Raw genomic sequence first — 55,550 nt, forward strand, 5'->3', positions numbered from 1 at the left:
TCAAAATACTGACTTCAATACTTTTTGTGAACATTTGATTTTTTAAGTTTCGCGCCATCCGTAGACTGCGCGTGCACCTCATCAAACGTCCACACTTATCGACTGTAAATTGTTAAAGAACTCATTCGGTACTGCGTTTGCTGCGGAGCGTTTTGTCCTGCAGCAGAGAAGCGAGATTATGTCGTGTTTCGTATAACTCGTCAACCCCTTTGTTTCGTCTCGCTAACTCTCGTCCTTCATCGCACTGCTCTGAAGGACTTTGCGAGGGACAGAATCATATCAAAGGCCGTCGTAGTTTGGCAAGCGTTTTTCCAGGAAGGCGTGCATACCTTCTTGTTGGGCCGGCGTACCGAAGGCGGCTTGGAACAGACGACGCTCATAGCTGACGCCGTCGCTGAGCGGTGATTCAAAGGCGCGGTTCACGCACTCCTTGACCATCATGGCCACCGAGGTCGGCATGGAGGCGATCTGCGTGGCCACGGCCAGCACTTCCTCGGTCAGCTTGTCGGCCGGGACTACGCGCGACACCAGGCCGATGCGCTCGGCCTCGGCCGCATCGATGGTGCGCGCGGTCAGCAGCATGTCCATGGCCTTGGCCTTGCCGATGGCGCGCGGCAGGCGCTGGGTGGCGCCGGCGCCGGGCGGCACGCCGATCTTGATTTCCGGCTGGCCGAACTTGGCGCTGTCGGCCGCGATGATGAAGTCGCACATCATGGCCAATTCGCAGCCACCGCCCAGGGCGTAGCCGGCCACGGCCGCGATCACCGGCTTGCGCACGCGCAGCACGTGCTCCCAGTTGCGGGTGATGTAGTTGTCTCGATAGGTATCGACAAAGGTGTAGTCCACCATGGCGGCGATGTCGGCGCCCGCCGCAAACGCTTTCTCGCTGCCGCCCAGCACGATGCAACCAATGCCAGGGTCGGCGTCGAACCCGGCCAGCGCCACGCCCAGCTCGTTCATCATGCGGTCGTTGAGCGCATTCAGGGCCTTGGGACGGTTCAGGCGCACCAGCGCCACCTTGCCGTGCACTTCGACGATCAGGTCTTCATATTGCATCGCAGCCTCCATAGTGGAATCGGATAAATGTAGCGTTTATACCCTATATGGCCCGAGGTGGCACTGGTATTATTGGAAGCCGCACTCTTCCATGCCGAGCCCATCATCTATACCGCTTTCCGCCGTTATCTTTCCGAAAAAATAAGCGGCGACGAACTGCTGCGCAATGTGGATTTCCGCCGCTGGTGGTTCAGCAGTGTGCTGAACGGCTTCGGCAGCTATGTCAGCGCCCTGGCCCTGCCGCTGTGCGCAGCCGTGCTGCTGAAAGCCACGCCAGCCGAGATGGGCACCCTGGTGGCCTGCCAGGCCATTCCGTTCGCCCTGTTCGCATTGCCGGCCGGCGTGTTCCTGGACCGTAACCGCAAATTCCCGCTGCTGCTGGTCAGCGAGACCATACAGGGCCTGACGCTGGCCAGCATCCCGCTGGCATGGTGGCTGGGCCTGCTGTCCATCCACTGGATGTACACCACCTCCTTCATCCTCGGCATCTGCTCAGTGGTGGGTGGCGGCGCCGACCAGATTTTCCTCACCTTCCTGGTCGGGCGCGACAAGCTGATCGACGCGCAGGCCAAGTTCGCCGCCACCGATTCCGCCTCGCGCCTGCTGGCGCCCGGTGTGGCCGGCCTGCTGGTGCAGTGGCTGTCGGCGCCCTACGCCGTGCTGCTCAATGCCTGCGGTTTCGTGGTCTCCGTGCTGAACCTGCGCCGCATCCGCAACCGCGATCCGCAGCCGGCGCCGTCCGACAAGCATCCCTTGCGTGACGTGCGCGATGGACTGGCCTTTGTCTGGAGCCAGCCCCTGCTGCGCAGCCTGGCCTGGGGCGCGGGCTGCTGGCATTTCCTGTTCTATGGCTACGGCGCCCTGTCCATCCTGTATGGCACTCGCACCCTGGGCATGAGTCCGGGCATGCTGGGCGTGATCAACACCCTGGGCGGGGCCGGGGTGCTGGCCAGTTCGCTGCTGCTCAAGCCACTCAACAAGCGCTACGGCCCTGGCGCCACCATGCTGATCGGCGTAGGGGCAACCGCCGTCGGCTTCGCCATGGCGCCCATGGTGCCACCCCGGCTATTCGGCAATACCCAGTTCACCCTGGCGGCCTGCGCCGCGCTGTCATTCTGCATCGATTGCGGCGTGATGCTGTTCTTCATGCCATATATGACGCTGCGCCAGAAGGTGACGCCGGACGAGCTGCTCGGCCGCATGATTTCCAGCATGCGCTTCCTGACCGTGGCGACAGCGCCGCTGGGAGCGCTGTCGGCAGGCTACATCGCCGACCATTTCGGCGTGCGCACCGGTTTGTTCTGCATAGGCGCCGGCGGTATCATCCTGACACTGGCCATGGCCAGCTCGCAGGCCATCCGGGCCAACGTCCCCCAGCCCGCATAACGTGCGCCGGAGAGCTTGGTTAAACATTACGCTCACTCATAACCGCATAACCGGGAGAAAGCCATGTTCCACACCATCCTGTTCCCCACCGACGGCTCCGAGCTGTCCAACCACGCCATCGATACCGTGATCCAGTTCGCACGCTTGAACCAGGCGCGCATCGTCAGCATCTATGTGATACAGCCGCTGCCCATGCCCACCCTGGGCGACAGCGGCGTGGCGCTGGATGCGGGCCAGTTTGAAAACCAGCTGGAGGAAGCGGGCAAGAAGGCCCTGGAAAAGGTGGCGACCGCCGCGCGCGCCGCCGAGGTGCCGTTCGAGGGCGTCATCACGCTGTCGCCCAGCCCGTATGAAGAAATCGTGGCGGCCGCCGGCAAGCACCAGTGCGACATCATCGTGATCGCCTCGCACGGCCGCAGCGGCCTGAACCGCTTCTTCCTGGGCAGCGAGTCGGACAAGGTGCTGACCCACACCTCGCTGCCGGTATTGGTCCTGCGTTAGAAGGCCGCTTCGAAACGACCATGGCAGCGTTGCGGCGCCTCGCCACGCTCGTTTGGAATCAGCCTCTAATTAGTGGTCTTCGGCAGCAGCACCCATACGCTGCCGCGCTGCTTCATGCGGCCGGCGTTTTCGGCGGCCTCGGTGCCGAAGCCGAAGAAGTAATCGATACGGATGGCGCCACGGATGGCGCCGCCCGTATCCTGGGCCATGACCAGGCGCTGCAGCGGGATATCGCTGTTGGGTTGGGTGGTGGACAGGAAGATGGGCGCTCCTAGCGGCAGCTGGGTGGCGTCCACCGCCACCGAACGCTGCGGCGTCAGCGGCACGCCCAGCGAACCTTTCGGCCCCACCTTGGGATCAGGCAGCTTCTCCTCGCGGAAGAACACATAGCTGGGATTCACGTTGAACAGTTCCTGCATGCGGGTCGGATGGCCGGCGATCCAGGCCTTGATGCCCTGGGCCGAAGCCTGTTCCACGGTCAGCTCGCCCTTCTCCACCAGGTATTTGCCGATCGATTTGTAGGGATGGCCGTTCTGGTCGGCATAAGCCACGCGCACGGTTTCCTGGGTATCGGTCAGCTGCACCCGGCCCGATCCCTGCACCTGCAGGAAGAAGGATTCGACCGGATCGTCCACCCACAGCAACTCCTTGCCGGCGAAGTCGCCGCGCTCGATATCGGCGCGGGTGGCGTAAGGCACCAGCTTCTTGCCGACCAGCTTGCCGCGCAGCCGCATGCCTTTCAGTTCGGGGTAGACGCTGGCCAGGTCCACCGTGATCATGTCGTCCGGCACCTTGAACAGCGGGGTTTGATACGGGCCGCCCTTCTTGCGGGCGCCGCGCAGCAGCGGCTCGTAATAGCCGGTGACCAGGCCGTCGGTGGCGCCGTCGGGCGCGATCACGCGGTTGGGCTGCAGGAACGCTTCATAAAAGGTGCGGATGGCGCGCTCGTCATTGGCATTGACGGTGCGGGCGATGCCGCAGCTCTCTTTCCAGGCCGGCTGCTTGGACAGCACGCTGCAGGACGACAGGAAGGCTGGCCAGGCGGCGCGCAGATCGTCCTTGTCCCAGCCCGGCAGATCGGCGAAACTGCCAGGAACCAGCTGCAAGGCCGTGGGCTTGGGCGCAGGCGGCGGCGCCGGAGTGGGAGCCTGGGTTGGCGCCGGCGCCGGGGTGGGGCCGACCGGCGGCGGCATCTGGCTGTCGCGCGGCAGCGGGGTGGAAGTACAGGCGGCCAGCGCCAGGGCAATTATTGTGAGTGGTACGGTACTGCGGATAAATGACATAAGGATAGCTATGTGGGTATTAATGTTGGAAGCCATCGTGGCCCTGTTCCTGCTGGTCTTCATCGTCTGGTGGACCATGTATCCACCCAGGAAGAAACCCAAACGGCCTGAAGACCAGAATAATTAGTGCAGGGTGCGCGGCAAGGACAGCACGAATTCCGGGATGGGCGCTTCGAACTGGTGGCCATCCTCGGCCACGCAGAAATACTCGCCCTGCATGGAACCCTGCGGGGTCTGCAGCGCGGTGCCGCTGGTGTATTCGAACTGTTCGCCCGGCTGCAGCAAGGGCTGATGGCCGACCACGCCCAGGCCGCGCACTTCCTCTATGTGATTGTTGGCGTCCGTGATGACCCAATGGCGCGAAATCAGCTGGGCCGCGACCGTGCCGGTATTCTTGATCGTGATTGAATAGGTGAACACGAAGTTGGTGCGCTCCGGATCGGACTGCTCCGGCAAATATTGGGTGCGTACCGACACCGTGAATTCATAAGTGGCCATCAAGAAGATTCCTTAAAGCTAAAGAAAGGCGTCGGCGCCCGGGCCCTGTGCCCATCCTCCATTGCACCCGAAATCGGGGCCGGATGCAAGGTGATACGCCAATTGGACTAAAATAGCGCATCTTTTTCAAACACAAGCTACTGCCGGCACCATCATGACCACCTACCGCATCGCCCCCAGCATCCTGTCCGCCGACTTCGCCCGCCTGGGCGAGGAAGTCCGCAATGTCGTCAGCGCAGGCGCCGACATCATCCACTTCGACGTGATGGACAACCACTATGTGCCCAACCTGACCATAGGCCCGCTGGTATGCGAAGCGATACGCCCGCACGTGCAAGTGCCCATCGACGTGCACCTGATGGTCAAACCGGTGGACCGCATCATTCCCGATTTCGCCAAGGCAGGCGCCAACATCATCACCTTCCACCCGGAAGCGTCGGAGCACATCGACCGCTCGCTGCAGCTGATACGCGATAACGGCTGCAAGGCCGGCCTGGTATTCAATCCCGGCACCCCGTTGCACTACCTGGACCACGTGATGGACAAGATCGACATGATACTCATCATGTCCGTCAATCCCGGCTTCGGCGGCCAGTCCTTCATTCCCGAGGCCCTCAAGAAAATCGCGCTGGCGCGCCGCAAGATCGATGAATCGGGCCGCGACATCCTGCTGGAAGTCGATGGCGGCATCAAGATCGAGAACATCGCCGCCGCAGCCGCAGCCGGCGCCGACACCTTCGTGGCCGGTTCCGCCATCTTCGGCAAGCCGGACTACAAAGCCGTGATCGACGCCATGCGCGCCCAGCTGGCGACCGTATGAGCATGGGCGTCCTGGCCGGCGTGCGCGCCGCCATCATCGACCTCGATGGCACCATGCTGGACACCCTCCCCGACTTCCAGGTGGCCCTGAACGGCATGCGCGCCGAGCTGGGACTGGCGCCCATCAGCCAGCGGCAGATAGAACTCATGGTGGGCAAGGGCTCGGAGCACCTGATCCGCAGCGTACTGGCCCTGGACTACGACGCGGCCGAGGTGGAACAGCGTTTCGCGGCCGCCATGGAGGCCTACCAGCGCCACTACCTGGCCATCAACGGCCAGCACAGCACCCTGTACCCGGACGTCAAGGCCGGGCTGGAGGCCATGCGCGCCCAGGGCCTGCGCCTGGCCTGCGTGACCAACAAGCCGATCGCCTTCACCACCCCGCTGCTCCAGCAAAAAGGCCTGGATGGCTACTTCGAGCTGGTCTACGGCGGCGATTCGCTGCCGCGCAAGAAGCCCGACCCGCTGCCGCTGACCACGGTCTGCCAGCAGTTCGGGCTGGCCCCGGCCCAGGTGGTGGCCATCGGCGATTCATCCAATGACGCCCAGGCCGCGCGCGCCGCAGGCTGCCCGGTCCTGAACGTGCCTTATGGTTACAATCACGGCGAATCTATACACGACACCGATTCCGATGGTATAGTAGCCACGCTGCTGGAAGCGGCACATCAGATTCGTTCGCATAACGCAGTGTCAAATTAACCCGTTCGCTGAACCACCACATCGAAATGTCTCCCATCAAAAAACACAACGTCAACGCAACCGGCCCGCTTGAGGCCTGGCTGTGGCGACGCTGGCAATCCTGGCACAACTGAGCCGCATACGATTGCTGTCGCCGCATCTTGCCGCGACAGGTTTTTTGACCCGCTAGCCGCCCCGCGCACACCCGCACCCATCACGGGCGGCATGGAGAGCACACATGACCGAACTCGAATTCAAATCGTTGGCCAACGAGGGCTACAACCGCATTCCGCTGATTGCCGAAGCCTTCGCCGACCTGGAAACCCCGCTTACCCTGTACCTGAAGCTGGCCCAGTCGCAGAACAGCGGCAGGAACACCTTCCTGCTGGAGTCGGTGGTGGGCGGCGAGCGCTTCGGGCGCTATTCCATCATCGGCCTGCCCGCCAAAACCGTGCTGCGCAATAGCGGCCGCGTGACCGAGATCCTGAAAGACGGGGCGGTCATCGAGACCCACGAAGGCAATCCGCTGGAATTCATCCAGGCTTACCAGTCGCGCTTCAAGGTGGCGCTGCGTCCGGGACTGCCGCGCTTCTGCGGCGGCCTGGCCGGCTACTTCGGCTACGACGCCGTGCGCCACATCGAAAAAACGCTGGCCCACAGCCAGCCCAAGGATGACCTGGGCCTGCCCGACATCCAGATGATGCTGACCGAAGAACTGGCCGTCATCGACAACCTGTCCGGCAAGCTGTACCTGATCGTGTACGCCGACCCCTCGCAGCCCGAGGCCTACAGCAAGGCGCGCCAGCGCCTGAAGGACTTGCGCGTGCTGCTGCGCCGCAGTGTCGACCTCCCGGTCACCACCGCCTCGGTGCGCACCGAAGCCGTGCGCGAATTCGACAAGGCCGACTACCTGAAAGCAGTGGACCGCGCCCACGAATACGTGATGGCCGGCGACTTGATGCAGGTGCAGATCGGCCAGCGCATCCGCAAGCCCTACGTGGATTCGCCGCTGTCGCTGTACCGCGCGCTGCGCTCGCTGAACCCGTCGCCGTATATGTACTACTACAACTACGGCGACCTGCAGATCGTCGGCGCCTCGCCCGAGATCCTGGTGCGCCAGGAAACCGCGGCCGACGGCCAGAAGAAAGTCACGCTGCGCCCCATCGCCGGCACCCGCCCGCGCGGCGCTACGCCGGAGCGCGACGAGGCGCTGGCCAGGGAACTGCTGGCCGATCCCAAGGAGATCGCCGAACACGTGATGCTGATCGACCTGGCGCGCAATGACCTGGGCCGCATCTCCGAGACCGGCAGCGTCAAGGTGACCGACCGCCTGGTGATCGAGAAGTACTCGCACGTGCAGCACATCGTTTCCAATGTGGAGGGCACGCTGAAGGAAGGCCTGACCAACCTGGACGTGCTGCGCGCCACCTTCCCGGCCGGCACCCTGACCGGCGCGCCCAAGGTGCGCGCCATGGAAATCATCGACGAGCTGGAAATCTCCAAGCGCGGCATCTATGGCGGCGCCTGCGGCTACCTGTCGTTCAGCGGCGAGATGGACCTGGCGATCGCCATCCGCACCGGCGTGATCAAGGACGGCACCCTGTACGTGCAGGCCGCGGCCGGCATCGTGGCCGATTCCATCCCCGAGATGGAATGGCAGGAAACTGAAAACAAGGCGCGCGCCGTGCTGCGCGCCGCCGAACAAGTGCAAGACGGCCTGGATGGGGAGATCTAAGATGCTGCTGATGATCGACAACTACGACTCCTTCACCTACAACATCGTGCAGTATTTCGGCGAGCTGGGCGAGGACGTGCGGGTGTACCGCAACGATGAAATCACCATTGCCGAAATCGAGGCCCTGGACCCGGACCGCATCTGCATCTCGCCCGGCCCCAAGGACCCGGCGCAGGCCGGCATTTCGATCGCCGTGCTCAAGCACTTCGCCGGCAAAAAGCCCATCCTGGGCGTGTGCCTGGGCCACCAGGCCATAGGCGAGGCCTTCGGCGGCAAGGTGATACGCGCCAAGCAGGTCATGCATGGCAAAACTTCTTCAATCGCACATACCGGCGAGGGCGTGTTCCACAACCTGCCCACGCCATTCACGGTGATACGCTACCACTCGCTGGCGATCGAGCGCAGCACGCTGCCCGACTGCCTGGAAGTGACGGCATGGACCGACGACGGTGAAATCATGGGCGTGCGGCACAAGGAGTACGACATCGAGGGCGTGCAGTTCCACCCCGAGTCCATCCTGTCCGAACACGGCCACGCACTGCTGAAAAACTTCCTGGAACGGGTGTGAGCGCCCGGCGCTTTTGTTGAGCGCCGCCTCACGCTGTTCCCGCCGTCTGCGCCTACATTGAAGAACAAGGAATCGCCATGCCCATCACCCATCAAGAAGCACTGCTGCGCTGCATAGAACACCGCGAGATCTTCCACGACGAGATGCTGCACCTGTTCCGCCAGATCATGTCCGGCGAAATGTCGCCCGCCATGATCGCGGCCCTGACCATGGGCCTGCGCGTGAAAAAGGAAACCATAGGCGAAATCGCCGCCGCCGCCCAGGTGATGCGCGAATTCTCGACCAAGGTGCCGATGGCCGACACCACCAACCTGCTCGACATCGTCGGCACCGGCGGCGACGGCGCGCACACCTTCAATATCTCGACCGCCTCCATGTTCGTGGCCGCCGCCGCCGGGGCGCGCGTGGCCAAGCATGGCGGGCGCAGCGTGTCGTCCTCGTCCGGCAGCGCCGACGTGATCGAATCGCTGGGCGCCAACATCAACCTCAAGCCCGAACAGATCGCGCAATCGATCGCCCAGACCGGCATCGGCTTCATGTTCGCCCCCAACCACCACGCCGCCATGAAGCATGCGGCGCCGGTGCGCAAGGAGCTGGGCGTGCGCACCATCTTCAACATCCTGGGACCGCTGACCAATCCGGCCGGCGCGCCGAATATCCTGATGGGCGTGTTCCACGCCGACCTGGTCGGCATCCAGGTGCGCGTACTGCAGCGCCTGGGCGCCCAGCACGCGGTGGTGGTGTATGGCCGCGACAACATGGATGAAGTGTCGCTGGGCGCCGGCACCCTGGTCGGTGAACTGATCAACGGCGAAATCCGCGAATACGAGATCCATCCGGAAGACTTCGGCCTGCAGATGACGGCCAGCCGCAACCTGAAGGTGGCCGACGCCGCCGAGTCCAAGGCGAAAATGATGGAAGCGCTGCGCGGCGAACCGGGACCGGCCTACGACATCGTCAGCCTGAACGCCGGCACGGCGCTGTATGCGGCCGGCGTGGCCAGTTCCATCGAGGATGGCTTGCAGCGCGCGCGCCAGGCGATACAGTCAGGCGCGGCGCTGCAGAAGATCGCCCAGTTTGTCCAGGTGACGCAGGCGCTGGGACGCTGACATGGTCGCACCCGCGCACGCGGGTGCCCATACTGAGCGCGCCGGCCGGCTCAGCATGGATTCCCGCGTGCGCGGGAATGACGCACACGGGCCGCTAACCATGACATCCGCAATCACTACCTATGTTTGGCATACACGATCTACCGTTGTTCATTATATCCGGGCTGCTGCTCAACATCATGCCGGGCCCGGACTCACTGCTGATCATGGCGCGCAGCGCTACCCAGGGCTGGCGCGCCGGCTGCGCTGCGGCCCTGGGCATAGGCTCGGGCACCATGGTGCACATCCTGGCGGCGGCGCTGGGCTTGTCGGCGCTGCTGTCCGCTTCCGCCGCCGCCTTCGCGGTGGTGAAGTGGGTGGGTGCGGCCTACATCGTCTATGTGGGTGTCGGCATGCTGCGCAGCCGGCTGCGGGACCAGGCTCCCGAGGCCGATGCGCCGGCCCCGTCCAACCTGCCCTATGGCCGCATCTACTTGCAGGGCTTCCTGACCAATGTGCTCAATCCCAAGGTGGCGCTGTTTTTCCTGGCGTTTGTGCCGCAATTTATTTCGGCCGATTCCAGCAGCAAGCCGCTGGCCTTTATCCTCCTGGGCTGCATTTTCAACTTCAACGGCATGTTGTGGTGTAATGGCCTGGCCGTGTTCACGGCGTTCGCCTCGGCGCGCCTGAAAGTGCAGCCGCTGGTGGCGCTGTGGCTCAAGCGTGTCACGGGCGGCCTGTTCCTGGCCTTGGGCGCGCGCCTGGCGCTGTCAGAACAACACTGAATTTAACTCCGGTATCCATCATGTCCGACATCCTGAACAAAATCCTGGCGGTGAAAGCCGAAGAAGTGGCCGCCGCGCAGAAACGCCAGGGCTACGCCAGCCTGCGCGCCGAGGTCGAGAGCAACGCCGAGCTGCGCGCCGGCCTGCGCGGCTTCGAGGCCAGCCTGCGCACCACCATCACCGCTGGCCGGGCCGGCATCATCGCCGAAGTGAAGAAGGCATCGCCCTCCAAGGGCGTGATACGGGCCGACTTCCGCCCGGCCGATATCGCCGTCAGCTATGCGGCCGGCGGCGCTTCCTGTTTGTCGGTGCTGACCGACCAGCAGTTCTTCCAGGGTTCCGTGGACTACCTGAAGCAGGCGCGCGCCGCCTGCACCCTGCCGGTGCTGCGCAAGGACTTCATGGTCGACCTGTACCAGGTGTACGAGGCGCGCGCCATGGGGGCCGACTGCATCCTGCTGATCGTGGCTGCGCTGGACCACGGCCTGATGGCGGAGCTGGAAGCCTGCGCCCATGAATTGGGCATGGATGTGCTGGTGGAAGTGCACGACGGTGCGGAACTGGACGCCGCGCTGCGCCTGAAAACGCGCCTGGTCGGCATCAACAACCGCAACCTGCGTACCTTCGAGACCTCGCTGGAGACCACCCTGGGCCTGCTGGACCGGGTCCCGGCCGACAAGCTGGTGGTGACCGAATCGGCCATCATGGTGCCGGAAGACGTACAGCGCATGCGCGCCGCCGGCGTGAACGCCTTCCTGGTCGGCGAAGCCTTCATGCGCGCGCCCGATCCGGGCACGGAACTGCGCCGCCTGTTCGCGTAGAACCCGGACCATGGCGTCGTTGCCGCTCCCTGCCGTACACGCGCACTGTCTGCGTCGCCCCGGCCTTGGCCGCGCCTAGCCCTGCTCATTTTGAAACGGATTCTTAGGCTACAGCCCGCAAGGGGGCCGGGTCAGCCAGTTCGATGCGGTCGCGGCCGCGCTCCTTGGCGCGGTACAGGGCCCGGTCCGAACGTATCAAAATATCATCAAGGTCTTCGGCGCCGCCGGTCTGGCAGGCGATGCCCATGCTGGCGGTGCAGCAGGGTATGTCGCGTTCAGCACCGCCCTTGGGCTTTTTCAGGGCCTCGCGGATGCGCTCGGCAATGGCCTGGGCGCGCTCCAGGCCGGTATCCGGCAGCAACACGACAAACTCCTCGCCGCCAAAACGGGCAAGGTGATCGGAGCTGCGCAATACCTTGCGGATAATTCGGGCCACTTCGACCAATACCTTGTCTCCCACTGCATGGCCGTGGCGGTCATTAATGGCCTTGAAATAATCGAGGTCTATGCTGAGCAGCGACATCATGCCGGCCTCGCGCTTCAATAATGCCCGTTCGCGGCCATAGACATCGGCAAATCCCCGACGGTTCAATACCTGGGTCAGGGGATCCAGCGTGGAACGCAATTCCAGCGTGACTTGCAGGCGACGTGTCGCCAGCAGCATGAACGATACTGTCAGCATCAAGGTAATGAAATTGCTCGCGGCCATATACATCTCGACAAATACCCCGGGCTGGGCCAGGTCCACCTGTCCAGTCCTGGCGGCCGCCATCAGACCGCGTACACATACTACCGTAGTCTGCATGAGCAATAATCCACCGAATATCATCGATGAAATATGGCGGTCGCCGGATTTCCATACCAGGTGCAGCAAGCGCAAATAAAACAATATGGTACCGAATGAGGCGATCGCCACCCGCATTTTAACGTCGTGCTCCACCAGCATGTAATAAGCCAGTCCCAATACCCCGCATATCCACACCACATGAAATGCGCGCCAGCTAGGCCTTCGGCCGTAAAACAGCTCGGTGCCTATCATGGTCAAGCCTATACCCCAGAAAAACAGCGCATTACCGGGTAACAGGGAAACAGCTTCCGGCACGCCCGGTATATAACGGGCCGCGAAAACAAATGCGCATGCGAACAGCAATGCTATGCCCTGGGCCCATTCCTTCAATCCTTTTATTTCATGGGGAAAGCTGCGATACGCGGCGAACAGCACCATGGCCAGGGCGCCACCGATGACAGTGGACATGACGATGATGGTGGAAGGATCGAGACGCATGATGAGCAAGCTGAAGGGACGCCCCCGATTGTACCGCATTGCCACACGTCAAGAATCGCAGGTACAGAACAGAATTTACCAGTTCAAACTCGAATCTGGCTTTTACAAGCCAATTTCTGGCATGAAATGGCGAAAAAAAACCACCCTGTCCCGCTAAGGGGATGGGTGGTTGGAGGGACGGGCTGAACTCAGCTGGCGGCGCTGGGGCGCGGCGGTCCGCTGAACTTCTTGCCGCTGGCGTCCAGCGTGAGGGAAATGGCGGGCACGCGGTCGCCTTGCAGCACCGCTTTATATACCTGCAACTCATCGCGGCGGAAAGCATGGATCTGCACTTCCTGGCCCACCGCGTAACGCGACAGCAGATTATCCAGATTGGTGGCGGTAACGCGCAGGCCATCCACCGCCACCAATATATCTCCCGCCGACAAGCCGGCCCTGTGGGCGGCGCCGCCTTCATGGACTACGGATAATTTACAGTCATTGCCATCCTTGCCCAGATTCGCATCCAGGCTGGGCTTGGCAGACTTACGCTCGTCCACATATTTAACACCAAACGGCGCCAGCAATTTCGCCAAAGGTAGATCTTCGGTGCCGCGTACATATTTATCGAAGAAGGGCTTGAGGCGTACACCGGCAATTTCATCGAACAAAGCTTCGACTTCCGCAGGCGTGACGCCGTGGGTGCCTTCCGGATAAAAGTCGCGGCCATAGCGAGTCCATAAAGCCCGCATCACATCATCCAGCGATTTACTGCCGCCCGTTTTGGAGCGTATGGTCAAATCCAGCGCGAGGCCTATCAATGAACCTTTGGTGTAATAACTGATGATGGCATTGGGCGCATTTTCATCCTGGCGATAATATTTACCCCAGGCGTCGAAGCTGGAATCCGCCACGCTTTGCTTGGTACGTCCCGATCCGCGTAATACACCGCCTATGGTCTTGGCCACCAGCTTGAAATAAGCCGGCTCGCCAATCAGGCCGGCGCGCGCCAGCATTAAATCGTCGTAATAACTGGTGAAACCCTCGAACAGCCACAGCAGCGGGGTGTAATTCTCCACCTGGTAATCGTAAGGGGAAAATACGGCAGGCTTGATGCGCTTTACATTCCAGGTGTGGAAATATTCATGGCTGCACAGTCCCAGGAATTGCAGGTAACCGTCGCTGATGTCCTGGTTCCTGCCGGCGGCCGTGGTCGGCAGGTCGGCGCGCGAGCAAATCAGCGCGGTCGAGGCGCGGTGCTCCAGGCCGCCGTAGCCATCGCCCACGGCCAGGGTGAGGAACACGTAGCGGTCCATGGGCGCCTTGTGGGTATGCGGCTCGAAGAAGGAAATCTGCGCTTCGCAGATGGCCTTGAGGTCGGCGCACAGGCGCGGAAGGTCCAGGTTGGGTACCCGGCCGCTGATCACGATGTCGTGTGGGACCCCATGGGCCTTGAAAGTGGCCAGGGCGAAGTCGCCCATTTCCACCGGATGGTCGATCAACTCATCGTAGTCGGACGCGATATAGGTGCCAAAACCATAACGGCGCGCCTTCAGTTCGGGCAGAGCGGTGGCCACGCGCCAGCTGCGGGCCGCTTCATCGGCCGGGCGCTGGATGTCGACCACGTGGGCCTCGTGCTCGCGGCCCAGCACCCGCAGGAATACGCTGGTGCCGTTGAAGAAGCCATGGTTGCGGTCCAGGTGGGCGGCGCGCACCGACAGGTCCCAGGCGTAGACTTCGTAATGCAAGGTCAGGCTGGCGTTGGGGTCCTTGAGCGGCGCGGCCTGCCAGGAGTGCTTGTCCAGCTTGGTGAGCGCCACCGGCTGGCCGCCGGATTCGGCGCGGATGCGCACGATGTTGCGCGAGAATTCGCGGATCATGTAGCTGCCCGGAATCCAGGCCGGCAGCGCGAGCACCTGGCCGGCCGGATCGGGCGCATCCACGGTCAGGGTGACGTGGTACAGGTGGGCGGGCAGGTCGTGGCCGACGATGGTGTAGGCGACGGCCGGATAGTTCTTGCTGTTTTTTTTCATCTTGGTCTCGGTGGCGGGCTCAGATGAATGAGATTCTACAGGTCGGCGGGGGTATCGATGTCGTGCAAAATGCCGGGATCGTCCACGGCGATGTCGGCCACCGGATGGCTGCGCAGGATGGCGCGCGCGCCCTGGTCGCCGTCCAGCGCCAGCAGCAGCGGCAAATGATGGGCGCTGAAGGCCACCGGATTGCCGCGCCGGCCCTGGTGCACAGGGGCGGCGATGTGGGCGCCGGCGGCGATGGCCTGCGCCAGGCGGCGCATGGTGTCCGGGCGCACGTGCGGCATGTCGCCCAGGGCGATCAGCCAGCCTTCAGCGGCCCTGGTGTGTGCGATGGCCAGGGTGAGCGAAGCGGCCATGCCGGTGTCGGCATCCTCGCAGACACGCACTTCGCAGCCCAGCCTGCCCAGCAGGGCCGCGGCCTGGTCGTCGCCGGGACGGACCACGGCAATCACGCGCGGCACGGCCGCCAGGAGCTTGCGCGCGCTGGCCGCCACCACCGGATCACCGTCCGGCAACGGCTGCAGCAGCTTGTTCAAGCGGCCGCTGGGATCGAAGCGCTTGCCCCGTCCAGCGGCGAGAAGGATGCCGGTTAGTGGCATGGATATCCCATCAAGGTCGGGTGCCGTCGTACCCGCCGGCTACCCATGCTGACCTGGCGCGCCGCGGGCATGGCAGGTGGCCGCATAGTCAGCATGGGCCACCGTATGCGCGGTAGCGACGGCCTGGCCGTCAAGCCAGGTCGAATGGCAGCTTGCGCAGCCGCTTGCCGGTCAGCTTGAACAAGGCGTTGGCAAAGGCCGGCGCCAGCGGCGGCAGGCCGGGTTCGCCCATGCCGGTCGGCGCTTCGTTCGAAGGCACGATGTGCACTTCGATGGCCGGCATGTCGGTCATGCGCGCCACCACGTAGTCGCTGAAGTTCTGCTGCTCGACCACGCCATCCTTCAAGGTGATTTGCGCGCCCGGCAGGGTCATGCCCAGGCCCATCAGCGCCGCGCCCTGGATCTGCGCTTCGATGGTGAGCGGGTTGACCGGCTGGTTGCAGTGGACGCCCGCGTAGACCTTGTGCAGCCTGGGCGCGCCATCCTTGACGGAGGCCGTCACCACATAAGCGACCACGGTGTTGAACGATTCGTGCACGGCTACGCCCCAGGCCTGCCCCTTGGGCAGCTGCTTCTTGCCGTAGCCGGACTTGGCCACCACCAGATCCAGCGCCGCGTGGTGGCGGGTAGCCTTCTCGCCGAACAGCTTCTTGCGGTAGGCCACCGGATCGGCCTTGGCGGCGGCGGCCGCCTCGTCAATCAGGGTCTCCATCACGAAGGCGGTGTGGGTGGAGCCCACCGAGCGCCACCACAGCACCGGCACATTGGCCTTGACCGTGTGCGCGGTGAGGTTGAGCGGCACTTCATACGGTTCGCCCATGCCTTCGACCATGGTGGCGTCCACGCCGTTCTTGACCATCATGCCTTCGAACGGGGTGCCGGTGACGATGGACTGGCCGACGATGACATGGTCCCAGGCCACGATATTGCCCTTGTCGTCCAGGCCGATCTGGGCGCTGTGCACGTGGGCCGGGCGGTAGTAGCCGCCCTTGATGTCATCCTCGCGGCTCCAGATCACTTTCACCGGATCGGTCTTTCCGGCGGCGCGCCACACCTTGGCGATGTTGGCCGCTTCCACCAGGTAGTCCGAGGTCGGCACGGCGCGGCGGCCGAAACCGCCGCCGGCCATCATGGTGTTGAGCGTGACCTGCTCCGGCTTGAAGCCCAGGGTGGCGGCAATCGCGGCCTGGTCCACGGTCTGGAATTGCGAGCCGGCCCACACGGTGGCGCCATCGGCGCGCAGATCGATCACGGCGTTCAGCGGTTCCATGGGCGCGTGCGCCAGGTAGGGGAATTCGTAGACCGCGTTGATTTTCTTCGGCGCCGAGCCCAGCTTGGAGATGTCGGCCTGTTTGGAGACCTTGCCGTGCTGTTTGGCCAGCTCCTTGTAATCGGCAAACTGCTGGGCGGTGCTGACCTTCTCCACGCCGCTGGTATCCCACTCGATCAGCAGCGCGTCGCGGCCCTGCTTGGCGGGCCAGTAGCCCTCGGCGATCACCACCACGCCATTGCCGCCGCGGTCGGTGGAGACCGGCAGCACCTCGATCACGCCCTTGATGGCCTTGGCCTTGCTGGCGTCCAGCTTGGCCACCTTGGCGCCGAACACCGGCGGACGCGCCACCACGGCCACCTTGCTGTTGGGGGCCTTGAAGTCCATGCCGAACTGCTGCTTGCCGCTGGATTTCAGGCGCGCGTCCAGGCGCTTGACCGGCTTGCCGATAATGGTGAACTGTTTCGGGTCCTTGAGCGTGACGCTGGCGGGCAGCGGCTGCTTCATGGCGGCGTCGGCCAGTTCGCCATACGTGGCTTTCTGGCCGGCGGGGCCGGTGACCACGCCCCTGGACGTCTTGATCTGCCCGGCCGGCACCTTCCACTGTTCGGCGGCGGCGGCCACCAGCATGGCGCGGGCGCGGGCGCCGATCTCGCGGTACTGGGTGTACGAGTGGGCCACGGTGCCGGAGCCGCCCGTGATCTGGATGCCGAAGGCCGGGTCTTTATAGGCTTCGCCGGCCGGCGCCAGGGCGCCGCGCATCTGGCTCCAGTCGGCATCCAGCTCCTCGCAGATCATCATGGGCAGCGCGGTCTGCACGCCCTGGCCGAATTCCAGGCGGTTGACCTGCACGGTCACCGTGTTGTCCGGCGCGATGTGCAGGAAGGCGTTCGGTTCATAGGTCTTGGCGGCCTGCTGCTGGGCGCGCGCGAAACGGCCGCCTGCCGGCAGGAAGAAGCCCAGCACCAGGCCGGCGCCGGCCACCGCGCCGGTTTTCATGAAGGCGCGGCGCGACACGCCGCCAGCTTCCACAGGCGCGGCGGCGCCGGCCAGGGCTTCCTGGTTGATCCATTCGATACGCATGCTGGCTCTCCTCAGGCGATGGCTTTGGCCGCGTCCTTGATGGCGGCGCGGATGCGTTGATAAGTGCCGCAGCGGCAGATATTGCCGGACATGGCGTTGTCGATGTCGGCGTCGCTGGGCTTCTTGTTGGTGCGCAGCAGGGCCGTGGCGCTCATGATCTGGCCGCTCTGGCAGTAGCCGCATTGCGGCACGTCCAGCTTGACCCAGGCCTCCTGCACGGCCTTGCCGACCTTGTCGTGCTCCATGGCTTCGATGGTGGTGATCTTCTGGCCGACGGCGGCCGAAATCGGCGTCACGCAGGAGCGGATGGGCTGGCCGCCCAGGTGCACGGTGCATGCGCCGCACAGGGCCGCGCCGCAGCCGAACTTGGTGCCGGTCATGTTGAGGTTATCGCGCAGGGCCCACAGGATGGGGGTGGATGGATCGGCGTCCAGCTGCGTGTCTTTGCCGTTGATGTTCAGAGTGATCATGCATATCTCCCTTGGATTGGAGTGACTAGGCGTAAAAACGGCGCACCCAGTGGGGTACGCCGAATGCGGCAGCGGATCGCACTTCCGCTTTTATATGGTGCTTATTGCTTGACGGTGGCCAGCTTGTCTTCCAGCGACTTTAGGTCGATCGCACCCGGCACCCGGCTGCCGTCGGCGAAGAAAATGGACGGTGTGCCGGTGATGCGCAGCTTGCGGCCCAGCTCCAGCACTTGTTCGTTCGGGGTGGCGCAGTTGGCCGGCGCGACGGGGGCCGGCTTGCCGGACACCATCCAGTCGTCCCAGGCCTTGTTGCGGTCCGGCGCGCACCAGATGTTCTTCGACTTGGTGAAGGAATCCTCGGCCAGGATGTTGTACATGAAGGTATAGACCGTCACGTTGTCCAGTTCCTTGAGCGTGGTCTGGCGGAAGCGCTTGCAGTAGCCGCAGTTGGGATCCTCGAAGATGGCGATCACGCGCTTGCCGTTGCCCTTGACCGTCTTCATGGCCTGGTTGAGAGGCAGGTCGGAGAACTTGATCTTGTTGATCTCGTCGATGCGGTCCTTGGTCAGGTTGGCGTTGGTCTTCAGGTTGTAGATATTCCCGGAGAACAGATAGGTGCCGGTCTTGTCGGCATACAGGATGTCGCCGCCGACGCGGATTTCGTACAGGCCGCCGTAGGGCGTCTCCTTGACCGAATCGATCTTGGCGCCGTCGCCCAGGCGCGGCTCCACCAGTTTCTTGATGGTTTCCTCGGTGGGCGTCTCGGCGCCGACGCAGGAGGCCATCAGGGCCGACAACAGCAGCAAAACGGTCTTACTCAATCTCATGACTTCTCCGGTGATACTTCTACAGGCCGCGCTACCTGCCCATGGCGTGGGAAATCAGGCGGCGCTTCAATACGGGCAATTTATCCAGCAAGTTTAATCCGAAATTGCGAACCGCGCGCAGCGGCTCCAGATCCGCGCCGAACAGGCGCGCCAGGCCGTCGGTGGTGAGCATCATCAGGGCCACCTCCTCCTTGCGCGCGCGCTGGTAGCGCGCCAGCACGCGCTCGTCGGCGATGCCGCGCTGCGCTTCGCGTTCGCCGATCACGCGCACCAGGTCGGCCACGTCGGCAAAGCCCAGGTTCATGCCGTGGCCGGCCAGCGGATGGACCACGTGGGCGGCGTCGCCCACCAGGGCCACACGCGGCGAAATCAATTGGTGCGGACGGATCAGGCGCAGCGGGAAATCGCGCACCAGCTCCGGCTGCAGCGGGGTGAGCTTGCCCAGTTTTTCATCGGCGTAGACGGCCAGGCGCTGCGCCAGCTCGTCGGCGCTGCCGGCGCGCAGGGTGTCGGCCAGGGCCTCCGGCGCCGACCACACCAGCGATACCTGGTTGCCGGGCAGCGGCAGCAGCGCGACGATGCCGTCGCAGCCGGTGAACCACTGGTGGGCGGCGCCGTGGTGCGGCTTTTCGCAGGCGAAGTTGGCCACCACGGCGCGCTGGCCGTAAGTGCGGTAATCGAGGCCGATATCGCACTGGCCGCGCACCCAGGATTCGGCGCCGTCGGCGCCCACCACCAGCTGGGCGCGCACGGCGCCGCCGTCGGCCAGCTGCACGCTGGCATGGCGCTCGTCGCGCAACAGGGCGATGGCGCGCCCGGAGACCGTGCTCACGTTCTGGGCGAAGCGCAGGGCCGCGTCCAGGGCCTGGTTCAGGTTGCGGTCTTCCAGTATCCAGGCCAGGTTGGTGGTGTGGGCGCCGTAGGCGTCGAAGGCCAGGCCGCCCGCGTGCGGGCCGTCGCCGTGCACCAGCATGGCGTCCACCGGCGCCACCCGGCCGGCGTCCAGCGCGCCCCACACCTTGAGCGAGGACAGCAGCTTGTGGGCGGTGTGGTTGAGGGCGTAGACGCGGGCGTCCCAGCCGGGATTGGCGGCCGGCGCTCCGGCGGCCGGCGGCTGGGCCGATGGCGCCGGCGGCGTAAGCAGGGTCACTGTCAATCCCGCCTGGGCAAACGCCAGGGCGGCCGTCTTGGCAATGGCGCCATTGCCAACGATGCAAATCTCGCTGTCGGTGACGCGCTGCGCCGCGAGCTGGGATGGATTGTTCATCCGGCCATTATAGCGGCTAAGGTGGCGGAAAATTGCCATTGCAATCGCGCGCGGCCATGCTATAATGCTGCCTCTTGGCCTGGTAGCTCAGTTGGTAGAGCAGAGGACTGAAAATCCTTGTGTCGGTGGTTCGATTCCGCCCCGGGCCACCAAGAATACGCAAACGCCACCTTCGGGTGGCGTTTTTTGTTCTGGAACCTCATAACGCAACGGCTATCCAACGCCGCTCAGTGACAGCTAGAAGCCCGGAGTTGCGCTCTTCGACTTGTTCATGAAATTGATGACCGCTTGATGAAAGCTCGGGTCAGTCAACTCAAGCCGATTGCCAGACAAACTAAGCGTAGGTCCCTGAAACCCGTGACATCCTTCGCCTACGTTTTGGCTGGGACGCGCGCACCATTGATAGGTGACACCAACACTACCATTGGATGTCGGGCCGTACTTCTGTATCGCGGCGGCTTGCATGGCCTTGACGTTATCCGGAGTCCAAGGCATCTCGTAGATGATATGGCTTACAGCCATGGGGGCGGCCCTGTTGATGGGCACGCGGGGGAGGAAATGCACGGAAAGTATCGCCAAGCCACTTTTAACGATGATGTACGCAGGTTCTTTCGACTGGGTCACTGGATTCGTCTGAGGGAACTTATCGATTTCAATCGCGCGTTTGTCGATTTGAAGTTTGGAGGCTGCAGCTGCAACCGCCTCAGCCAGGCTCATTCCTAGTTTTACACCGGCCACATCAAAGCTGCTTGCATCCACAGATCTGGCGGTCTCTGCTGCACTCACAACGGCACCGCCCGATAACAAAACCGCGAACAAGTTGATTTTCAGACGGTGCATTTGGTTTCGCCTCCTGAGTTAATTATCCCCTGACCTCTCCCAAGATTGTCTAGCGAGCTGCCCTGCCACCATTTGGGCAAAAGCAAACCACGACCGGTTAGTCAGGACTTCTTGGGGCAGTGCCTGCGCTGCAGCTCAAGGGGCCCAACGAGCAGGCCAAGCGCAGGCCATGCCGATGGGAGAGGCGCGGTTGCGCCGCCCGTCCTATCCTGATCGATGACGCTACCGCTCGGAGGCGAAACCATGCAAGTGACCAGACTGGATTTGCTGGACCAGCTGCTGCAAATACACGCGCCAGCCATCGGCGCGGACCTGCCCGGCTACCGCAACCACGCCTACCGCCTGGTCAATTTCACGGCGCTGTCGCAGGACGGGCCGGAACGGATGGAGAAGCTAGCCATCGCCGCAGCCTTCCATAACCTGGGCATGTGGACCGCCCATACCTTCGATTACCTGCAGCCCTCCATTGCAATGGCGGCGGCCTACCTGGACCAGATGGACAGGAATGCATGGCGGGATGACATCACGGCCATGATGGAACTGCTCCGCAAGCTCACGCCCGGCACGCCGCCGCTGGCCGAAGCCTTCCGTCGCGCCGACTGGGCCGACTTCAACTGGGGCGTGCTGCCCGGCGGTGTGCCGCGCGCCCACATGCGGGCGGTGCGCGCCGTCTTTCCCGACGCAGGGTTCCACGCGCCCATGCTGCGGCTGTCATGCACGCGCCTGCTGACCCATCCGCTCGATCCCCTTGCGATGATGAAGTTCTAAGCAGCGCTTGCCAGCCTACCTATTAGTAGGTAATATGCGCGCATGACGAATGTTACTCCCACCGCTGAAAAAATACTGGATTGCGCGCGCACCCTGATCATCCGGGGCGGCTACAACGGCTTCAGCTATGCCGATATCGCCAAGGTGGTCGATATCCGCAACGCCAGCATCCACCACCACTTCCCCGCCAAGAGCGACCTGGTGCGCACGCTGGTGCAGCGCTACCGCGAACAGGCCCGGGACGGCCTTGCCGCCATGGAGCAGCACCTCCAGGACCCGGCCGCCTGCCTGCGCGCCTACGTGGATTACTGGGAAGCCTGTATCGCCGATGCCTCGGCACCGCTGTGCGTGTGCGCGCAGCTGGCCGCGGAGATACCCGTGCTGCCGGAAGACGTGGCGCGCGAAGTGCGCGCCCACTTTCGCACTATGTCGGCCTGGCTGGCCTCGGTGCTGGAACGGGGCGCCGGCCAGCAAACGCTGCGGCTGCCAGCGGCGCCGGACGTCGAGGCCGAGATCTTCCTGGCCACGGTACATGGCGCCATGCTGAGCGCACGCGCCCATGGCGACGCAAGCATGTTCGGCGCCATCGTGCGGCCCGCGCTGCATCGTTTTACGTCCTGACCTTGTTTGTCCCGCGTAAAGACTGCGGGCACATGGTCGGCTTTTAACCTACCTATTAGTAGGTAGTACTGATGAAGGAGTTGCATCATGTTTGGTATTTCGACCTTGGGCTGGGTGCATACCCTGGGCAGCCTGCCCGCCATTCCAGCGGCGCTCTACATGCTGGGGCGGCATGGCCGGATAGTGCCGCGCTCGGCCGCCGGCAAGCTGTATTTCGTATCCATGCTGGTTGGCGCGGCCACCGTGTTCCTGGTGGCGAAGCAGCCGGCCAGCGCGGTGGTGGGTGTGGTGACGCTGCTGTTCCTGCTGGTCGGCTATGGCGCCGGCCGGATCGGATCGCTGGGCCGCGCCACGCCCTATGTGGAGACGGTGTGCCTCAGTATCTCCATCTTCCTGCTGATGCTGCCCACGGTATCGGAAATCCTGCGCCGCGTGCCGGACGGCCATCCCATGGTGACGGACCTGAAGTCGCCGCTGCTCCTGGGTGCGCAGGGCGGGCTGCTGGTGCTGCTGCTGGCTGGCGTGGCCGCGCAGGTGATGGCGCTGCGCAAACGCGCCAGGGCTTGAACAGGCTCGGACCGAGGCAGCCACGGGACCGGTAGTCTGGTGCGGAGTACCGTGCCACCATTGTGCGGCGGCGGACATAGCGTTAGATTGACAGTATCACCAGCCCGACCTAGCCGCGCATGTCCCACCCTGACGCCGATGCCGATGCCAGCCAAACCACGCTACGCATACTGTTGGTCAACCAGCAGGCCCTGGACCAGCAATTGATCTCCGCCACCCTGGCGCGCAGCGACCTGGCTTGCCAACTGCGGCGAGTCGCAACCGCACAGGAGTTCCGCGCTGCCCTCGACAGTCCGGTGGACCTGGTGCTGAGCGAGATCGAGCTGCCGCAGTTTGGCGCGCTGGCGGCACTGCGGATGCTGCGCGAACTGCAGCGCGATATCCCCCTCATCCTGGTAACCGACTTTCACGACGAGGACCGCGCCACACGGCTGCTGGATCTCGGCGCGAGCGACTACGTGCTGAAAGACAGGCTGGGTCGCATGGCGCAAGCCATCCGCCTGGCGACGAGCCAATCCGCACTGCGCCAGCGCCTTCGTCAGAAAAACGCAACAATGGCGCACTTGTCGCTGCAGCTGGTGAAGGCGCAGGAAGCGGAGCGCGCCAACCTCGCGCGCGAGCTGCACGATGAACTCGGGCAGCGCATGACGGCGCTCAACATGCTGCTGTACCGGCTGCAGCCCGATGCCGCCAGCCCGTTGCAGCCGGTGTGGCAGGAAGCCTCGCACACGCTGGGCGCACTGGTGGACCAGGCGCGCAACCTGTCGATGGCGCTGCGTCCGCCCGAACTCGATTACGTGGGGCTGCAGGCCGCCATCAGCCATTTGCTGGCGCGCCGCTATGCCGGCCTGTGGGACAGCCAGGTATTCGAATACGTGGGCTTGCCGCACCGCTTGCCGCCGCTGGTGGAGATCACCTGCTACCGGCTGGTGCAGGAAAGCCTGACCAACATCGCACGCCACGCCCAGGCCAGGTCGGTGGTGATCGAGATGATAGGCAATGGCGACGTGGTGGACATCATCGTGCGCGACGACGGTGTAGGATTCGACATCGGCAAATGGGAACGCGGCATCGCGCTGCGCCCCTCGGGCGGCGTGATCGGCATGCGCGAGCGCGCCGCCCTGCTGGGCGGCGCGCTCGCCATCGACAGCCAGCCCGGCCACGGCACGCGCATCGGCGCCACCCTGCCATTGAACGATGGAGACGCCTTATGAAAGTCATGCTGGTGGATGACCATGCCCTGGTGCGCGCAGGGATACGCAGCCTGATCGAACAGGTCGGCGATTTCGAAGTGATCGGCGAGGCCGCCGGCACTGCCGAAGCCCTGGCGCTGGTGGAGCGCCTCAAGCCGGAGATGGTGGTGACCGACGTCGCCATGGGCCAGGAAAACGGCCTGGACCTGCTGCGCGAAGTACGCGCCCGCAATCCCGACATACCGGTCGCCATCCTGTCCATGCACGCCTCGGAGGAACTGGTGTCCGAAGCGCTGCGGCTGGGCGCGGCGGCCTACTTGTTGAAGGAAGCTGCGCCCAGCGAACTGGAGGTGGCGCTGCAAGCGGTGGCGCGGCACGAGGCCTATCTGAGTCCGGCCGTATCCACCAAGGTCATCGCGCACTTCGTGCGGCCCGCATCTGTCCAGGACAATTCACGGCTGCCACTGACGGCGCGCCAGGTGCAGATACTCACCATGATCGCCAACCGCATGTCAACCAAGGAAATTGCCTACGAACTGGACCTGTCCGAAAAAACCATCGCCGCCCACCGCGCGCAGATCATGGAACGCACCGGCGTGCGCGATGTGGTGGGCCTGGTGTTCTACGCCGTCGAGCACGGCCTGGTAAAAAAAACCTAGGCAGCGCCTAGGGAATTTGCTGACCGCCACCGAGAAGAATCCCAATACCGCGCAACGCAGAGCTTGCCTACACTGGTGACGTTTCGTGCAGAACGTCCTCAACCCAGACCAGGAGGCACCGCGATGGCGCTCGTCAAGAAAGTACCCAACACCGGCAATGACGCCGCCCCCGAAGCCCGCAACGGCGCCACCGCGGCGCGCGCCGCCGAAGTCCAGCGCAAGCGCGCGCGCACCCTGGCCAAGCAGCAGCAGGCCGCCGAGCGGATTGCGGCGGCCGCCGCCGAACTGGCGGCCGGCATCAACCAGGCCGCCTCGGCCTCGGAGGAATTGAAGCGATCGTCGGACCAGATCGCCACCGGCGCGCAGCAGGCGTCGGGCGCGGCGCAGCAATCGCAGACCGCCTTCCAGCAGGTGGAGATGGCCATCAACCGCCAGCTGCAGAACGCCGACGCCAGCCAGGTGCGCATGGATGGCGCGCAAGCGCTGGTGGCGCGCACCGCCGGCGAAATCTCGGCCATGGTGGCCAATGTCAGCGTGGCGGCCGAGCGCCAGGCCGAGTCGGTCACCATGGTGGCCGAGCTGGAAAAGCAGGCAGCCAACATCGGCGACATCGTCAAGGCGGTGGCGCGCATCGCCGACCAGACCAACCTGCTGGCCCTGAACGCGGCCATCGAGGCGGCGCGCGCCGGCAAGCATGGCAAGGGGTTCGCGGTGGTGGCCGACGAAGTGCGCACGCTGGCCGAGACCTCCGAGAAAAGCGCCAAGCAGATCCAGGACCTGGTGGGCCAGATCCAGCAGGAGGTCAAGCAGGTGGCCGAGGGCATAGGCACCTCCGCCAACACGGTGCTGGGCGAGGTGGCAAACGGCAAGACCATCATCGAACAGCTGGAGCAGATACGCAGCGACGCCAGCGAGATCGTGGCGGGGGTGCGCGAGATCGCGGTCGGGGCCCAGCTGTCGGCCACCGCCGCCCAGCAAGCCTCCAAGGGTTCGCAGGAAATCGCAGCCGCCGCCGAACAGCAGTCGGCGGCGGCCGAACAGTCGGCCAAGACCGTGGCCGAGCAAAGCCAGGCGCTGGCCGAATGCGAACAGACCTCGCAGGCGCTGTCCGAGCTGGCCGAGGACTTGAAGAATTCCACCGACGTCGCCAAGAGCGCGGAAGAAGTGGCGTCGGCCGCCGAGCAGCTGTCTTCGGCGGTGCAGGAAATCACCCGCTCCGGGGCGCAGATCCTGGGCGCCATCGATCAGATCCGCAAGGGTGCGCAGGTGCAGTCCACCGCCACCGAGGAATCGGCCAGCGCCGTGCGCGAGATCGAAAAAGGCTTGCAGGTGGCGCAGGCGCGCGCCTCCGCCGGCAACGACAAGGTGGGCGCGATACGCCGCCTGCTGGCCACCAACAAGACCAGCGTCGACAGCCTGATCAACGGCATCTCCACCTCGGTCGAAGCCTCGCGCGGCAGCCTGCGGCAGATCAAGGAGCTGGAACTGGTGTCGCGCCGCATCGACAAGATCGTGGACGCCATCACCACCGTGTCGATACAGACCAATATGCTGGCCGTGAACGGCTCGATCGAAGCGGCGCGCGCCGGCGAGTTCGGCAAGGGTTTCGTGGTGGTGGCCACCGACATCCGCAACCTGGCGCACGACTCGGCCGAGAACGCGGACCGCATCAAGGACCTGGTCAAGGCGGTACAGGACCAGATCGGCGTGGTGGGACGCGACCTGTCCGAGATCATCAGCACCGCGCTGGGCGAAGCAGAAAAGGCCAAGATCGTCACCGCCAACCTGGTCAGCATCGAGGGCGATGTGGAAGTGGTGGAAACCGGCACCAAGGAGATCCTGGCCGCCGCCAACGACATCTCGTCCGCGATCTCCCAGGTGAACACCGGAATAGAGCAGATTTCCTCCGCAGCCCAGCAGGCCGACAAGGCCGCCACCGAGGCCGCCACCGCCGCCCGCGAGCAGCAGCAGGGGGCGGAGGAACTCTCGTCGGCGGTGGAGGAAGTCGCCTCGCTGGCCGATGAACTGCAAAGCGCGTAAACGGAGCCGCCATGAGCGCCACTCAGGATAGCAGCGCCGCCCAGGCGCAGGACGATACCGAGGTACGCCAGTTCGTCACCTTCATGGCCGGCGACGAGGTGTTCGCGGTGGACATGCATCCGGTGCAGGAAATCATCCGCGTGCCAGAGGTGGTGCGGGTGCCGCTGGCGCCGCCCACCCTGGACGGGCTGGCCAACCTGCGCGGCAGGGTGCTGCCCATCATCAGCCTGCGCCGCATATTCGGCTACGCCGAGCGCGTGTATGACGACGCCGCCCGCGCAGTGGTGATCGACCTGGGCCAGCCGCTCGGCTTCGTGGTCGACCGCGTGGCCAGCGTGGTCGGCGTGGATGTGCGCCAGATCGAGGACACCGCCGGCCTGCAATCGACCGTGCGCGCCGAACTGGTCTCCGGGCTGCTCAAGAACGTGGGCGGGCACGCCATGGTGATGGTGCTGGACTTCGCCAAGCTGATCAGCACTGAATTCGCCTACGCCTCGCAGGCCGGCGGCGCCGCGCTGCAAGGCGCCGCCGGCGCCGGCGCCGAGGAGGAGGAACAGGCCAGCGACGAGCTGCAGCTGGTGTCGTTCGACGTGGCGGGCCAGGAATACGCGATACCGATCGAGGACGTGCAAGAAATCGTGCAGACGCCGGAACAGATCGTGCAGGTGCCGCAGGCGCTGCCGCACGTGCTGGGTCTGATGTTGCTGCGCAATCGCCTGCTGCCGCTGGTCTCGCTGCGGCGCATGTTCGCGCTGCCGGACCGCGCCGCCGACGAGCAAAGCCGTATCGTGGTGGTGGCCAGCGCCGGCCATGCGGTGGGCCTGGTGACCGACAGCGTCAACGAAGTGCTGCGGGTGCCGCGCAGCGCGGTCGATGCGGTGCCGGCCCTGCTGGCGCGCGAACCCGGCATGGCGGACATCCGGGATATCTGCCGCCTCGACGGCGGCCGCCGCCTCGTATCGATCGTCAGCGCGGACAGCATGTTCCGCCAGAACGCGATCCGCGAGGCCTTGCAAACGGTGGATGGCATGGACCAGCAAAACGACAGCAGCACGGCGGCCGAGGAGCAGCCGGAAGACGAGGAACAATTGGTGGTGTTCCGCCTCAACCGCGAGGAATTCGGGGTGCCGATTGGCAGCGTGCAGGAAATCGTGCGGGTGCCCGACATGCTCACCCAGGTGCCCAAGGCGCCCGCTTTCGTGGAGGGCGTGATCAACCTGCGCGGCGCGGTGCTGCCGGTGATCGACCTGCGGCGGCGCCTGGGCATGGAAGCGGCGCCGCGCAGCGACCGCCAGCGCATCATGGTATTCCTGATCGACGGGGTATGCACCGGCTTCATCGTCGACTCGGTGGCCGAGGTGCTGAAGGTCGAGCGCCGCGCCATCGAGCCGGCGCCGCAGCTGTCGGCCGAGCAGTCCCAGCTGCTGGCGCGCATGGCCAACCTGGAGAAACAGCAGCGCATGGTGCAATTGCTGGAACCGCGCCACCTGGTCAGCGACGGCGACCTGGCCGGCCTGGCGCAGCTCGGGGCCTAGCCCGGCCATGAAGCTGCTGATCGTGGACGACTCGGCACTGATGCGGCGCCAGCTGGGCGGCCTGTTCGGGGAGCACGGCTACGAACTGCGCTACGCCCGCAATGGACGCGACGCGGTGGCGCAGAACCTGGAGTTCCTGCCCGACGTGGTCACGCTGGACATCAACATGCCGGAGATGGACGGCCTGGCCGCGCTGGCGGAAATGATGGTGACGCGGCCGGTGCCGGTGGTGATGCTGTCCTCGCTGACGGAGAAAGGGGCGTTGGCCACCTTCGAGGCGCTCAACCTGGGCGCGGTGGATTTCGTGGCCAAGCCGGGCGGCACCATCTCGCTGTCGCTGGACGCCATCAGCAAGGAACTGCTGTCCAAGGTGCGCGCCGCCGCCCGGGCCAGGGTGGCGCGCACGGCCGGCGGAGCGGCGGCGGGCCCGCCGGAAGCCAGGAGCGCGCGAGGCGGCGCTGGCGCCGGTCCGGCGGCGGCTGCCCCGGTGCCGGCAGCGGACGCTCCCGCGCCAGGTGTGGCCAGCGCCGGTGTGGTGCTGATCGGCGTCTCGACCGGCGGCCCGCGCACGCTGGAAGCCATCCTGCCGCCGCTGCCGGCCAGTTTTCCGTGGCCGGTGGTGGTGGCGCAGCACATGCCGGCCAGCTTTACCGGGCCGTTTGCGCAGCGGCTGGACGGCCTGTGCAGGATGCGGGTGGTGGAGGCCAGCCGGCAGCTGGCGCTGGAGCCGGGCACGATCTACGTCTGCAAGGGCGGGGCCGACGCCCAGATCGTCAACCGGGGCGGGCGCAACGCGCTGCAGGCCAGGCCCGAGCACGCCGGGTATTTGTGGCATCCGTCGGTGGAACTGCTGGGCCGCAGCGCACTGGAATGTTATCCGCACGCCGCCATCATCGCCGTGATGTTGACAGGCATGGGCTACGACGGCGCCGAGGCCTTTGCCGAGATCGCGCGACGCGGCGGCCGCACCATTGCCGAGAGCGAGGACACCGCCGTGGTGTTCGGCATGCCGGCCGAATTGATGAAGCGTGGCGGCGCCCAGCTGGTGCTGCCGGCAGAACGCATCGCCGCCCAGCTGCTGCTGTGGGCCGCCTGAATGAGGGAGAAAGCCATGCCTTTGACTAAAACGACCACAGCGGCGGCTCCCGGGCAGGACAGCCCCGACGCCATGCTGGCGGCGCTGGAGCACGCCGACCCGGAACAGCGCCGCCGCGCCGCGCTGGCGCTGGCTGCCCATCCATCCGCCAGCGTCGCGCTGCTGGCGCGGGTGCCGCTGGAAAGCGACCAGGCGGCGCGCCAGGCGCTGCTCACGGCGCTGGCCACCATCGGCAACGCGCAGGCGGTGGACGGCATGGCCGGTTTCCTGTCAGGCGAAGATGTCTGGCTGCGCAATGCCGCCATCGATGCGCTGCGCCAGTTGCCCGACCAGGTCGCTCCACTGATGGGCCAGCTGCTGACCCATCCGGACCGCGACGTGCGCATCATGGCCATCGGGGTGCTGGACACCCTGCGCCACCCGCACGTGGAACGCTGGCTGCTGCATGTGATCGCGGCCGATACCGACCTCAATGTGTGCGGCGCGGCGCTCGACCTGCTGGCCGAGGTCGCGACAGGAGACGCCATCGCGCCGGTGCGCGCGCTGCTGGCGCGCTTCCCGGACCAGGACTACCTGCGCTTTGCCGGCGAGCTGACGCTGCGCCGCGCCGCCGGAGGCTGAATCCATGACCAAGGTGACGATCAGCGCCGACGACTTCGAACGCTTTCGCGAATTCTTCTATCGCAAGAGCGGGATACAGTTCGAAGCGTCCAAGCGCTACTTCGTCGACAAGCGCCTGGCCGAGCGCATCCGGGCCACCAACTGCGCCGATTTCCGCGAATACTTCGCGCTGCTGCGCTTCGAGGCCTCGGGCCGCGAGTGGCAATCGCTGGTCAACGAGATGACCGTTAATGAAACCTACTTCATGCGCGAGGACTACCAGTTTGACTGCCTGGTCGAGTCCATGCTGCCCGAGATCGTGGCGCGCAAGCACCGCCGCGAGACGATACGTATCTGGATCATGCCCTCCTCCTCCGGCGAGGAGGCCTACTCGGTGGCGCTGGTGCTGCTGGAACGCTGGCCGGGCATCCATGAGTGGGACGTGGAGATCGTCTCGTCCGACATCGACACCCGCATCCTGGCGCAGGCCCGGGCCGGGCGCTACTCGCCGCGCGCCGTGCAGCACGTCCCGGCGGCCTGGCTGCAGAAGTATTTCACGCGTGAGGGCGACGGCTACCGGCTCAGCGCGGAGGTGCGCGATGCCGTGGCCTTCACCCGCGTCAACCTGAACGATGCGGCCGAGGTTGCCGCCTACCGCGACTACGACGTGATTTTCTGCCGCAACCTGCTGATTTATTTCGACGACCTGTCGCGCCGCCAGGCCGCCAGCGCCATGTACAACGTGCTGCGTCCGGGGGGCTTCATCTGCCTGGGCCATTCCGAGTCCATGAGCCGCATGTCTTCGCTGTTCCAGATCCGCAAATTCAAGCAGGCGATCGTCTACCAAAAGCCGCTGGAGGCCCCATGAAGCAGATACTCGTCGTCGACGACGCCGCCACCGTGCGCATGTATTACCGCAGCATACTGGAGGGCGCGGGCTATGCGGTGCACGAAGCCGTGAACGGCGCCGAAGCGCTGGAAAAAGCCCTGGCGCGCGGCCCCGCCGAACCGTTCGACATGTTCCTGGTGGACGTGAACATGCCGCTGATGGATGGCTATGCCTTCCTGCGCGCCTTGCGCGAGGCCGCGCTGCCGCAGGCGCCGGCCCTGATGGCCAGCACCGAGGGCGCGCAGCACGACCGCGAGCGCGCCTTCCTGGCCGGCGCCAACGCCTACGCCGTCAAGCCGCTGGCGGCGCAGCAGCTGCTGGCCACCGCGCGCCTGCTGATGGGGGTGGCGGCATGACCACCATGCTCGAACAATTCCTGTCCGAGGGCCGCGATTTCATCCAGTCCATTGGCGCCAGCCTGCTGGCCCTGGAACGCACTCCGGACGACGCCAGGCTGATGGACGAACTGTTCAGGGTGGTGCACACGCTCAAGGGCAACTGCGGCATGTTTGATTTTCCCGACATGTTCCGCGTGATCCACGCCGCCGAGGACTTGATGAGCGAGGTGCGCGAGGGCCGCCTGCCCTACACCCGGGAATGCGCCGACGCGCTGCTGGAAACGCTGGATTTCATCACCATCCAGTTCGACGAGATCGAATTGGCGGGCGCGCCAAGCGCCGGGCATGCGGCGCGTTCGGCCCAGCTGGCGGGCGCCCTGGCGGCGCTGACCGGGGAACGGCAGGCGGCGGCTACCCCGGAGCCGCCAACTTCGGCCCCCGCCCTGCGCCTGCCCGCCATGCTGGCGCTGCTGCCTGCCGGCGCCCTGCCGGCCTGGCAGGCGCAGGGCGGGCTGACCATGATCGAATACCGGCCCGAGGCCGATTGCTTCTTCAAGGGAGAGGACCCGCTGTACCAGGTGCTGCAACTGGAGCAGGTGGTGTGGCGCTCGGTGAGCGCAGAGCCGCCGTGGCCGGCGCTGGACGTGCTGGACCCCTACCAGTGCCGGCTGGTGTTCCGGCTGCTGACGCGCATGGCGCCGGCGGCGGTCGAGCACCATTTCCGCTATGTGCCTGAACAGGTATGGTACGCCGCCGTCCCGGCCGCCGATAGCGCGCCAGCGGCGGATGCCCCGCAGCGGCACGATGAACGGGAGGCGGCGCTGCTGGTGGCCAGCCAGCGCCTGGGCTTGCAGGCGCCGGACTGGGTGCCGGGCCGGGTGCAGGCGGCGCTGGCCACCATCCGCCACTGCCTGGTGGCGCTCGGCCAGCATGCGGCACTGCCCGGGCTGGAGAGCGCCGCCGCCGCCGCCTTCGGCCAGGGCGCGGCGGCGCCGCTGCTGGCGTGGCTGGACGCCTACCAGGGCGCGGAGGCCGGCAGCGTCGCAGCCGCCCCGGCCAGCGCGGGCGGCGGGGACGGCGGCATGCCTCCGCCGCCGCCCCCCCAGGACGCGGCCGAACCGCGCGACCGCCGGGCCGACGACCAGCCCGGCGCCCGCGTGCTGAAGGTCGAGCAGGCCAAGGTCGACCGCCTGATGAACCTGATCGGCGAGATGGTGGTGGCGCGCAACGGCCTGCCCTACCTGGCTGCCCGCGCCGAGCAGCAATACGGCGTGCGCGAACTGGCGCGCGAGATCAAGACCCAGCACGGCGTCATCAACCGCATCGTCGAGGACATGCAGGACGCCATCATGCAGGTACGCATGACGCCGGTGTCCTTCGTGTTCCAGCGCTTCCCGCGCCTGGTACGCGACATCGCACGCCGCCTCGGCAAGGAAGTCGAGCTGGTGCTGGAAGGCGAGAACACCGAGGCCGACAAGAACGTCATCGAGGCGCTGGCCGACCCGCTGGTGCATATCGTGCGCAACAGCCTGGACCACGGCCTGGAAACGCCCGAGCAGCGCGCCGAGGCCGGCAAGCCGCCCGGCGGCCGCCTCACCATAGGCGCGCGCCAGGAGGCCGACCGGGTGCTGATCGAAATCAGCGACGACGGCCGCGGCATCGACCCGCAGCGGGTCAAGCGCAAGGCCTACGAAAAAGGCTTGCTGGACGAGGCCGCGCTGGAGCGCCTGAGCGACCAGGAGGCCGTCAACCTGGTATTCCTGCCTGGCTTTTCCACCGCCGACCAGGTATCCGACCTGTCGGGACGCGGAGTCGGCATGGACGCGGTGCGCTCCGCCATCGCCAAGCTGAACGGCACTGTGAGCCTGAGCAGCACGCCGGGCGCCGGCACCCGCCTGCAGCTGGCGCTGCCGCTGTCGATGGCGGTGACCAATGTGATGACGGTGCGCTCCGGCGGCACCCTGTACGGCATCCCGATGGACAACGTGGCCGAGACGGTGCGCCTGCCGCGCGCCGACGTGCGCGGCATCAAGCAGCACCAGACCGCCGTACTGCGCAACCGTGTGCTGCCGCTGCACGGCCTGAACGCGCTGCTGGCCCTGCCCGCGCCGCAGCAGGCCAATGCGGACGACGAGCTGGCGGTGCTGGTGCTGCGCCTGAACGGCGAATACGTGGGCATCGTGGTGGACGATTTCCGCGAAGTGGTGGAAGTGATATTGAAACCGATGGGCGGCATCCTGGCCAGCCTGACGGCCTACGCCGGCTCGGCGCTGCTGGGTGACGGCTCGGTGCTGATGATACTCAACCCGGGGGAGCTGCTGCGATGACGATGGAACTGAGGGACGGCGTGCTGGTCTGCAGCGGCGCACTGACGGTGGAAGATGCGGAAGCGCTGCTGCAGTTGCTCAACCAGGATGTGCGTACGGTCGACCTGGCGGCATGCGCGCAGGTGCATGCCGCCAGCCTGCAGGCCCTGATGGCGGCGGCACTGCCGGTTGCCGCCTGGCCCGCCGATGGGACGCTGGCGCCCTGGCTGCGCGCGGCGCTGGACAAGCAAGGAGAATGACGATGGCAAAAACCATACTGGTCGTGGACGACTCGGGCACCATGGTGCTCAGCCTGAAGAACAACCTGGAGCTGGCCGGTTTTACCGTGCTGACCGCCAGCGACGGCCTCAAGGGCCTGGAAAAGCTGGCCGCCGGCCCCAAGCCGGACCTGATCATCACCGATATCAACATGCCGAACATGAACGGCATCGAGTTCATCGGCAAGGTGCGGGCCACGGCCGGTTTCCGCTTCACGCCCATCCTGGTGCTGACCACGGAAAGCCAGCAGGCGCGCCGCGACGAAGCCAAGAAGCTGGGCGCCACCGGCTGGATGGTGAAGCCGGTGGGCGGCGCCGATTTGCTGAAAATCGTGCGCCAGGTCCTGCCGGGTGCCTGACATGGGTTTGTTTTCGCGCGCAGCGGCCTGGGGGCCATGGCGCTGGCTGGTGGCGGCATACACTGCGGCGCGCAGGCGTGGCCTGTCGCCGCCGGAGGCCGGCAAGGCGCTGACCGCCAGGATACCGTTTGCCGGAGCGCCTGCCGCAGGGTCGCCTGCCGCCGGGTCGCCTGCCGCCGGGTCGCCGACCGCAGGAAGCACGCCGCTGGCCGCGAGGTTGGGCGCCGCCGGCAGCGCGCTGGACGGCGCGTTCGCGCACAGCCTGCAGCAAATGGTGGACCAGACCGAGCAGTCCACGCTGGCCGTGATGGAGAGGATGCGCGCACTGTCGGAGCGCAGCTCGGGCCTGCTGGCCAGCCTGGACCAGGCCATGGCCGAGGCCTCCAGCCAGGAGCAGCACGTGGCCAGGGATGTGGCGCTGCTGGAACGGGTGGCGGCCTTCCTCAACGACCTGCCGCGCCGGGTGCAGCACGACATGGACACACTGGCCAAGTTCAGCTCGGAAATCCGGTCCCTGTCCGGGCTGGCCGAAGCCGTGCAGGCGATCAGCATGCAGTCGCATCTGCTGTCGGTCAACGCCGCCATCGAAGCCAGCCGCGCCGGCGCGCAGGGAGCGGCGTTTGCCGTGGTGGCCAACGAGATGCGCATGCTGGCCTCCAATTCGCATGCCGCGGCCAGCCAGATCGGCGGCGCCCTGGCTCGCGCCCGCGCCGTGCTGGAGGACGGCATGGAGGTCAACACCACGGCCGCCGCGCGTGAATTCAGCGAGATGGCGGCGGTGGCCGAGCATGTGAGCCACCTGCAAACCCGGCTGGACCAGCTCTCGTCCTGCTACCGCGCGCCGCTGGAGGCGGTGGCGGCGCACGGCGTGGCCCTGGCCGAAGGGACGGCGGACGTGCTGGGCGCCATGCAGTTCCAGGATATCCTGCGCCAGCACGTGGAGCGCCTGGTGGCGGCCAACCAGGAACGGGGCGCCATCGCGGCCCAGCTGGCGCCCCGGGTGCAGGAAGATGCGGAGACCACCCAGCTGGCGGACCGGCTGGAAGCCCTGCTGGCAAGCTATACCGAGGAGGAAGCGCGCCACGGCCAACCTGGCGCCGACGGCGACGGCGCGCCGGCGATCGAGCTGTTCTGAGGTGCGGCCAGGGCGGCAGGCGAAATGGCGCCGCCGCGGGATGGGCGACGTTTGCTCCTGCCCGGCGTCAGCCATGCTATTCTGGCCACACTCACCATTGCGGGGGACTTATCATGCAGCGCTTCCTGTTCGCGGCAGCCATGGCGATATCGCCCGCCGCCAAGGCCGACCTGGTCGCCGACTGGAACCAGTATGCGAACACGGCGATGATAGCGGAAGGCCCGGCGATAGCGGGCAATCCCCTCGTGATGTCGCGTACCCTGGCCATCATGCACCTTGCCATGTATCAGGCCATAGCTCAGGGGGGGCGGAAGGATGGGCAGCCGGCCGGGGCGCCAGGCGCCGCGCCCGAGGCCGCCGCGCACGCGGCCGCGCACATGGTGCTGGCCAGCCTCTACCCCAAACAGAAGGATGCCATAGACCGGCATTACGGCGAAGCCCTGGCTGGTGCGCAGGCCGGGGACGGCAGGGCAGCCGCCATCGCCTCGGGAGAGGCGGCCGCGCGCCTGGTGCTGGCCCAGCGGCAGAATGACGGCACCATCGGCGCTGCCGATACCTACCGTCCTTATGCCGCACCGGGAGTGTATGTCCCCACCGGCTTGCCCGTGGTCAGCAACATCGCCTTGCGCAAGCCATTTTCACTGGCCGCCAACGCCCAGTTCCGGCCGCCGCCGCCGCCCGCGCTCGACAGCGCGGTCTGGGCCCGCGACTTCAACGAGACCAAGGAATGGGGCGCCATCGACAGCACCCGCCGCAGCCCGCGCCAATCGGAAACAGCGCGTTTCTGGGAGCAGTTGGGGCCGCCAGCATGGAACCAGGTGGCGCGCATCCTGTCCGGGCGCCGCACGCTTGCGCTGGCAGACAATGCACGCACCTACGCGCTCCTGAACGTGGCGCTGTTCGACGCCTACCTGGCCGTGTTCGATGCCAAGTACCACTACAATTTCTGGCGCCCGATCACCGCCATCCGGAATGGCGACCAGGACGGCAATCCTGCCACCGAGCGCGATCCGGCCTGGCGCCCGCTGATCGATACGCCGCCGCATCCCGAGTATCCATGCGCCCACTGCGCAGCCGATGGTGCGGCGGCGGTGGTGCTGACGGCGGCCTACGGCGACCGGCAAAGCCCTGCCTTCGTGCTGGACTTCCGCGCCATGCCGGGCACCACCCGCGAGTACGACAGTATCCGGCAGCTGGTGGACGAAGTCGCGATGGCGAGGATCTGGGGCGGCGTACACTACCGTAACAGCAACCAGGCCGGCGAGAAGCTGGGCGCCAGTGTCGGACAGCACGTATTGTCCACCATGCTGCCGTCCCGGCATCCGTAGGCCGCCGCCTTGCCTTGACGGCCGGCCTTATCCCGCCAAAAACGCCGCCGGATGTTGTTCGAACAGCGCCTGGTGCGAAGCCATGCAGAAGTAGTAAGTCTTGCCGCGCCAGGCGGCAGACAGCGTACGGTCCACCTCCATGTCGCACACGGGGCACAGCGGGTGGGCGGCGCTGGAGCGGCGGCGCCGGGCATAGGCTTGGTTGGCGTCCGGGTTCAGCCAGCCCTGGCCCTGGTATTCCAGGCTGTCGGCCGTGCTGCTTGCCACGGCGCGGCCGAAATAGCGCTCGACCACACGCAGCGCCAAGTCGATACCGGACGACAGGCCGCCAGCGCTGGCCAGCTTGCCGCTCTCGACATAGCGTGCGCCGCGCTTCAGGGCGACGTCCGGAAACGCCATCGCGAACTCGCTGTAGGCGCCGTGATGGGTGGTGGCGGGCAGGCCCGACAGCAGTCCCGTTTGCGCCAGCAGGAAGGCCCCGGTGCAGACCGACATGGTGAGGTCGGCGCCGCGCGAGGCGGCCCTGACCCAGGCCAGCACGGCCGCGCTGGGCGCTTGCTGCGCCGGGATCACGATCACCTGGGGCTGGGGCGCGCTGGCAAAGGTATGGGTGGGGATGATGGTCATGCCGCCCACGGCGCGGACCGGCGCCAGGGTCTCGGCCACGGTGTAGAGCTGGAACACGGGCGCGTCGCCTCGGCCCGGCACGGCCACGTTGGCGAACACTTCCCAAGGCCCGGCGAAGTCGATCACGACGGCGTCGTCCGACAGCAGGAAGGCCACGGCGATGGCGCCATGGGCGGGCGGCGCCAGCGGTGCGGCAGCCGGCACGGCCGGGCGGGCGGCCTGACCTGGAGCAGGCAGCGCGGCGGCCACACCCAGGGCGGTGGACAAACGGAAAAGGTCACGTCGGTTCATCAAGTTTCCATGCAAAGAGCCACCCGTGGTGGCGGAACGGGTAGTGTCGCCCCGGCGCGGCGGCGGCGCGAGCCGCTTGCCTGCAGCACGCCGTGACTTGGCTGCATGAACGCTCCGGCCTCGCCGTTTTCCCCTATCATGACGGCCATGACCGCTTATTACTCTACCCGGGGCTGGCGCCAGGTGACGGGCGCCTGGCTGGCCCTGGCGCTGTTCGACGCCACCCAGACCGTGGTCTCGATGCGGGCCATGGGCATGCAGCATGCCTGGCTGACGCTGTTCTTCGTGACCATGGCTACGTGGGCGGTGTGGGCGCTGTGCACGCCCGCCGTGCTGGCCCTGCTGCGCCGCCAGCCGCTTCCGGCCAGGTCGGTCCGGCCCTGGCTCGCGCATGGCGCGGCCTGGCTGGCGACAGGCGCGCTGTGGGCTGCCTGGGGCGCGCTGCTGGAACACGCGGCCAATCCCTACGCCTACGCTCACGCCGATCCCTACGGCCTGCTGTGGCGCGGGAAATTCCTCGGCAACCTGGTAGGTGGCGCCATCCTGTACGGCGCCATCGTGGTGCTCAGCATCAGCCTGGACACCCAGGAACGGCTGCAGCAGGAGCGCGAAGCGGGTGCGCGCCTGGCCGCACTGCTGGCCCAGGCGCAGCTGGCCGCGCTGCGCCTGCAGCTCGAACCGCATTTCATCTTCAACGCCTTGAACGCCGTGACCGGGCTGATACGCGCACGGCGCGAGGCCGAGGCAGTGGCCGCCATCGCGGCCCTGGGCGACCTGCTGCGGCGCGTGACCGACCGTTCGGAGCTGCAGTTCGTTCCCCTGCAGGACGAGGCCGGCTTCGTGCGCCAATACCTGGACATCCAGCAGCTGCGCTTTGCCGAACGGCTGCGCTGCCAGATCGATATTCCGGAACCGCTGCTGGCGGCGCAGGTGCCCGATTTCATCCTGCAGCCGCTGGTGGAAAACGCCATCAAGCATGGCATCGCGAAACGCGCCCGGGGTGGCGCGCTGCGGGTGATGGCCGAGCGCGACGGCGGACTGCTGACGCTCTCCGTGTACAACGAGGGACCGGCACTGTCCGAGCCGCTGGCCGACGGCGTCGGCCTGTCCAACACGCGCCTGCGGCTGGCGGCGCTGTACGGTGAGGCGGCCACGCTGGTGCTGCGCAACCAGGACGGCGGCGTGCTGGCCAGCGTCGCCCTGCCCTGGCGCCGCGCATGATGGAACCCTTGCGCGCCCTGATCATCGACGACGAGCCGCTGGCGCGCGCCAACGTGGCGGCCCTGCTGGCGCGCGATCCGGCCATCGTCCTGGTGGGGCAGTACGGCTCGGCCGAGGAAGCGCTGGCGGCGCTGCCGGCGGCCCGGCCCGACCTGGTGTTCCTCGACGTCGACATGCCCGAGTGCAACGGCTTCGCACTGCTGGAGCAGCTGGGCCCTTCGCCCGCGTTCGCCATCGTGTTCGTCACGGCGCACCACCAGTTCGCCCTGCGCGCCTTCGAGGTCGGCGCGCTCGATTATCTGCTCAAGCCCTTCGACGACCAGCGCTTCGCCACGGTATTGGCGCGCGTTCGGGAGCGCTGGCGCAAGCCCGGCGAGCAGCACCGCTTCCTGGTCAAGCACGGCGGCACGCTGGAGGTGCTGAATTTCGCCGACATCGACTGGGTCGAGGCCAGCGACTATTACGCCACCCTGCACGCGGGCGGCCGCGCCCATTTGCTGCGGCGCAGCCTGGCGGAGCTGGATCAGCTGCTGGCGGCGCACGGCTTCCAGCGCATACACCGCTCGGCCATCGTCAACCTGGAGCGGGTGCGGGCGCTTGAACTGCGCGCCGACGGCGAATACGAAGTGCTGCTGGCGGGTGGACAACGCCTGCGCCTGAGCCGCCGCCACCGCAAGGCCATCGTGGAACGGCTGGGTACGGCATAGATGCGATGTCGAATCCGGTATCTGAACATGCGCAAGCGTTATTGGACCGTCCCGGCGGATAGTCCTACCATCGCCGCACCACTCACCGGAAGAGAATAACAATGAAGAGACTACTTGCCGCCCTGGCCCTGGCGGCCGCCGCGCCATGCTGCCTGGCCGCTCCACCGGCATCCACGCCCGTCAAACTAACGGTCGACGCGGCTCAGACACAGGGCCCGATGACGCCGATCTGGGCCTGGTTCGGCTACGACGAACCCAACTACACCACCGCTCCCAACGGCAGGCAGCTGCTCAGCGACATCGCGGCCCTGAGTCCGGTCCCCGTGTATGTGCGGGCCCACAACCTGATGACCTCGGGCGACGGCAGCTATGCCCTCAAATGGGGCTCGACCGGCATGTACAGCGAGGACGCGGACGGCAAGCCGGTGTACGACTGGACCATCATCGACCAGATCTTCGATACCTATATCCAGCGCGGCATGAAGCCGTTGGCGCAGATAGGTTTCATGCCGCAAGCCCTGTCGCAGCGGCCCCAGCCCTACCAGCACCAGTGGAAGCCGGGCGCGCCCTACCAGGACATCCTGACCGGCTGGGCCACGCCGCCCAAGGATTACGACAAGTGGGCCGAGCTCATCTATCAGTGGGTGCGCCACTGCGTGCAACGCTACGGCCAGAAGGAAGTCGAAAGCTGGTACTGGGAAGTGTGGAACGAGCCGGACGGCCTCTACCTGATCGCGCCCGACACCAAGCTGGCTTACTTCAAGATGTACGACTACGCGGCCGACGCCGTCAAGCGCGCCCTGCCGACGGCCCGTTTCGGCGGTCCGCACACGGCCGGCCAGGGCAAGTTCATGGACGACTTCCTGCAGCACGCCCTGCACGGCGTCAACTACAAGACCGGCAAGACCGGCTCGCCGCTGGACTTCGTGGCCTTCCACGCCAAGGGCCAGCCGCAGGTGGTGGGCGGCCGGGTGCGGATGGGCATGGGCATCCACTTCCAGCGCCTGGACCGCGGTTTCGCCCTGGTGGAAAAATATCCCGAACTCAAGGGCATCCCGGTCATCATCGGCGAGTCCGATCCGGAGGGCTGCGCCGCCTGCGGCATGCAGACCAACCCGGAAAACGCCTACCGCAACGGGACCTTGTACGCCAGCTATACGGCAGCCTCGATCGCGCGTGAATACGAGCTGGCGGCGCGGCGCGGGGTCAAGCTGATCGGGGCGGTGAACTGGTCGTTCGAGTTCGAGGACCAGCCCTGGTTCGCCGGCTTCCGCGACCTGGCCACCAACGGCGTCAACAAACCGGTGCTGAACGTGTTCCGCATGTTCGGCATGATGCGCGGCGAGCGGGTGGCGGTGGGCGGCGACCAGGCCTACGATACTGCCGCCATCATGGCCGGCGGCGTGCGCGGGGCGCGCACCGACATCAACGCCCTGGCCAGCCGCGATGCGCACGGCATCGCGGTACTGGTGTGGAACTATCACGACGACGACATCATCGACGCCGGCTCCCCTGTGGAATTGCAGGTCAGCGGCATCCCGGCCGGACAGGTCAAGCTGCGCCATTACCGCATCGACCAGGAGCACAGCAATGCCTACGCGGCCTGGCTGCGCATGGGCTCGCCAGCACAGCCGACGGCGGCCCAGGTCGCGCAGCTCAAGCAGGCCAGCGAGCTGGCCGAGGCCGCCCCGGCCGGAACGCTGGCCACGCCCGAGGGCAAGGCCAGCATCCGTTTCCAGCTGCCGCGCCAGGCGGTCTCGCTGATTACGCTAAGCTATTGAAGCAGGTTCAGGGGCGGGCACGGCGCGCATCCAGCTGGGCCCGCAAGTCCCTGATTTCGGCTTCGAAATTGTCGCGCGCGGTGGTGGCGCCCACCAGTTCCATCTGCACCGCCAGCAGGGCGTCCGACTGGGTGGCGGCCTCGGCTACATTGCGCTCGATCTGGTTGCGCAGGTCGGCAATCTGGCGGTCCTTGCCGTCTATGGCAAGCTGGTCCTTGGCCTTGCCGACCAGGGCCTCGGAGGCGATATGGCGGGCGTTGCGCAGTTCAGCTGTCAGGCTGTCTATGGTATCGCGCAAGTCGTCGCGCTCGGCCTCCAGCCGCTCCACGGAGGCCAGCAGCGCGGCCGTATCGCCTTCCGATTGCGACAGGGCGTCGCGCGCGCCGCTACCCGCATCCTGGGCATACTGGCGGGCCCAGTCGCCCAGCGCGGCCAGCAGCGAGTCTGGCAGCTCGGCCTTGGGCGCCTCGGCCGGCACGGCGCTGGCGGCGCGCCAGGCCGACAGGTGGCGGTGGATGGCGGCGACGGAGCCTGCGCCCAGGGCCTCGCGCACGGCGTCGGCGGTGGCGCGGCCGCCCTCCTGCTCCAGGTTGGCGGCGGCGGCCGCGACCGCATCGTAGGTGACTTCTGTCATTACCATCTCCATGCTGGGGGTGAACCATATCTTAGGCGCTCACGATACCGGATGTGCTTGCTAGCTGGCAATAGTGCGCGGCCTTTTGACAGCGCAAGAAGGGATTGGTATGTTGCAATTTGATGCAATATGACAAGCCGATGACCTGCCCCATGCTGAAACCCGCACTTTTCCTGCTGGCCCTGCTGGCCACGCCGCTCCCCGCCCAGGCCCAGGCGGCAGCCATCCCGGCCGTGACGCCGCAGCCCGGCTCACCCGAATACGCGCAGATACGCGCCCTGCTGGACCGCCTGTACCAGGCCTTCAACTATGCGCCGCGCCAGGAGCCGGACTGGGCAGCCATGCGCGCCTGCTTCCTGGACGGCGCCGCCTTCGTGGTGGAGGCCGTGCCCGGCCAGGCCGCCCGCGCCCAGGACATCGACGCCTTCATCACCGGCTGGCGCAACTACATGCGCGAGCACCGCGACGAGAACGTGGGCTATGCCGAAGCCATCCGCGAGGCGCGCATCACCCAGGTGGGCAGCGTGGCCCACGTCGATGTGATGTTCTACGGCAGGGAGCCGGGCGATCCGCGCCAGCGCCAGCCCGGCCTGGACAGCCTGCAGCTGGTGCTGGTGGATGGCCAGTGGAAGGTCGCAGCCTTCGTGGTGCAGCGCGAATCCAAGCTGTAGCCGCCAGCCGTGCTACGCCAGGCGGCGGAACACGCTAGCATGGCCGCACGCTCACCCACCGCAGGCACAGCATGCCCGAAGGCCCCTCCATCGTCATCCTGAAGGAAGAAGCCGCCAGCTTCATCGGCAAGACCATCGCCCACGCCGGCGGCAACAGCAAGACCGTCGATATTCCCAGTCTGGAAGGCCAGACCATCCTCGACTTGCGCAGCTGGGGCAAGCATTTCCTCATCGTGCTGCCGCACACCGTGCTGCGCGTGCACTTCCTGCTGTTCGGCAGCTACCGCATCAATCAGCGGCGCGACGCCGCGCCGCGCCTGGCGCTGGGTTTTGCGGATGGGTCGGAACTGAATTTCTATGCCTGCGCCATCAAGCCGGTCGAGGCCGACCTGGACGCCGTGTACGACTGGCGCGCCGACGTCATGGCCGAGGCCTGGTCGGCCGCCCTGGCGCGAAAAAAACTGCGCGCCATGCCTGCCAAGCTGGCCTGCGACGCCCTGCTCGACCAGGAGGTGTTTTCAGGCGTGGGCAACATCATCAAGAACGAGGTGCTGTTCCGCATCCGCCTGCACCCGCTGTCCGAGATCGGCGCCCTTCCCGAGCGCAAGCTGCGCGAACTGGTGGAGCAGGCGCGCCAGTACAGCTTTGATTTCCTGGCATGGAAAAAGGCCGGGGTGCTGAAGCAGCACTGGCTGGCGCACACCAAAAGCACCTGCCCGCGCTGCCACATCCCCTTCCACAAGGGCCAACTGGGCACGACGCGGCGGCGCAGCTTCTGGTGCGAGAATTGCCAGAAGCGTTACCAGGTGAAGTCGTCCGGGATCTTGAAATCGGCGTAGGGATCGTCCTCCGCCGCGACCGCCTCGCTGGGCTTGTTGACGCGCACCACGATGGCGGGATTGCGCTCGGCGATCTTGTCGGCCACCACGCGCGGCACCAGCTCGGCCTGCTCGCCCTGGCGCACGATCACCAGCCGCCCGGCCACCAGATGCTCGCGCACCTTGTCCGACACGTAGATGCGCTCGACCTTGTTGTCGTAGGTGTAGTGGTAAGGGCTGTCGGTGGCCTTGCCCTTGTCCTGGCGGTTTTCCCTGACCAGCTGGGCGATCTGGGCCGCGACGGCCTTCTGGGCGGCAGCCGCATCGCGCTGGGCGTTCAGTTCACGAGCACGCTCGGCCTGCTTGCGCTGGGCCTCCTGGGCCGCCAGCCGGGCTTCGTCCACGCTTTCGGTGCCGCTGCGGCGCTCCTGCTTTTTCTGGTTGTTCTTCTCGTGATTGACTTGCTTGACCTTGCCCTTGTTTACCAGGCCGGCTTTCAGCAGCTGATCTTGTAGGGAAACCATGTGCGACTCCATTCGTAAGCCCACCGGGACGGCGGAAAAGCGTAAGGATAGCAAATCCACCCGCCTTCGGATAATTGACAAAAATGAATGTATGCTGATACCCTGCCGAAAGTTGCCACAATAACATTCACCTGGGGATCACCATGTTCAAGACCTTGTTGGGCCGCGTATTGCGGCCCATACTCCCTCACGTACTGCTGCCCGTGCTGCTGTGCTGCGCCGGCGCCGTCCAGGCCGGCAGCGTCACCCTCTATGAAAACCAGCTGGACGCCATCTTCGGCGTGGCCGGCCTGGGCATCGACATCCGGATCGACGCCGCCCGCACCATCGTCCATCCCGACTGGACGGTGCTGAACCAGGCCGAGTTCAACACCATGGCCGGCTACAGCTATGCGCATAGCACCCTGGGCGTAGCGGCGAAGGCCGTGCCGGTGTTCTTCATCGATTCCTTCGATCCCAGCCTGGGCGGCGCCCCCACCAGCGGCGTGATCGGCCTGGGCTGGGTCGGCCTGGGCGGGTTGGCCGTCAATTCCTATGTGGCCGGCAACGCCGTGTACGGCAGCACCGTGGTGGCGCATGAGCTGGGCCACAACCTGGGGCTGAGCCATGGCGGCATCCACGGCGACCTCATGTATCCCAACCTGGATGCCAGCGGCAGCGCCACCCACTTCGAGAGCTACGAGATCAGCACCATCCTGCGCAGCAGCCTGGTGCAGGTCGACGCCCTGGGCCAGAAATACATAGAAATCGCCCCGTTCGCCGTGGTGGCCGCGCTGCCGGTGCCGGAGCCGGCCAGCTGGGCCATGCTGCTGGGCGGGCTGGGGTTGATCGGCGCCATGCGCCGCCGCAACGCGCGCTAATCCTTGTGGGTATGGGTGAAATAGCGCAGCGCCACCTGGTCAGACAGGGCCTGCGCCGCCACCACCAGCCGTCCCAGCAAGTCCTGCAGGTAGGTGCTGCCGCCGTATAGGTCCTCGCTGGCGTCCAGCGCCAGCAGCTCGGCGCGCAGGGCCGGCAGGGCGTCGCCGCCGCCCGCGCTTTCCGCCTCCATGGGCAGCTTGCGCAAGGTATTCAGGATGCCCTCGACCTGGAACACGATGGAGCGCGGGTTGCTCTCGTCCAGCACCAGCAAGTCCAGTAGCGGCAGCCACTCCGGCTGCGACTGGTAGCGCGCGCGGTAGGTGATCACGCTGTCCGACAATTCCAGCAGCCAGTCCAGTTCACCCCGGTCGCCCATGGCCAGCCCGCGCTGCAGCAGCTGGCACTGGAACAGCAGCCGTTCCAGGCGCCGCCCCAGCGACATGAAGCGCCAGCCCAGGTCGCGGTTCATGCCGTCCAGCGCATAGCCGGACATCAGCATGTTGGCTTCCACCGCCGTGTCGAGCAGCTGCATGGCTTCGGCCCGGGTCAGCGGCTGCGGCCCGGGGGCGGCCTGGCCCATGCGCTGCAGCGCGCGCCAGTTGTCGGCCGAGAGCCGCTCGCGCAGCTGCATGGCGCTGCCGTACAGGGCCTGCTGCTGGCACACCAGGCCGGGACCGTCGCCGCAGCCGACCGCGCGCAGCAGCTGCTCGGCGATGGCCTCGTCGTCCGCCTCGTCCCCGGGCCGCAGCAGGCCGAACCAGGCGCACAGGCCGGTCATGGCCTGCCACTCGGACCCGCGCTGCTCGGGATGGCTGTAGAACTGGTAATCGAGGCAGACTCGCAGCAGGCGCGCGACATCGTCGCAGCGTTCGGCGTTGCGGCCCAGCCAGAACAGGTTTTCCGCCATGCGGCTGGACAAATGGGTATCGTCGCGCACCAGGTCGCGGCTGGTGCGCAGGCGCGCCTCGGGCGGCGCCGCCACCACGCGCGACCTGGCCTGGACCCAGGTGTCCTTGGAGCCGCCGCCCTGCTGCATGGTGATCACGCGCGCGTCCGGGCCGGTGGCGACCCGGGTCAGGCCGCCCGGCATCAGCACATAGCCCTTGGGCGTGGCGCAGGCATACACGCGCAGCCCGGTGGCGCAGGGATACAGACCGGCCGGTCCGGCGTCGCGCTTCCACACCGGCGCCTGCGACAGCCGCACCAGCTCCTGCGCCACATAGTTGGCCGGATGGGCGCGCAGCTGCGCCTCCAGCGCCGCGCGGCCGCGCGCGTCCAGGTCCATGCCGTACACCGGCCGCCAGCGCAGCTGCGGATGGCTGGGCGAGATCACCAGCCGCTCCAGGTTGGCCACCACCTGCTCCAGCGCCTCCGGCTGGCCACACCACCAGGTGGCCACCGACGGCATCTTCAATTCCTCGCCCAGCAGCTGCTGGCACAGCGAGGGCAAAAAACCCAGCAGGGCGCCCGATTCCAGCAGGCTGGAGCCGAGGCTGTTGGTGATCAGGACATTGCCCAGGCGGGCCGCCTCGGTCAGCCCGGCCACACCCAGCGCGGAGTCGGCGCGCAGCTCCAGCGGATCGCAAAAGTCGTCGTCCACCCGGCGCAGGATCACGTGCACGCGCTGCATGCCGGACAACGACTTGAGCCACACCATGCCCTGGCGCACGGTCAGGTCGCTGCCTTGCACCAGCGGCAGGCCCAGATGGCGCGCCAGGTAGGCGTGCTCGTAGTAGGTTTCGTTCAGCGGACCGGGCGTCAGCACCACCATGTTAGGCGGCTCACCGGGCCGCAGCGGCGCCGCGCCCGGGCCGTAGGCGGCGCACTGCCGGCCCCAGGTCGACAGGCTGGCGCGCATGGTGTCGAAGAAGGGGTTCAGGTTGCGCACATTCAGTTCGCGCAGCAGCTCGGGGAAGGCGCGGCTGATGACGGTGCGGTTTTCCAACGCGTAGCCGGCCCCGGACGGGGCCTGGGTGCGGTCGCTGACCACCCACCAGCGTCCGTCCGGCGCGCGCGCCAGGTCCAGGGCGTAGAAATGCAGGGCCACGTTGCCCAGGTGGCGGATGCCGTGGCAGGGCCGCAGGAAGCCGGCATGGCCGTGCACCAGGGCCGGCGGCAGCAGGCCGTCGGCCAGCAGGCGCTGCGGCCCGTACACATCCAGCAGGATGCGGTTGAGCAGGGTGGCGCGCTGGATCACGGCCGCCTCGATCGCGGCCCACTCGTCGTGCGGCAGTATCAGCGGCAGCGCGTTCAGGTCCCAGGGCCGCTGGTTGCCTTTGAGGTCGGCGTAGACGTTGTAGGTGACGCCATTCTCGCGCACCTGGCGCCGCACGGCGTCCACCCGCGCCTGCATGGCCTCCTCCGGCTCGGACTGCAGGATGTCCAGCAGGGCGCGCCAGTGCGCGCGCGGGCGCTGCTGGGCGTCCAGCATTTCATCGTAGGCGTCGGCGGCGGCCGGATAGCCGGCCAGCAGGCCGCCCGGCGGCGGTGGCGGGGAGTTGGTGCGCATCCCTCAGCATACCGTCATGGGGCTTGCCAGCGCAAATCCAGGGTCAGCGGGAAGCTGGGATTGGCCGCCTCGCGCCGCACCGCCATCGGACCCGGCGTGTGGCCGTGGCTCCAGAAGCGGGCGAAGCGGCGCGCCTCGGCCGCGTTGGCGTTGACCGGCGCCCCGGTTTCGTTGCGCCCGCCCGGATGGGCCACGTGGTAGGTGCAGCCGCCGATGGCGCGTGCGCTCCAGGTATCGACCAGGTCGAAGGTGAGCGGCGCCTGCACCTTGATGGTGGGATGCAGCGCCGACCACGGGCTCCAGGCGCGGAAGCGCACCCCGGCCACGTATTCGCCCGGCACGCCGGTCGGGTGCAGCGGCAGCTGGCGGCCGTTGCAGGCCACCACGTGGCGGCCGTCGGTCATGCCGCGCACCAGCAGCTGCATGCGCTCGACCGAGGAATCGACGTAGCGCGCGGTGCCGCCGCCGCTCATTTCTTCGCCCAGCACGTTCCACGGCTCGATGGCCTGGCGCAGCTCCAGCTCGACCCCGGCGTAGGCCACGGTGCCGTAGCGCGGGAAGCGGAATTCGATGAAGGGGTCGAACCAGCCTTCCTCGAAGGCGTAGCCGGCGCGGCGCAGGTCGGCCACGACGTCGCGCATGTCCTGGGCCACGAAGTGCGGCAGCATCCAGCGGTCGTGCAGGGCCGTACCCCAGTGCACCAGCTTGCCCTGGTAGGGTTCGCGCCAGAAACGCGCCACCAGGGCCCGCAGCAGCAGCATCTGCACCAGGCTCATACGCTCGTGTGGCGGCATCTCGAAGCCGCGGAATTCCAGCAGGCCGAGGCGGCCGGTGGGACCGTCCGGCGAATACAGCTTGTCGATCGAGAATTCGGCGCGGTGGGTGTTGCCGGTCAGGTCCACCAGCAGGTTGCGCAGCAGGCGGTCCACTATCCACGGCTTGTCGCCCGGATGCAGGGTGGGCAGCACCTGGTCCATCTGCTGGAAGGCGATGGCCAGCTCGTACAGGTTGTCGTCGCGCGCCTCGTCGACGCGCGGCGCCTGGCTGGTGGGGCCGATGAAAGTGCCGGAGAACAGATAGGACAGGGCCGGATGGTTCTGCCAGTAGGTGATCAGGCTGCGCAGCAGGTCGGGACGGCGCAGCAGCGGGCTGTCCTCGGCGCTGGCGCCGCCCAGGGTGGCGTGGTTGCCGCCGCCGGTGCCCGTGTGGCGGCCGTCGTACATGAATTTTTCCGTGCCCAGGCGGCACAAGCGGGCTTCCTGGTACAGGGTGCTGGTGTTGTGCACCAGCTCGTCCCAGCTGGTGGCCGGGTGGATGTTCACCTCGATCACGCCGGGGTCGGGCGTCACGCTGAGCAGCTTGATGCGCGGGTCGCGCGGAGGCGGATAGCCTTCCAGCCACAGCTTGACGCGGGCCTCGGCGGCGCTGGCCTCGACCGCCGCCACCAGCGCCAGGTACTCCTCCAGCCGGGTCAGCGGCGGCATGAACACGTACAGGCGCCCGGCCCGCACCTGCACGCACAGGGCGGTGTGGATGACGTCGCGCGCGGCCACGGCGTCCGGGTCGACAGCGTCAGTATCGGCGGCTTGAAGGGCGGCCGCCTGCTGCGCGGCGTCGCCGGGACGCACGCCAGCCAGCCCGGCGGAGGCGCGCAGGCTGGCGCCGGCAGCGGCGCCAGCAGAACCGGTCCCGGCGCCGGCGGTGGAACTGGCTGCCGCGCTGGCAGCCAATCCGCTTGCGCCGGCCGACGCGCCGCGCGCTGCCGCCTGCGCGCCCAGCGCGGCATGCTGCGGCAGCGGATCGCGCGGCGCGAACGGGTCGATATCGAAGCGCGGCTCACGGTCTTCCGGCTGCACCCAGGGCAGCGCCCCCAGCGGCAGGCGCAGGCCCATGGGCGAATCGCCGTCGATCAGGTACAGGTGTTCGCGCCTGAGCGGCCAGGGCGAAGTGCGCCAGGCCGTGGCCTTGCCGGGCTCCGGCTCGCGCGGCTGCAGCGGCAGCACGTAGCCGACCACCGCGCCCAGCCCGGTCTCCAGCAGGCGCGCCAGGCGGCGCCGCTCGTCCGGCGCCTTGAGGTCGGCCTTGAGCGGATCGACGTTCACCGGCAGCTCCTGCTCGCGGCGCGCCTGCTGCAGCACGTCCTCGTAGGCCGGCAGCGCGCTGCCGGCCGGCAGGCGCAGGGCCCGCACCAGGGCTGCCGTGAAGCGGGCCGCCTCCTGGTCGCCATAGCCCTCGGGTACGGCCTCGTCGGCAAACAGGCCGGCATCCTTCCATACCGGCTGGCCGTCGGTGCGCCAATAAATATTCAGGGCCCAGCGCGGCAGCGGTTCGCCCGGATACCACTTGCCCTGGCCGTAGTGCAGCAGGCCGCCGGGCGCGAAATGGCGCTTGAGGCGCTGCGCCAGCTGGCCGGCCAGGGCGCGCTTCTCGGCGCCGTGGGCGGCCGTGTTCCACTGCGGGCTGTCCATGTCGTCGATGGAGACGAAGGTCGGCTCGCCGCCCTGGGTCAGGCGCACGTCCTGGGCCACCAGGTCGGCGTCCACCTGGCGCCCCAACTGTTCGACCCGCTGCCATTCGTCGTCGCCATAGGGCTTGGTCACGCGCGGGTCCTCGTGGATACGGGTGACCGTCATCTCGTGCGAGAAATGCACCTCGGCCGGATCGGCAAAGCCCACCACCGGCGCCGCCGACGAGGGCGTGGCGGTGCAGGCCAGCGGGATGTGGCCCTCGCCGGCCAGCATGCCGGAGGTGGGGTCCAGGCCTATCCAGCCGGCGCCCGGCACATACACCTCGGCCCAGGCATGCAGGTCGGTGAAATCGACCGCAGTGCCGCTGGGGCCATCCAGCGCTTCCTGGTCGGCGGCGAGCTGGATCAGGTAGCCGGAGGCGAAGCGCGCCGCCAGCCCCAGGTGCCGCAGGATCTGCACCAGCAGCCAGCCGCTGTCGCGGCAGGAGCCGCAGCCCAGTTCCAGGGTTTCCTCCGGCGTCTGCACGCCGGGCTCCATGCGCAGCAGGTAATTGATGTCGCGCTGCAGGCGCTGGTTGAGCGCCACCAGGAAGGCGTTGGTGCCCATGTCCGGCTCCACCAGCTCGCTGCGCGCCGTCTCCAGCCAGGCGCGCAGGCGCGGGCCGGCCGGTTCCGGCTGCAGGTAGGGCTGCAGCTCGACCGCCAGCTGCTCGGCGTAGGCGAAGGGATAGCGCTCGGCATAGCCTTCGATGAAGAAGTCGAAGGGATTGATGACCGTCATGTCGGCCACCAGGTCCACCGTGAATTCCAGCAGCGCCGTCTTCTCCGGGAACACGTAGCGGGCAATGTAGTTGCCGTAGGGGTCCTGCTGCCAGTTGATGAAGTGCTGCTCGGGCGTCACGCTGAGCGAGTACGACAGGATGGGCGTGCGCGCATGCGGCGCCGGGCGCAGCCGCACTTCATGGGGCGAGAGCGCCACCTGGCGGTCGTAGCGGTAGCTGGTCTTGTGGTGCAGAGCGACGCGGATGGCCATGCGGGTATGCTCCTGTAGCGAATTGGCGGTCTCGCCACGGGTAAGCAGGATTTGTACCACTTTGACAAGGGCCTCCTGCACCATGGCGGTGCAGCGAGGCTGGCGGTATCGCCGCGCTCAGGCGCCGGGCCGGTGCACGCCCTGCACCTGCACCTGGCTGGCCACCATGGGCGGCGCCGGCCTGGCCGACTGGCGCCCGTCCAGCGGGGTCATGGTGACGTTGACCTGCAGCTGCTGGCAGCCGCCGCCCAGCACCACCCCGCGCAGCGGCGTGACGTCGCTGAAGTCGCGCCCCCAGCCCAGGGTCAGGTGCTCGTACTGCACCAGGCAGCGGTTGGTGGGATCGAAGTCGATCCAGCCGGCCTGCGGGCAATACACCGAGACCCAGGCGTGCGAGGCGTCCGCCCCCACCAGGCGCGGCTGGCCCTCGGGCGGATGGGTCAGGATATAGCCGCTGACGTAGCGCGCCGGCAGGCCCAGGCTGCGCAGACAGCCCACCATCAGCTGGGCAAAATCCTGGCACACGCCGCGGCGGCCGGCCATGACCTGTTCCAGCGGAGTGGAAATGTCGGTAGCCTGGGGATCGAACTCGAATTCGGCGCCGATGCGCACGGCCAGCTCCATGGCCGCCTGCAGCAGGGCGCGGCCGGGCTTGAAGCTGGCCCGCGCAAATTGCGCGATCTCGCCATTCCAGCGCACCTGGGGCGACTCATACAGGTAGCGGCAGGCTTCCAGCAGGGCCGGATCGGACGAGTGCTGGACCAGGTCGCGCAGGGACTCCCAGGGCGGCGAGGCCGCCAGCACCTCCGGGCCGGGACGCGCCAGCATGGCCACCACGGCTTCCGAGCGCACCAGCAGCGACTGGTGCGGCGCGCTGATGCCGACATGGCGCACCAGGTTGCCGAAGTAGTCGCTGCGCTCGCTGCACTCGTCCACGGCCGGCTCGATGTGGATGCGGTGCGACTCGGTGCGCTGGTGGGCGAAGTCGCGCGGGGTCAGGTGCAGCACCTGCTGCGACAGGGTGACCACGCCCTGGTAGCGGTAGCGGGTCTCGTGCAGGATGTGGTAGCGGCAGTGTGGCGCGGCCTCGGGAGGTAAGCTCATGCGGGTCTCCGGCGCGCCCTGTGCGCGCGCCCTGGTGGCTGTGATACAAAATATAAGCCGCAATGTAACACGGCTGCCGGCTGGCCGGCATGCGCCCGGCCGCTCCGGCGCCGGCCGGGGGAAGCATGCGCACCGCCGCCGACCGGCGATCAGCCGGCCTTGGCCTTGGGCGCCGGTTTCAGGATGGCGTCCGCCTTGGCGCGGTCCTGTGCCGTCAGCTGCGGCTCGACCGCCTTCAGGGCCGGGCCGGCCGCCTCGTTGGCGGAGGCCTTGGCCAGGCTCAGCCACACATAGCCCATGGCCAGGTCCTTGGGCCCGCCCTCGCCCAGGGCCGACATCACGCCCAGGTTGTACATGGCGTCCGGCTGGCCGTGCATGGCGGCTTCGCTGAACAGCTTGCGCGCCGTGGCCAGGTCCTTGGGCACTTCCTGGCCCGCGTAGAAATAGGTGGCCAGGGCAGCCTGGGCGTCGGCATTGCCCTTCACCGCCGACTCCTTGTAGTACACCAGGGCGCGCTTCTGGTCCGGGTCCACGCCCTCGCCCAGGTCATACATGCGGCCGGCCGCGAACAGGGCGTCGGCATTGCCGCCCTTGCCTGCCTCCACGAACCAGGCGCCGGCCTGCTTGAAGTCCTGCGGTACGCCGTTTTCGCCCGTGTAATAGGCCTTGGCCAGGCTGTACTGCGCCACCGTGTAGCCGGCCTCAGCGCCCTCCTTCAGGTAGGCCAGGCCCTTGGCCGGGTCTTTCTCGCCGCCCAGGCCGCCCAGGTAAGCCAGGCCCAGGGTGTTGCTGGCGGGGATATAGCCCATGTCGACCGCCTTGGCATACCATTTGCGCGCCTCGCCCGCATCCTTGGGTACGCCCTGGCCCAACAGGTACATTTTGGCCAGGGTCATGGCCGCCTCGCAGCGGGGGTTCAGGGCGCCGGGGTTTTTCGGGTTGAAGCGCAGCCGGTCCTGGGTCGGGTCATAGCGCGCCTCCACCACTTCGCGGAACCACTTGACGGCCTGCTTGCTGTCGCGCGGCGTACCCTGGCCGTACAGGTGCATCTTGCCCAGCATCAGGGCTGCCTCCTCGTAGCCGACCTTGCTCCAGGCCACGTTGAACTGCTGCAGGGCGGTGGCGTAATCGTTGCGGTCCAGGGCGTCGAAGGCTTGCTCCAGCGATTTGTCCTTGCGCGCGATGGCGTTGCGGCCGGCCGCGAAGTTGCGGTCGTTCTGGCCGCACTTGACGGCCGGCTCCATGCCGTCCGGCATGGCCACGCCAGCCATGGGGTCTTCGATCGACGAGGACAGGGCCATATTGGAGACGTCGCCATTCGGGGCAGTGTCGCTGAATTTGTCCAGACCATTGCCGGCCGTGTTGCCCAGCGAATTGAAGTCGCTCAGATACTTGAGCATGACGTCGTCCTCGGCCGGGTTATAGGTGCTCATGAAGGCGCAGGAGGACGCGAACTTGCGCGACAACACCTTGCTCTTGGCCGTGATCACGTCCGAGGGATCCACTGTCTGGCGCTTGGCGTTCACCGATACCGAGGGGATGGGCGCGGGCGCCTGTTCGGCCTGGGCGCGGGCGGCGCCAGCCAGCATGAGCAAACTCATCAGCGATACGGCGGTCTTCATGGGATCTCCTGTTTTTATTGGTGGAATAAGTTTGTTTTAAATAACGGCGGTCCGCAAATGAGTAACCGTTATGGCTTTGATGATAAATCGCGCGCGCAACTATCGCATTGCAGCAACAGAGCAATCTTTTGAGAGATTTGACCACCACGTTTCAAGATACTATGCTGCTCAGCTTGCTCAAAAGCTTTATTTTTTACCCAAGAGGAATTCATGGACGCGTTCACGCTGGTGGTCACCTCCGGCCTGGCGTCGGCCATCATGGCCGTCACCATGCTGCTGCTGTACCGCGCCAGCTCGCGCGCGGCCTGCCTGCTGGACTGGTCGGCGGCCGGCACCCTGTTCCTTGCTTCCAACGCGGTGGCCTTCGTGGCCGGCGTGACCGACTTCAAGCACCCTGCCATGCCTGCCCTCGGCAACGCCTTCTATATCGGCGGCCACTTCATGATCGCGGCCGGGCTGCGGCGCCACCTGGGCCTGCGCCCGCGCCATGCATTGCTGGCCGCGCTGCTGGCCGGCGTGCCGCTGCTGCACCTGCTGCCGTTTACCCAGAGTTCGGTGCTGCACCGGCTGCTGCTGCTGACACCCTTGATCGCGGCCTGCAACGCCCATGTGGTGTGGTGTATCTGGCGCCTGCCGCCGGGCGAGGCCAAGCCGTCCTACCTGCCGCTGATGCTGGTGGAAGGCGCCTTCATGCTGCAGCTGGTGGTGCGCGCCCTATGGATCGCGCTGGCCGGCGGCCAGCTGACCTACATGGGCAACCAGTTGTCTCAGACCATAGGTTCGCTGTCGGTGCTGGTATTCCTGTCGGCCGGCGTAATGAGCTGCGCCCTGATCGTGATGCGCCAGCAGGAACTGGCGCTGCGCCGCGCCGCCCTGCGCGACAGCCTGACCGGCTGGTACAACCGGCGCGCGCTGCAGGAACAAGCCCGGCGCGCTTTCCAGCGCTTCAGCCGCGGCGGGACAGCGCCGGCCTTCATCGTGTTCGACATCGATTACTTCAAGCGTATCAACGACCGCCACGGCCACGCCGTGGGCGACGCCGCCATCGTGCACGCCACCCGCGTGGCTGGCTGCAGCTTGCGTGGCTACGACGCCCTGTTCCGCACCGGCGGCGAGGAATTCGCGGTACTGGTGGAGGACACCGGCGCGCCGGCCTGCCGCCAGATGGCGGAGCGGCTGCGCGCCGCCATTGCCGCCGAGCCGCTGCAAGCCGAGGGCCACGAGGTGGGATTGACGGTCAGCGTCGGCCTGGCGCTGGCTGAACCGGGCGAGGATTGGGAGGCGCTGCTGCGCCGCGCCGACCAGGCCCTGTACCTGGCCAAGCAATCGGGCCGCAACCGGGTGTGCGTGCACGGCGAGGCGGTCCCGACGGCCGCCATGGCGGCGCCAGTGCCAGCCTGGGCCTGACCCACCTTCAATTCCCCTGCACGCTGAGCGCCCGCACCGCGCCGCGCAGCTGGGCGTGCAGGCGGCTGAGCTCCTGCTCGGACAGGCCGGGGAACATGCGCGCTTCCACTTGCGCCACCACCACGTCGCAATCGCGCAGCACGGCGTGGCCGTGCTCCGTCAGGCTGATCTGGATGATGCGGCCGTGGGCCGGGTCCGGCGTGCGCGCGATCCAGCCGCCCGCCTCCATGGTCTTGACCATCTCGTTGGCCGATTGCGGTGAAATCATGGTGCGCTCGGCCAGCTGGGCGTTCGATAGCGCGCCCTGGGCGCGGAACACCGACAGCGCCGTGTACTGCGGCACCGTCAGCCCGTGGGGCGCCAGCACCTCGCGCAGGCGCTTGTTCAATACGTGGTCGAGGCGGCCGGCCAGATAGGCCAGCCCCATGGGTTTGGACGGGGAATGATCAACCATAAATTGTGCTTGTAATGCGGTTCATGTGGGTATAGTATAAGTCACATATCAGGAAGCCTGATAATAATTTGACCCCAAGGAGACATTGTATGTCCAAGTATGAAGCGCGCTGGCAAACCGTGAAGGTGGATGTCGAAAACGGCATCGGCTGGATCACCCTGAACCGCCCGGAAAAGCGCAACGCCATGAGCCCGACCCTGAACCGGGAAATGATAGACGTGCTGGAAACCCTG

Annotated in this window: 52 protein-coding genes and 1 tRNA gene (1 of these 53 running past the window's edge); 34 read left to right on the top strand and 19 right to left on the bottom strand. The window is 66.6% G+C overall.

From position 1 onward, the window contains the following. Positions 1-279: 279 nt before the first annotated feature. Entirely contained in the window at positions 280-1,056 is a 777-nt protein-coding gene (locus ACLB1G_RS22990) for an enoyl-CoA hydratase (RefSeq protein ID WP_491629577.1), read from the bottom strand. A gap of 72 nt (positions 1,057-1,128) precedes the next feature. Between ACLB1G_RS22990 and ACLB1G_RS22995 the strand changes: the two genes are divergently transcribed. Next, positions 1,129-2,442 (top strand): MFS transporter, encoded by a 1,314-nt coding sequence (locus ACLB1G_RS22995; protein ID WP_491629578.1) that lies wholly within the window; start codon positions 1,129-1,131, stop codon positions 2,440-2,442. Between the two features lie 63 nt (positions 2,443-2,505). After that, positions 2,506-2,943 carry a universal stress protein gene (locus ACLB1G_RS23000; RefSeq protein ID WP_491629579.1) on the top strand — a complete coding sequence of 146 codons (438 nt, stop codon included), beginning with the start codon at positions 2,506-2,508 and terminating at the stop codon, positions 2,941-2,943. Between the two features lie 65 nt (positions 2,944-3,008). Here ACLB1G_RS23000 and mltA read toward each other — a convergent pair whose 3' ends face one another. Continuing rightward, positions 3,009-4,226: a murein transglycosylase A gene (mltA, locus tag ACLB1G_RS23005; RefSeq protein ID WP_491629580.1), complete on the bottom strand. Its 1,218-nt coding sequence runs from the start codon at positions 4,224-4,226 to the stop codon at positions 3,009-3,011. Between the two features lie 123 nt (positions 4,227-4,349). Beyond that, a complete protein-coding gene (apaG, locus tag ACLB1G_RS23010) occupies positions 4,350-4,724 on the bottom strand; it encodes a Co2+/Mg2+ efflux protein ApaG (protein ID WP_491629581.1) in 375 nt (124 codons plus the stop codon). Positions 4,725-4,878: 154 nt separating this feature from the next. On the opposite strand from apaG, the gene rpe reads away from it, so the two are divergent. The 7 genes from rpe (at position 4,879) to trpC (ending at position 11,218) form a co-directional block, all read left to right on the top strand. Continuing rightward, complete coding sequence (gene rpe / locus ACLB1G_RS23015; protein WP_491629582.1) at positions 4,879-5,544, top strand: ribulose-phosphate 3-epimerase; 666 nt, start codon at positions 4,879-4,881, stop codon at positions 5,542-5,544. A 2-nt stretch (positions 5,545-5,546) separates the two neighbouring features. After that, positions 5,547-6,242 carry a phosphoglycolate phosphatase gene (locus ACLB1G_RS23020; RefSeq protein WP_491629644.1) on the top strand — a complete coding sequence of 232 codons (696 nt, stop codon included), beginning with the start codon at positions 5,547-5,549 and terminating at the stop codon, positions 6,240-6,242. A 217-nt stretch (positions 6,243-6,459) separates the two neighbouring features. Further along, on the top strand, positions 6,460-7,956 hold the full coding sequence (trpE, locus tag ACLB1G_RS23025) for an anthranilate synthase component I (RefSeq protein ID WP_491629583.1): 1,497 nt from the start codon (positions 6,460-6,462) through the stop codon (positions 7,954-7,956). Position 7,957: 1 nt separating this feature from the next. Next, positions 7,958-8,524 (top strand): anthranilate synthase component II, encoded by a 567-nt coding sequence (locus ACLB1G_RS23030; RefSeq protein WP_491629584.1) that lies wholly within the window; start codon positions 7,958-7,960, stop codon positions 8,522-8,524. A gap of 77 nt (positions 8,525-8,601) precedes the next feature. Then, positions 8,602-9,633, top strand: a complete 1,032-nt coding sequence (gene trpD, locus ACLB1G_RS23035) for an anthranilate phosphoribosyltransferase (RefSeq protein WP_491629585.1) — start codon at positions 8,602-8,604, stop codon at positions 9,631-9,633. A gap of 122 nt (positions 9,634-9,755) precedes the next feature. Continuing rightward, on the top strand, positions 9,756-10,397 hold the full coding sequence (locus ACLB1G_RS23040) for a LysE family translocator (protein ID WP_491629586.1): 642 nt from the start codon (positions 9,756-9,758) through the stop codon (positions 10,395-10,397). Positions 10,398-10,417: 20 nt separating this feature from the next. Further along, on the top strand, positions 10,418-11,218 hold the full coding sequence (gene trpC / locus ACLB1G_RS23045) for an indole-3-glycerol phosphate synthase TrpC (RefSeq protein ID WP_491629587.1): 801 nt from the start codon (positions 10,418-10,420) through the stop codon (positions 11,216-11,218). A 103-nt stretch (positions 11,219-11,321) separates the two neighbouring features. Here trpC and ACLB1G_RS23050 read toward each other — a convergent pair whose 3' ends face one another. From ACLB1G_RS23050 to ACLB1G_RS23080, 7 genes are all read right to left on the bottom strand, one after another. Next, a complete protein-coding gene (locus tag ACLB1G_RS23050) occupies positions 11,322-12,503 on the bottom strand; it encodes a GGDEF domain-containing protein (protein WP_491629588.1) in 1,182 nt (393 codons plus the stop codon). Positions 12,504-12,691: 188 nt separating this feature from the next. After that, positions 12,692-14,515 (bottom strand): M61 family metallopeptidase, encoded by a 1,824-nt coding sequence (locus tag ACLB1G_RS23055; protein ID WP_491629589.1) that lies wholly within the window; start codon positions 14,513-14,515, stop codon positions 12,692-12,694. Positions 14,516-14,550: 35 nt separating this feature from the next. Then, on the bottom strand, positions 14,551-15,117 hold the full coding sequence (locus tag ACLB1G_RS23060) for a nucleotidyltransferase family protein (RefSeq protein ID WP_491629590.1): 567 nt from the start codon (positions 15,115-15,117) through the stop codon (positions 14,551-14,553). Positions 15,118-15,247: 130 nt separating this feature from the next. Beyond that, entirely contained in the window at positions 15,248-17,470 is a 2,223-nt protein-coding gene (locus ACLB1G_RS23065; RefSeq protein ID WP_491629591.1) for a xanthine dehydrogenase family protein molybdopterin-binding subunit, read from the bottom strand. An 11-nt stretch (positions 17,471-17,481) separates the two neighbouring features. After that, complete coding sequence (locus ACLB1G_RS23070) at positions 17,482-17,940, bottom strand: (2Fe-2S)-binding protein (RefSeq protein ID WP_491629592.1); 459 nt, start codon at positions 17,938-17,940, stop codon at positions 17,482-17,484. 101 nt (positions 17,941-18,041) lie between these two features. Next, positions 18,042-18,767 carry a DsbC family protein gene (locus ACLB1G_RS23075; RefSeq protein ID WP_491629593.1) on the bottom strand — a complete coding sequence of 242 codons (726 nt, stop codon included), beginning with the start codon at positions 18,765-18,767 and terminating at the stop codon, positions 18,042-18,044. Positions 18,768-18,798: 31 nt separating this feature from the next. Then, positions 18,799-20,034, bottom strand: a complete 1,236-nt coding sequence (locus ACLB1G_RS23080; protein ID WP_491629594.1) for an FAD-dependent monooxygenase — start codon at positions 20,032-20,034, stop codon at positions 18,799-18,801. Between the two features lie 76 nt (positions 20,035-20,110). On the opposite strand from ACLB1G_RS23080, the gene ACLB1G_RS23085 reads away from it, so the two are divergent. After that, positions 20,111-20,186, top strand: a tRNA-Phe gene (locus ACLB1G_RS23085). An 85-nt stretch (positions 20,187-20,271) separates the two neighbouring features. Here ACLB1G_RS23085 and ACLB1G_RS23090 read toward each other — a convergent pair. Then, positions 20,272-20,874, bottom strand: a complete 603-nt coding sequence (locus ACLB1G_RS23090; RefSeq protein WP_491629595.1) for a hypothetical protein — start codon at positions 20,872-20,874, stop codon at positions 20,272-20,274. Positions 20,875-21,117: 243 nt separating this feature from the next. Here ACLB1G_RS23090 and ACLB1G_RS23095 point away from each other — a divergent pair, with 243 nt between their 5' ends. The 16 genes from ACLB1G_RS23095 to ACLB1G_RS23170 all read left to right on the top strand — a co-directional run bounded on the left by ACLB1G_RS23095 (position 21,118) and on the right by ACLB1G_RS23170 (position 36,586). After that, a complete protein-coding gene (locus ACLB1G_RS23095; RefSeq protein ID WP_491629596.1) occupies positions 21,118-21,642 on the top strand; it encodes a hypothetical protein in 525 nt (174 codons plus the stop codon). A 42-nt stretch (positions 21,643-21,684) separates the two neighbouring features. Further along, positions 21,685-22,263: a TetR/AcrR family transcriptional regulator gene (locus ACLB1G_RS23100; RefSeq protein ID WP_491629597.1), complete on the top strand. Its 579-nt coding sequence runs from the start codon at positions 21,685-21,687 to the stop codon at positions 22,261-22,263. A gap of 87 nt (positions 22,264-22,350) precedes the next feature. Continuing rightward, positions 22,351-22,830 (top strand): hypothetical protein, encoded by a 480-nt coding sequence (locus ACLB1G_RS23105; RefSeq protein WP_491629598.1) that lies wholly within the window; start codon positions 22,351-22,353, stop codon positions 22,828-22,830. Positions 22,831-22,949: 119 nt separating this feature from the next. After that, entirely contained in the window at positions 22,950-24,044 is a 1,095-nt protein-coding gene (locus tag ACLB1G_RS23110; RefSeq protein ID WP_491629599.1) for an ATP-binding response regulator, read from the top strand. Then, positions 24,041-24,682: a response regulator transcription factor gene (locus tag ACLB1G_RS23115; protein ID WP_491629600.1), complete on the top strand. Its 642-nt coding sequence runs from the start codon at positions 24,041-24,043 to the stop codon at positions 24,680-24,682. The genes ACLB1G_RS23110 and ACLB1G_RS23115 overlap by 4 nt, the downstream gene beginning before the upstream one ends. Positions 24,683-24,805: 123 nt before the next feature. Then, positions 24,806-26,722, top strand: coding sequence for a methyl-accepting chemotaxis protein (locus tag ACLB1G_RS23120; RefSeq protein WP_491629601.1), 1,917 nt, complete (start codon positions 24,806-24,808; stop codon positions 26,720-26,722). Positions 26,723-26,733: 11 nt separating this feature from the next. Continuing rightward, positions 26,734-28,257 carry a chemotaxis protein CheW gene (locus ACLB1G_RS23125; RefSeq protein WP_491629602.1) on the top strand — a complete coding sequence of 508 codons (1,524 nt, stop codon included), beginning with the start codon at positions 26,734-26,736 and terminating at the stop codon, positions 28,255-28,257. 7 nt (positions 28,258-28,264) lie between these two features. Then, on the top strand, positions 28,265-29,353 hold the full coding sequence (gene cheB, locus ACLB1G_RS23130; protein WP_491629603.1) for a chemotaxis-specific protein-glutamate methyltransferase CheB: 1,089 nt from the start codon (positions 28,265-28,267) through the stop codon (positions 29,351-29,353). Between the two features lie 15 nt (positions 29,354-29,368). Further along, on the top strand, positions 29,369-29,974 hold the full coding sequence (locus tag ACLB1G_RS23135) for a HEAT repeat domain-containing protein (RefSeq protein WP_491629604.1): 606 nt from the start codon (positions 29,369-29,371) through the stop codon (positions 29,972-29,974). Positions 29,975-29,978: 4 nt separating this feature from the next. Further along, a complete protein-coding gene (locus ACLB1G_RS23140; protein WP_491629605.1) occupies positions 29,979-30,821 on the top strand; it encodes a CheR family methyltransferase in 843 nt (280 codons plus the stop codon). Beyond that, positions 30,818-31,198, top strand: coding sequence for a response regulator transcription factor (locus ACLB1G_RS23145; RefSeq protein WP_491629606.1), 381 nt, complete (start codon positions 30,818-30,820; stop codon positions 31,196-31,198). Before ACLB1G_RS23140 ends, ACLB1G_RS23145 begins: the two co-directional genes overlap by 4 nt. Further along, positions 31,195-33,507 carry a chemotaxis protein CheA gene (locus ACLB1G_RS23150; RefSeq protein WP_491629607.1) on the top strand — a complete coding sequence of 771 codons (2,313 nt, stop codon included), beginning with the start codon at positions 31,195-31,197 and terminating at the stop codon, positions 33,505-33,507. The genes ACLB1G_RS23145 and ACLB1G_RS23150 overlap by 4 nt, the downstream gene beginning before the upstream one ends. Then, positions 33,504-33,746, top strand: coding sequence for a hypothetical protein (locus ACLB1G_RS23155; protein ID WP_491629608.1), 243 nt, complete (start codon positions 33,504-33,506; stop codon positions 33,744-33,746). The genes ACLB1G_RS23150 and ACLB1G_RS23155 overlap by 4 nt, the downstream gene beginning before the upstream one ends. Positions 33,747-33,748: 2 nt before the next feature. Then, positions 33,749-34,123 (top strand): response regulator, encoded by a 375-nt coding sequence (locus ACLB1G_RS23160; protein ID WP_491629609.1) that lies wholly within the window; start codon positions 33,749-33,751, stop codon positions 34,121-34,123. A 1-nt stretch (position 34,124) separates the two neighbouring features. After that, positions 34,125-35,258, top strand: a complete 1,134-nt coding sequence (locus tag ACLB1G_RS23165; protein ID WP_491629610.1) for a methyl-accepting chemotaxis protein — start codon at positions 34,125-34,127, stop codon at positions 35,256-35,258. A 113-nt stretch (positions 35,259-35,371) separates the two neighbouring features. After that, positions 35,372-36,586, top strand: a complete 1,215-nt coding sequence (locus ACLB1G_RS23170; RefSeq protein ID WP_491629611.1) for a vanadium-dependent haloperoxidase — start codon at positions 35,372-35,374, stop codon at positions 36,584-36,586. 27 nt (positions 36,587-36,613) lie between these two features. Here the strand turns inward: ACLB1G_RS23170 and ACLB1G_RS23175 are convergent, their stop codons facing one another. Next, a complete protein-coding gene (locus tag ACLB1G_RS23175) occupies positions 36,614-37,504 on the bottom strand; it encodes a DJ-1/PfpI family protein (protein WP_491629612.1) in 891 nt (296 codons plus the stop codon). A gap of 147 nt (positions 37,505-37,651) precedes the next feature. Between ACLB1G_RS23175 and ACLB1G_RS23180 the strand changes: the two genes are divergently transcribed. The 3 genes from ACLB1G_RS23180 to ACLB1G_RS23190 all read left to right on the top strand — a co-directional run bounded on the left by ACLB1G_RS23180 (position 37,652) and on the right by ACLB1G_RS23190 (position 41,213). Continuing rightward, positions 37,652-38,725 carry a sensor histidine kinase gene (locus ACLB1G_RS23180; protein WP_491629613.1) on the top strand — a complete coding sequence of 358 codons (1,074 nt, stop codon included), beginning with the start codon at positions 37,652-37,654 and terminating at the stop codon, positions 38,723-38,725. Further along, positions 38,722-39,432, top strand: coding sequence for a LytR/AlgR family response regulator transcription factor (locus ACLB1G_RS23185; protein ID WP_491629614.1), 711 nt, complete (start codon positions 38,722-38,724; stop codon positions 39,430-39,432). Before ACLB1G_RS23180 ends, ACLB1G_RS23185 begins: the two co-directional genes overlap by 4 nt. 101 nt (positions 39,433-39,533) lie before the next feature. Beyond that, positions 39,534-41,213 (top strand): GH39 family glycosyl hydrolase, encoded by a 1,680-nt coding sequence (locus ACLB1G_RS23190; RefSeq protein WP_491629615.1) that lies wholly within the window; start codon positions 39,534-39,536, stop codon positions 41,211-41,213. A gap of 7 nt (positions 41,214-41,220) precedes the next feature. Here ACLB1G_RS23190 and ACLB1G_RS23195 read toward each other — a convergent pair whose 3' ends face one another. Then, positions 41,221-41,847 (bottom strand): DNA-binding protein, encoded by a 627-nt coding sequence (locus ACLB1G_RS23195; protein WP_491629616.1) that lies wholly within the window; start codon positions 41,845-41,847, stop codon positions 41,221-41,223. Between the two features lie 152 nt (positions 41,848-41,999). On the opposite strand from ACLB1G_RS23195, the gene ACLB1G_RS23200 reads away from it, so the two are divergent. After that, positions 42,000-42,518, top strand: a complete 519-nt coding sequence (locus ACLB1G_RS23200) for a nuclear transport factor 2 family protein (protein ID WP_491629617.1) — start codon at positions 42,000-42,002, stop codon at positions 42,516-42,518. A 71-nt stretch (positions 42,519-42,589) separates the two neighbouring features. Beyond that, positions 42,590-43,357, top strand: a complete 768-nt coding sequence (locus tag ACLB1G_RS23205) for a DNA-formamidopyrimidine glycosylase family protein (protein WP_491629618.1) — start codon at positions 42,590-42,592, stop codon at positions 43,355-43,357. Here the strand turns inward: ACLB1G_RS23205 and ACLB1G_RS23210 are convergent. Continuing rightward, the gene (locus ACLB1G_RS23210) at positions 43,318-43,860 is read right to left on the bottom strand and encodes a DUF2058 domain-containing protein (RefSeq protein WP_491629619.1); all 543 of its coding nucleotides are present in this window, start codon (positions 43,858-43,860) and stop codon (positions 43,318-43,320) included. The two genes, ACLB1G_RS23205 and ACLB1G_RS23210, sit on opposite strands and share 40 nt — an antisense overlap. A 143-nt stretch (positions 43,861-44,003) precedes the next feature. Here ACLB1G_RS23210 and ACLB1G_RS23215 point away from each other — a divergent pair, with 143 nt between their 5' ends. Next, positions 44,004-44,720, top strand: coding sequence for a PEPxxWA-CTERM sorting domain-containing protein (locus ACLB1G_RS23215; protein WP_491629620.1), 717 nt, complete (start codon positions 44,004-44,006; stop codon positions 44,718-44,720). Here the strand turns inward: ACLB1G_RS23215 and ACLB1G_RS23220 are convergent. From ACLB1G_RS23220 to ACLB1G_RS23235, 4 genes are all read right to left on the bottom strand, one after another. Continuing rightward, positions 44,717-47,230 carry a circularly permuted type 2 ATP-grasp protein gene (locus ACLB1G_RS23220; RefSeq protein ID WP_491629621.1) on the bottom strand — a complete coding sequence of 838 codons (2,514 nt, stop codon included), beginning with the start codon at positions 47,228-47,230 and terminating at the stop codon, positions 44,717-44,719. The genes ACLB1G_RS23215 and ACLB1G_RS23220 overlap by 4 nt on opposite strands. A gap of 14 nt (positions 47,231-47,244) precedes the next feature. Continuing rightward, positions 47,245-50,730: a transglutaminase family protein gene (locus ACLB1G_RS23225; RefSeq protein WP_491629645.1), complete on the bottom strand. Its 3,486-nt coding sequence runs from the start codon at positions 50,728-50,730 to the stop codon at positions 47,245-47,247. Between the two features lie 117 nt (positions 50,731-50,847). Continuing rightward, positions 50,848-51,834 (bottom strand): transglutaminase family protein, encoded by a 987-nt coding sequence (locus ACLB1G_RS23230; RefSeq protein ID WP_491629622.1) that lies wholly within the window; start codon positions 51,832-51,834, stop codon positions 50,848-50,850. Positions 51,835-51,983: 149 nt separating this feature from the next. Next, positions 51,984-53,456 carry an SEL1-like repeat protein gene (locus ACLB1G_RS23235; protein ID WP_491629623.1) on the bottom strand — a complete coding sequence of 491 codons (1,473 nt, stop codon included), beginning with the start codon at positions 53,454-53,456 and terminating at the stop codon, positions 51,984-51,986. A 210-nt stretch (positions 53,457-53,666) separates the two neighbouring features. On the opposite strand from ACLB1G_RS23235, the gene ACLB1G_RS23240 reads away from it, so the two are divergent. Then, positions 53,667-54,863, top strand: coding sequence for a GGDEF domain-containing protein (locus ACLB1G_RS23240; RefSeq protein WP_491629624.1), 1,197 nt, complete (start codon positions 53,667-53,669; stop codon positions 54,861-54,863). 7 nt (positions 54,864-54,870) lie between these two features. Here the strand turns inward: ACLB1G_RS23240 and ACLB1G_RS23245 are convergent, their stop codons facing one another. After that, positions 54,871-55,317, bottom strand: a complete 447-nt coding sequence (locus tag ACLB1G_RS23245; protein ID WP_491629625.1) for a MarR family winged helix-turn-helix transcriptional regulator — start codon at positions 55,315-55,317, stop codon at positions 54,871-54,873. 89 nt (positions 55,318-55,406) lie between these two features. On the opposite strand from ACLB1G_RS23245, the gene ACLB1G_RS23250 reads away from it, so the two are divergent. After that, positions 55,407-55,550, top strand: partial view of a p-hydroxycinnamoyl CoA hydratase/lyase gene (locus ACLB1G_RS23250; protein WP_491629626.1) — the beginning only. 693 nt of this gene lie beyond the right edge of the window; 144 of the gene's 837 nt are visible here — the first part of the coding sequence; its start codon is at positions 55,407-55,409; the stop codon falls past the right edge of the window.

This window comes from Duganella kummerowiae (genome assembly GCF_053572355.1).

Excerpts from the sequence above, each read along its gene's own strand:
- ACLB1G_RS22990 (WP_491629577.1), bottom strand. The coding sequence starts at position 1,056 with ATGCAATATGAAGACCTGATCGTCGAAGTGCACGGCAAGGTGGCGCTG.
- ACLB1G_RS23000 (WP_491629579.1), top strand. The coding sequence starts at position 2,506 with ATGTTCCACACCATCCTGTTCCCCACCGACGGCTCCGAGCTGTCCAAC.
- mltA (WP_491629580.1), bottom strand. The coding sequence starts at position 4,226 with ATGTCATTTATCCGCAGTACCGTACCACTCACAATAATTGCCCTGGCG.
- apaG (WP_491629581.1), bottom strand. The coding sequence starts at position 4,724 with ATGGCCACTTATGAATTCACGGTGTCGGTACGCACCCAATATTTGCCG.
- rpe (WP_491629582.1), top strand. The coding sequence starts at position 4,879 with ATGACCACCTACCGCATCGCCCCCAGCATCCTGTCCGCCGACTTCGCC.
- ACLB1G_RS23020 (WP_491629644.1), top strand. The coding sequence starts at position 5,547 with ATGGGCGTCCTGGCCGGCGTGCGCGCCGCCATCATCGACCTCGATGGC.
- trpE (WP_491629583.1), top strand. The coding sequence starts at position 6,460 with ATGACCGAACTCGAATTCAAATCGTTGGCCAACGAGGGCTACAACCGC.
- ACLB1G_RS23030 (WP_491629584.1), top strand. The coding sequence starts at position 7,958 with ATGCTGCTGATGATCGACAACTACGACTCCTTCACCTACAACATCGTG.
- trpD (WP_491629585.1), top strand. The coding sequence starts at position 8,602 with ATGCCCATCACCCATCAAGAAGCACTGCTGCGCTGCATAGAACACCGC.
- ACLB1G_RS23040 (WP_491629586.1), top strand. The coding sequence starts at position 9,756 with ATGTTTGGCATACACGATCTACCGTTGTTCATTATATCCGGGCTGCTG.
- trpC (WP_491629587.1), top strand. The coding sequence starts at position 10,418 with ATGTCCGACATCCTGAACAAAATCCTGGCGGTGAAAGCCGAAGAAGTG.
- ACLB1G_RS23050 (WP_491629588.1), bottom strand. The coding sequence starts at position 12,503 with ATGCGTCTCGATCCTTCCACCATCATCGTCATGTCCACTGTCATCGGT.
- ACLB1G_RS23055 (WP_491629589.1), bottom strand. The coding sequence starts at position 14,515 with ATGAAAAAAAACAGCAAGAACTATCCGGCCGTCGCCTACACCATCGTC.
- ACLB1G_RS23060 (WP_491629590.1), bottom strand. The coding sequence starts at position 15,117 with ATGCCACTAACCGGCATCCTTCTCGCCGCTGGACGGGGCAAGCGCTTC.
- ACLB1G_RS23065 (WP_491629591.1), bottom strand. The coding sequence starts at position 17,470 with ATGCGTATCGAATGGATCAACCAGGAAGCCCTGGCCGGCGCCGCCGCG.
- ACLB1G_RS23070 (WP_491629592.1), bottom strand. The coding sequence starts at position 17,940 with ATGATCACTCTGAACATCAACGGCAAAGACACGCAGCTGGACGCCGAT.
- ACLB1G_RS23075 (WP_491629593.1), bottom strand. The coding sequence starts at position 18,767 with ATGAGATTGAGTAAGACCGTTTTGCTGCTGTTGTCGGCCCTGATGGCC.
- ACLB1G_RS23080 (WP_491629594.1), bottom strand. The coding sequence starts at position 20,034 with ATGAACAATCCATCCCAGCTCGCGGCGCAGCGCGTCACCGACAGCGAG.
- ACLB1G_RS23090 (WP_491629595.1), bottom strand. The coding sequence starts at position 20,874 with ATGCACCGTCTGAAAATCAACTTGTTCGCGGTTTTGTTATCGGGCGGT.
- ACLB1G_RS23095 (WP_491629596.1), top strand. The coding sequence starts at position 21,118 with ATGCAAGTGACCAGACTGGATTTGCTGGACCAGCTGCTGCAAATACAC.
- ACLB1G_RS23100 (WP_491629597.1), top strand. The coding sequence starts at position 21,685 with ATGACGAATGTTACTCCCACCGCTGAAAAAATACTGGATTGCGCGCGC.
- ACLB1G_RS23105 (WP_491629598.1), top strand. The coding sequence starts at position 22,351 with ATGTTTGGTATTTCGACCTTGGGCTGGGTGCATACCCTGGGCAGCCTG.
- ACLB1G_RS23110 (WP_491629599.1), top strand. The coding sequence starts at position 22,950 with ATGTCCCACCCTGACGCCGATGCCGATGCCAGCCAAACCACGCTACGC.
- ACLB1G_RS23115 (WP_491629600.1), top strand. The coding sequence starts at position 24,041 with ATGAAAGTCATGCTGGTGGATGACCATGCCCTGGTGCGCGCAGGGATA.
- ACLB1G_RS23120 (WP_491629601.1), top strand. The coding sequence starts at position 24,806 with ATGGCGCTCGTCAAGAAAGTACCCAACACCGGCAATGACGCCGCCCCC.
- ACLB1G_RS23125 (WP_491629602.1), top strand. The coding sequence starts at position 26,734 with ATGAGCGCCACTCAGGATAGCAGCGCCGCCCAGGCGCAGGACGATACC.
- cheB (WP_491629603.1), top strand. The coding sequence starts at position 28,265 with ATGAAGCTGCTGATCGTGGACGACTCGGCACTGATGCGGCGCCAGCTG.
- ACLB1G_RS23135 (WP_491629604.1), top strand. The coding sequence starts at position 29,369 with ATGCCTTTGACTAAAACGACCACAGCGGCGGCTCCCGGGCAGGACAGC.
- ACLB1G_RS23140 (WP_491629605.1), top strand. The coding sequence starts at position 29,979 with ATGACCAAGGTGACGATCAGCGCCGACGACTTCGAACGCTTTCGCGAA.
- ACLB1G_RS23145 (WP_491629606.1), top strand. The coding sequence starts at position 30,818 with ATGAAGCAGATACTCGTCGTCGACGACGCCGCCACCGTGCGCATGTAT.
- ACLB1G_RS23150 (WP_491629607.1), top strand. The coding sequence starts at position 31,195 with ATGACCACCATGCTCGAACAATTCCTGTCCGAGGGCCGCGATTTCATC.
- ACLB1G_RS23155 (WP_491629608.1), top strand. The coding sequence starts at position 33,504 with ATGACGATGGAACTGAGGGACGGCGTGCTGGTCTGCAGCGGCGCACTG.
- ACLB1G_RS23160 (WP_491629609.1), top strand. The coding sequence starts at position 33,749 with ATGGCAAAAACCATACTGGTCGTGGACGACTCGGGCACCATGGTGCTC.
- ACLB1G_RS23165 (WP_491629610.1), top strand. The coding sequence starts at position 34,125 with ATGGGTTTGTTTTCGCGCGCAGCGGCCTGGGGGCCATGGCGCTGGCTG.
- ACLB1G_RS23170 (WP_491629611.1), top strand. The coding sequence starts at position 35,372 with ATGCAGCGCTTCCTGTTCGCGGCAGCCATGGCGATATCGCCCGCCGCC.
- ACLB1G_RS23175 (WP_491629612.1), bottom strand. The coding sequence starts at position 37,504 with ATGAACCGACGTGACCTTTTCCGTTTGTCCACCGCCCTGGGTGTGGCC.
- ACLB1G_RS23180 (WP_491629613.1), top strand. The coding sequence starts at position 37,652 with ATGACCGCTTATTACTCTACCCGGGGCTGGCGCCAGGTGACGGGCGCC.
- ACLB1G_RS23185 (WP_491629614.1), top strand. The coding sequence starts at position 38,722 with ATGATGGAACCCTTGCGCGCCCTGATCATCGACGACGAGCCGCTGGCG.
- ACLB1G_RS23190 (WP_491629615.1), top strand. The coding sequence starts at position 39,534 with ATGAAGAGACTACTTGCCGCCCTGGCCCTGGCGGCCGCCGCGCCATGC.
- ACLB1G_RS23195 (WP_491629616.1), bottom strand. The coding sequence starts at position 41,847 with ATGACAGAAGTCACCTACGATGCGGTCGCGGCCGCCGCCGCCAACCTG.
- ACLB1G_RS23200 (WP_491629617.1), top strand. The coding sequence starts at position 42,000 with ATGCTGAAACCCGCACTTTTCCTGCTGGCCCTGCTGGCCACGCCGCTC.
- ACLB1G_RS23205 (WP_491629618.1), top strand. The coding sequence starts at position 42,590 with ATGCCCGAAGGCCCCTCCATCGTCATCCTGAAGGAAGAAGCCGCCAGC.
- ACLB1G_RS23210 (WP_491629619.1), bottom strand. The coding sequence starts at position 43,860 with ATGGTTTCCCTACAAGATCAGCTGCTGAAAGCCGGCCTGGTAAACAAG.
- ACLB1G_RS23215 (WP_491629620.1), top strand. The coding sequence starts at position 44,004 with ATGTTCAAGACCTTGTTGGGCCGCGTATTGCGGCCCATACTCCCTCAC.
- ACLB1G_RS23220 (WP_491629621.1), bottom strand. The coding sequence starts at position 47,230 with ATGCGCACCAACTCCCCGCCACCGCCGCCGGGCGGCCTGCTGGCCGGC.
- ACLB1G_RS23225 (WP_491629645.1), bottom strand. The coding sequence starts at position 50,730 with ATGGCCATCCGCGTCGCTCTGCACCACAAGACCAGCTACCGCTACGAC.
- ACLB1G_RS23230 (WP_491629622.1), bottom strand. The coding sequence starts at position 51,834 with ATGAGCTTACCTCCCGAGGCCGCGCCACACTGCCGCTACCACATCCTG.
- ACLB1G_RS23235 (WP_491629623.1), bottom strand. The coding sequence starts at position 53,456 with ATGAAGACCGCCGTATCGCTGATGAGTTTGCTCATGCTGGCTGGCGCC.
- ACLB1G_RS23240 (WP_491629624.1), top strand. The coding sequence starts at position 53,667 with ATGGACGCGTTCACGCTGGTGGTCACCTCCGGCCTGGCGTCGGCCATC.
- ACLB1G_RS23245 (WP_491629625.1), bottom strand. The coding sequence starts at position 55,317 with ATGGTTGATCATTCCCCGTCCAAACCCATGGGGCTGGCCTATCTGGCC.